Below are 56,176 nucleotides of genomic sequence, written 5' to 3' on the forward strand. Positions count from 1 at the left end.
CTGGCCGAGCCGCTATAAGCCCCGGCGCTGTAGCCGAACAGTTCGGCGTCGGCGTAGGTGGGGCTGATAGCGCCGCAGTTCACCGACACGAACAGCCCGGCGCGGTCGCTGGCGCGGTGAATATGCCGGGCCAGCAGCTCCTTGCCGGTGCCCGTCTCGCCATGGATCAGCACCGGCAGGCTGCGCGGCGCCAGGCTTTCCAGCTCCTGGCGCAGCTGCCGCGAGCGCGGGTCGACGAACACCAGCGCCTTGGCGCGGATGCTCAGGGGGCTCTTGTCGGCTTCGGGGAAGGTCAGCAGCGGCTGGCCGAAATGTTCAGGATGACTCATGGCAATACTCCCGCCCGGGCGCATGGGCCCGGGCGTTTTTCGAATAAATGGCGGTCAGGCGCTGCGCAGCGCGTGGGCCTGCAGGCGGGTTTGCAGGCGGTACAGGTAGGCGAAACCCTGCTCCCAGCGCTGGTGGCCGGACTTGACATTGATGTGCCCAGCGCCCGCCAGGATGCCAGCCTCGGCGCCCCAGTCGCGGGCCATCTGCATGGCGCGCGGCACGCTTACGGCCGGGTCGTTGTCGGAGCTGACCACCTGGCTGGGGAACGGCAGCAAGTGGGTGGGCACGGGGGCGAAGTTGCGCAGCGCCGGCGAGCACGCCGGGCGCTCGACATCGGCCGGCGCCACCAGCAAGGCGCCCTGGACCCGGCGCAGCAGCGCCCGCGGTGCCTGCGCGGCCCAGTGGGCCACGGTGATGCAGCCCAGGCTGTGGGCAATCAGGATCACCGGATCGGTGCTGGCGCTGATGGCCTGCTCAAGGGCGGCCACCCAGTCCTGGCGTTGCGGCGCCAACCAGTCGGCCTGCTCTACCCGCGCGCTGTTGGGCAGGCTGTTGCACCAGTGGCTTTGCCAGTGGTCCTGGGGGGAACCTTGCCAGCCCGGCACAATCAGGTAGCGGATCGACTCGTTGCGCATGGCATACGCCTCCTGCATCGTTTGCGTTGAGGTCAGTATAGGGGCGGGTCATATATTCGTTAAGGAATAAGAAGCTATTTATTAATAACTTATAACGATATAAGAAAATTGGCCCAAGCCGCCTCGTAGCCGCTGCCGCAGGCTGCGCTGGCCCTGTGCCTCACTGAAAATCTCCTGCACGCAGTAGGGCCAGCGCAGCCTTCGGCAGCGGCTACGGGTTGTGTGGTGCCCACAGGCGCAAAAAAAAGGGCCGCCCCCTGCCTGAGGAGCGACCCAAGAAACCACTGAGAACATCACCGCTTGGTAATCACCGACAGCTTGGTGATGCCCGCCTTTTCAATCGACGCCATGGCCCCCGCCACCTTGCCGTAGCCCACGCCGTCGTCGGCCTGCAGCTGCACGCGCAGGTCCGGGTTCTTGGCCTTGGCCGCCTCCAGGTTCGACTCCAGCAGGTCGGGCTGCACTTCGTCCTTGTTGATGAAGAACTTGCCGCCACCGTCGATGCTCACCACCAGCGGGTCTTTCTGCTCAACCGGCGCCACCGAGTCGGTCTTGGGCAGGTTGATCGGGATCGAGTTGGTGAGCAGCGGCGCGGTAACGATGAACACCACCAGCAGCACTAGCATCACGTCCACCAGCGGCGTGACGTTGATCTCGCTCAGTACCTCATCACTGTCCTGGGTAGAGAAGGCCATATCAGGACGCCTCCTTCACTTTCTGGCCAGCACCGCCCTGGACGGTCTTGGTCAGGGCCGGGTGCAGCAGCACGCGGAATTGGCTCTTCTGGGCCAGGCTGTAGAAGTCGTGGGCGAAATCGTCGAGGTCGGCCACGGTCAGCTTCAGGCGGCGCAGGAAGTAGTTGTAGACCAGCACCGCCGGCACGGCGACGGCGATACCCACGCCGGTGGCCACCAGGGCCGAGCCGATGGGGCCGGCCACGGTTTCCAGGCTGGCGGAACCGGCGGCGCTGATGCCTTTCAGGGCGGACATGATGCCCCACACGGTGCCGAACAGGCCGATGAAGGGCGAGGTGGAACCGATACTCGCCAGCACCGCCAGGCCTGTTTCCAGGGAACGGCGCTCACGCACGATCTGTTGGCGCAGGGCGCGCTCCAGGCGGTCCTGGTGGTTGATGGCCTGGCTCAGGTCCGCGGCATGGCCGGGCTCACCGACCTGGATGGCGGCGTAGCCGGCCTGGGCGACGCGGGCGGCGGCGCCCGGCTGGGTCACGGTCAGTTCGGCGGCCGAATCCAGGCTCGACGCCGCCCAGAATTGCTTGTGGAACTTGCGGTCCTGGTTCTTCAGGCGGCCGAACTGCGCGCCCTTGGCCAGGAACAGGCCCCAGGTGGCGACGGAGAAGACGATCAACAGCCAGATTACCGCGCCTTCGATGGAGGCAAATGGGGAAGCCAAAGTACTCATGATGTGTATTCCTTGTGTTAGCGCGAATTAGCGGATCTTGAAGTCGATGGGCACGCTGACCCAGCCGTCCTGGGCGACATCGCCCTGCTTGGCCGGTACGAAACTCCAGCGTTTGACGGCGGCAAGCGCGGCGTCATCGAGCTGGTCGCGACCACTGCTTTTCTGGATCTGAATCTCGCCGGGCTTGCCGGTGGCCAGCACATGCACCCGCAACAGCACGGTGCCTTCCCAGTTGCGGCGCATGGCCAGGGCCGGGTATTCGGGCGCCGGGTTGTGCAGGTAACCGGCGTTCGCCGAGGCCGGGGTTACCGGTTTCGGTGCGGGGGGTGCAGGCGGTGCCGGTGGCGTCGGCGCGGCAACCGGCTGTGGCGGCGCTGGCGGTTGTTCCACCGGCTTCGGCACGGGCTTGGGCAGCGGCTTGGCGACCTGCTTGGGCTTGGGTTTGGGCTTGGGCGGCGGCTTGGTGGCCAGCTCGTCCTCGACCGGTGGCGGCGGCTCTACCGGCTGCGCCACGGGCGGTGGCGGCGGTGGCGGAGGCGTTTCAACCACCGGCGGTGCCGGTTGGGAAAACTCGATGGTCATTGGCGGGATTTCTGGCGGCTTGATCGGCAGCGCGGCCAGCGGTTCCTGGCTCAGCCAGTACATCACCGCGCCATGCAGCACCAGCGCAAACACGCCCAGCGCAATCCCTTCACGCCGGCTCAGTACACCCTTGGGGGTCGTGTGCAGACGCGACTGGGCCAGCGGCGCACGGTGCGCGCGGCCCAGGTCGACCAACTCGCCGCCCGGTGCCTGGCGCCGTAGCGCCTGGGGTGCACTGGCTGCGGTCTGGACATTGCCCATTGTTGTACTCCTGCGGTCTTCAGCGATAGTGCGAGGGAGGCCTCGCGAGGCGAATCATCGACGCCCCACGCTTAGCTCTGAAAGTAATCTTTAAAGTTATACATAGACCTATATGGAATATGCAGAACCCTGGTTTTGCTTCGGCCCTTGCCCTGCAAGGCCTGTAGCAGAGCGCTCGGAAGCCGATGCCTTGGGGGCATTGAAAATATTCTCCCAAGGCATGGCTTTCAGCGGCTGGCGCTGGCGTTTTTCAGCGCCGCGTCGGGGGCCAGCACGGCGGTTTCGGCGTGGGGCGTGCCTTCGGGCACCCAGTCGTAGGCCACCGGCAGGGCGCGGTACACCCAATTGCTGATGGCGTCGCTACCCGGTGCCTTGCCCTGGTAGGGGCTCACGTACTCCCAGACGATCTCGCCCTTGTCGGTGACCTGGAAGAAGCGCCCGTTCATGCCTTCGTCGATCAGCGTGTTGCCGTTGGGCAGGCGCCGGGCGCTGCTGATGAACGAGCTGTAGAACGCCCATGAAGGCTGTTTCGAGCTGGCGGCGGTGTATTGCCACACCACCTGCTGCTTGATGGGGTCGATCTCCAGCACGCGCGAGCCCGGGGTCAGGCCCAGGGGCGCCGAGGGGTAGCCGGCGGTGCCTTGGTTGTCGAACACCAGCAGGTTGCCGGCGCCTGGCAGCCCGGCCGGGATGATGTGCACGTCATGCTGGCCAACGAACTGGTCCAACGGCCGCGGCACCTGCTGGGCGGTCTTGGGGTTGAGGGTCGGCAGGTTCGGGCCCAGGTGCCACACCACCTTGCCGCTGGCCTTGTCGATGATGGCGATGAAGTTGGAGTTGCGTGAGTCCAGCAGCAGGTTATCGGGAGCGAAGCGCTTGTCGCCGGCGTCGAACCACTTGTTGGGCCCTACCACGCTGAGGTTGTTGATGTGCAGGTAGTCGGGGTTGTCGGTGGCGCGCACCAGCTTCAACTGCGCCGGGGTGAAGCCAAACTCGGTGAGGTGGTCGCTGGCCAGCCACTGCCATTTCACCTGGCCTTGCGGATCTACCTCGTACACCACGTCGTCGATCAGCTGCGGCACCTTGAAGCCGGCCACCTTGTGCACCTTGTTGGCCAGCACCAGGGTGTTGCCGTTGCCCAGGCGGCGCTGGTCATGGTGCTGCTGGGCGGCGCCACCGGGGGCCTTGTCGCCCCACTGCCACACCACCTTGCCGCTCCAGTCCAGCTCGCCGACGCTCTGGTTGGCCAGGCCGTTGCCGGCCGCCCCCAACGGGCCCGGCGCCTTGTCGCTGAGTTGCAGCAGCACGTGGCCGCGCTCGCCGCCTACCAGCCTGGGGTTGATGATGGCCGACGGGAAGCCGTTGTGCGGCCAGCTTTTCACCTCGTTGCCGTCCATGTCGATCAGGTGGGTCTGCTTGTCGGCACCAGCGAAAATCACGTACTGGTTGTAGGCCTTGGCCGGGTCGTAGCGGGTCACCCCGGTGGGGTACACGCTGGGTGCGGCCTGGGCCACGCTGGCGAACACCGCACTGGCCAGCAACGCTGTCTTGAAGGCTTTCATGATCACGTCCTTTGTTGTCAGAAGTCGTAGCGGGCGGTCACGCCCAGGGTGCGCGGGTCGCCAAGGATGCCGCTGTAGCCGCCGTTACCCTCGGCCCACAGGGTGGTGTAATAGGTCTTGTCGAAGGCGTTCTTCAGCCACAGCGAGACGTCCCACTGGCCCTGGCCGAGGTTGCCGCGAAAACCGGTGCTGAGGTTGACCAAGCTGTAGCCGGGGATCTGCGCGTAGGCGGAATCTTCCAGGGTACCCACGGCGTGGGAGCGGTACGAATAGCTGCCGGTGACGTACTCTTCCAGGCCGTTGTCCCAGTTCCACTTGTATTCGCCGTTGGTGTTGAACGTGTACTTCGAGGCGCCCACCACCTGGTGCCCGGACAGGCTGCACGAGGCTGGCGCACCGGCCTGCTCGCTGACTTCCGGCGGGCACGGGGCGTCCTTGTAGGACATGTAGCGCACGTCGTTGTAGGCGCCGTTGAAGTTAAGGGTCAGGCCCTTGAGCGGCAGCACCGTGCCATCCAGCTCCAGGCCGCGGGAGCGCACGGTGCCGGCGTTGGTCAGGTAGGAGACGCGGTTGGCCGAGTCGTAGGCGTTGGCCTGGTAGCCGTTGACCGTGGTCCAGAACAGGTTGGCGTTGAGCAACAGGCGGCGGTCCCACAGGGTGCTCTTGAGCCCCAACTCGGCGTCGTTGGCGCGTTCGGCGCCAATCAGCAGCGAGTCGGCGCCGGCGGTGGGCGCGCTGCCGACGGCCAGGTTGACGCCGCCGGACTTCTCGCCGTGGGTCAGGGTCGCGTAGCCCATCAGGTCATCGGTGAAGTGGTAGCTCAAGTTGACCATGCCCGAGGGGCTGGCGCTGTACAGGCTCAGGTCGCCGGAGTTGTAGGCGCCGGCGCGGCCGTTGCGCGCGGTCAGGGCAGCGCCGGTCACGGCGGCGCCGCCTACCGGGGCGTCGCGCTCCACCCAAGCGCTCTTCTCTTCATAGGTGCCGCGCACGCCGGCGGTCAGGTCCAGCTTGGGCGTGAGGTGCCAGGTGCCCTGGGCGAACAGCGCGAAGCTGTCGGTGTCGATGTGGCCGCGGCCAATGCTGGTGACGTTGGCCAGCGCGCCCGTCGCGGTGCCGTTCCAGATATCGGCCTTGGGCCCGTAGTAGGAGAACGACTTGTTGTCGGTCTTCGAGCCGAAGTAGTAGCCACCCAGCACGTAGTCGAATGCCCCGCCGGTGGGCGATGCCAGGCGAAATTCCTGGGACCACTGCTTGTCTTCCACCGACACACCGGCGTTGTAGGCGGCAGGCACGTTGAGCCCGTCGTCGTTGCGCGGGGTGAAGTTCCAGAAGCGATAGGAACTGATCGACGTCAGGGTGAAGTCGCTCGGCAGCTTCCAGTTGGCCTCCACCGAGCCACCGCCCTGGTGCACGGTCACGTGCTGGCTGCCATCCAGGTTGACCTTGCGTGACCCCGGCTCCACCAGCGTGGCGCCCGCCGCCGCCGCGCGGGTTTCGTAGAGGTTGGAGCCGTTGACGGTCGGCCCGGTGTTGAACAGCGTCCGGGTGCCAGAGCTGGAGTCTTCCTCGTTGTAGTCGACGATGGCGCGCAGGCTGAAGTCTTCGTTGGGCTTGAACAGCAGCTGCCCGCGCAGGCCGTCGCGCTCGCCGCCGCCCAGCTTGTGGCCGTTGTCTTCGTTGGTGATGGTGCCGCCGCTGTCGCTGCGGTACACCGACAGGCGCCCGGCCAGCTCATCGGTGATGGGGCCGGAGATGGTGCCCTTGGTCTGCACGTAGCCGTGCTGGCCCACCGAGCTTTCGATGGTGCGCTCGGGGGTGAAGCTGGGCGCACGGGTGGTGATGTTGATCACCCCCGCCGTGGTGTTCTTGCCGAACAGCGTGCCCTGCGGGCCGCGCAGCACCGCCAGCTGGTCGATGTCCATCAGGTCGAACACGGCCATGCCCGGGCGGCCCAGGTAGACGTTGTCGATGTACAGGCCCACGCTGCCTTCCAGGCCGTCGCTGGCGGGGTTGTTGCCAAGGCCGCGGATCGACACGCTGGACTGGCGCGCGTGCATGAACGCCACGTTGACGCTGGGCACCAGCTGCTGCAGGTCCTGGATGCGGTACACGTGCTGGGCTTCCAGGGTGCTGCCGTCGACGGTGCTGATCGGCGTGGGCACGTCCTGGGCGCTTTCCTCGCGGCGCCGGGCGGTCACGGTCACGGTCTTGAGGTGGGTGCCATCATCCGCTGCGGCGCTGGCCTGGGTGGGGTCGTCAGCCGCGTGGGCCAGGGAAAAACCGGCGCTGCCGGCCAACAGCATGGCCAGCGGCAAGCGCTTGAGACGCCTGGCTGAAGTGGGCGCTGCAGGGGGTGACTGACGACTCATGGCACGGCTCCTTGGTGAGGGAACGGGGGGCCGGCATTCGATGTGCCGACCACTCCTCATATTCCCTTCAGTTATTTGCATATGTTTTTCTAGAGATTTACTGCATAAGTGATTGCCTTTATAAGGAGTGCACTGGATGCATAGCAAATGCATTTGCCCGATACTTTTAATGTGAAAAATGCATATAGACCTGCGCCAACTTCGCCACCTGATCGCGCTCGCCGAACACCGCAGCTTCGTCGCCGCCGCCGTGGCCGTGAACCTGTCGCAATCGGCGTTCAGCCGTAGCATCCAGGCCCTGGAACACGCCGTGGGCTGCCAGCTGGTGGACCGCGGGCGCAAGGACCTGCCGCCCACCAAGCAGGGCCAGGTAGTGCTCGAGCACGCCCGGCGGCTGGTCAGCGGCGCGCGCCAGCTGAGCAACGAGATCAGCCAGTTCAATGGCCTGGAGGCCGGCGAGCTGCGCTTCGGCTGCGGCCCGGCACCGGCCTCCTGGCTGGTGCCGGCGGCGGTCGGCAGCTTCATTGGCCGCTACCCCAGGGCGCGGGTGCATTTCCACGTGGATGACTGGCACAGCCTGAGCAAGCGCCTGCTCAGCGAGGAGTTCGAATTCTTCGTCGCCGACACCCGCCAGTTCGAGGCCGACCCGGACTACCACACCCACCGCCTGCGCCCACGCAAATGGCATTTCTGCTGCCGCGCCGGGCACCCGCTGGCGCAGCAGGAATGGGTCACGGCCGAGCAACTGCTCAGCTACCCGCTGGCTGCCACCCTGCGCCCGCCGAACCTGCGCAAGGTGCTGGCCGACCTCAGTGGCCGCCCGGACTTTGCCCCCAACGTGGAATGCGAAAGCAGCTATGCGCTGCTCAGCGTGGTGCTGCGCTCGGACGCCATCGTCAGCCGCGCGGGCTACCGGCTGTCGCCGCTGGCCGAAGCGATGATCGAGGAGATCAAGCTGGTGGATGAGCGCGATGAGGGCGGCACCACCTACGACATCCAGAACCTGGCGGTGTAGGTGCTTCGTGGGAGCTGGCTTGCCAGCGAGCTTTTTGGCCCCAACAACTCGCTGGCAAGCCAGCTCCCACAGGATCAAAGGCGAATCGTATGCAGGCAATGCATACAAAGTATTCATTGAATGCGCTTGCCGACTGGCCCTTCCCGATCGCGAAATAGTCGCTATTTCAGTGACTTGCGCAATCAGGAAGGCCCATGAAAAAGTTTTTCAAACCACTGCTCGGCATCGTCCTGGCCGGCCTGCTGGGCCACGCCCAGGCGGCCGACCCCGTCACCATCCGCATCGGCACGCCTGACCAGGGCGCCGGCAGCGCGCCGTTCATTGCCGGCCCCGTGGGCCTGGCGCATATCCAGAAGCAGCTGGAAAACGAATTCGCCGCCGATGGCGTGAAGGTGGAGTGGCACTTCTTCAAGGGCGCCGGCCCCGCGGTCAACGAAGCCCTGGCCAACCAGCAGCTGGACTTCGCCTGGCTGGGCGACCTGGCCGCCATCATTGGCCGTTCCAGCGGCCTGCAGACCCGCCTGCTGCTGGGCGCCCGCGGCAACAACATGTACCTGGCCACCCGCGCCGGCAGCGACATCCACAGCCTCGCCGACCTCAAGGGCAAGCGCGTGGCCGTGTACCGCGGCACCGCCGACCAGCTGTCGTTCGCCCGCGCCCTCGCCGCCCAGGGCCTGAAGGAACATGACCTGCAGATCATCAGCCTGGACTGGAGCGCCGCCCGCGCGGCCCTGGCCAGCGGCCAGATCGACGCCACCTGGTCGGGCATGGGCATTCTCGCCCTGGGCCAGCAAGGCGTGCAGTTCCCGCTCAGCACCAAGCAGCTGCCGCGCCTGGCCACCACCCAGGCCGGCCTTGTCGCCACCCAGGCGTTCATCGACCAGCACCCCGACCTGACCCAGCGTCTGATCAACGTGCTGGTTAAAAACGCTGCCTACCTCACCGAGCCGCAGAACCAGGCGCCCTACAACCAGCTGATGGCTGAGCAGAGCGCCATCCCGGCGCAGCTGTTCGAACAGGAAAGCGCCGGCGACGACCTGAAGTTCCGCGACTCGCCACGCATCGACGCCTTCCTGCGCGCCAGCCTGCAGGACAGCGTCGACCAGGCCAAGGCCCTGGGCCTGATCCGCCGCCCCTTCACTGCCACCGACTGGGTAGAGCCGCGTTTCGTCGACGCCGCGGTGCAGCAGCAGAAACTCGACGCCCTGTGGCCCGCTTTCGACGCCACCGGCAAAGCCCTCTGATACCCAGGTACCGACCATGACCGCGATCAAGAACGTGCTGTACATCATGTGCGACCAACTGCGCCGCGACTACCTGTCGTGCTACGGCCACCCGCACCTGCACACCCCCAACATCGACCGCCTGGCCGCCGCCGGCGTGCGTTTCAGCCGCGCCTACACCCAGGGCACCATCTGCGGGCCGTCGCGCATGTCGGCCTACACCGGCCGCTACGTCAGCAGCCACCAGGTGGCCTGGAACGGCGTGCCGCTGCCGCTGGACGAATTCACCATCGGCGACTACCTGCGCCCGGCCGGCATTCGCACCGCGCTGGTGGGCAAGACCCACGCCACGCCCAACACCGACGCCCAGCAACGCCTGGCCATGGCGCCCGACAGCGCCCAGGCCGAGCAGCTGAACGAGGTGGGCTTCGAACCCTACGTGCGCCACGACGGCCTGTTCCCCGACGACCCGATCTTCGACGGCAAGCGCGAAGGCGCGCCCTACACCCATTACCTGCGCAAGCTCGGCTACGCTGGCCGCAACCCCTGGCACGACTGGGCCAACGCCGCCGAGGGCGCCAACGGCGAGATTCTCAGCGGCTGGAAGATGCGCAACGCCCACCTGCCCGCCCGCGTGCCCGAGCAGCACTCGGAAACGGTGTACACCACCGACCGCGCCATCGATTTCATCAGCGAGCAGGCTGAACAACCCTGGTGCCTGCACCTGTCCTACATCAAGCCGCACTGGCCCTACATTGCGCCTGCGCCGTACCACGCGTTGTATGGCAGGGACCAGGTAGTGCCCGCCGTGCTGCCACAGCCTGGCCAGGAGAACGACCACCCGGTGTACAACGCCTTCCGCCAGCACGAGGAAAGCCGCAATTTCTCCCGCGAGGAAGTGCGCCTCAACGTGATCCCCACCTACATGGGCCTGATCAAGCAGGTGGACGACCAGCTAGGCCGGCTGTTCGACTTCCTGCAAACCAACGGCCGCTGGGATGACACCCTGATCGTCTTCACCAGCGACCATGGCGACTACCTGGGCGACCACTACCTGGGCGAAAAGGAATTCCTGCTGGAGCCGGCCGTGGGCGTGCCGCTAATTGTGCGCGACCCGCGTGCCGCCGCCGACGTCACCCGTGGCACCGTGGACCCGCGCCTGGCCGAGACCATCGACGCCCTGCCCACCTTCCTCGACGCCCTGGGCCTGCCGGCGGCCGACCACCGCCTGGAGGGCCGCTCGCTGATCCCGCTGCTGCACGGCCAGCAGCCGGCCTGGCGCGACTTCGCCGTGGCCGAATACGACTACGCCTTCCAGGCCCCGGCCCGCGAGCGGCTGGGCCAGGCCATCGACCGCTGCCGCATGTACATGGTGCGCAGCGAACGCTACAAGTACCTGGCCTACGACGGCCACCGGCCGCAGCTGTTCGACCTGGCGAATGACCCGCAGGAACTGCACGACCTGGGCACCGACCCGGCGTTGGCCGGGGTGCGGGAGCAGCATCAGGGGTATCTGTTTGACTGGCTGCGCGGCTTGAAGCGCCGCACCACCATCAGCAATCGCGAGATTGATGTGCGTGGGCAGCGCTTCCGTTATGGCGAGCCTGAGGAGGAGAAGCTGGTGCCTATCGGCGTTTGGTAGACCGCGCCGGTCCTCGACGCGGCCTGGCGGCCGCTGCTACGCAGATCCCGTAGCAGCTGCCGAAGGCTGCGTCGCCTTTAGGCCCCGCGGGTGGTCACGCTACGCTGCCCCGCCACGCCCACCGGCACTTCGCCCTGCAGGGTCACGCGGCGCACGATGCGCTCCTGGGTGCCGTAGTCATCCACCGCGTAGTGCTGGGTGGCGCGGTTGTCCCAGATGGCCACGTCGCCGGTGCTCCAGCGCCAGCGCACGGTGTTTTCCAGGCGCACCACGTGGCTTTGCAGCAGGCCGAACAGGTGCGCCGAATCGCTGGCGCTGTAGCCCTTGATGCGCTTCACGAAGTGCCCCAGCAGCAGGGTTTTCTCGCCGCTGATGGGGTGCACGCGCACCACCGGGTGCTCGGTTTCGTACACGGTGGAGGTAAACACCTTGCGGTAGTTTTCCAGCTTTTCTGCCGAGACGTCGGGCTTGGCCGCGGCGTAGTCGTATTCGTTGCTGTGCACCGCCCAGAGCTTGTCGGCCAGTTCCTGCAGGGGCGCCGGCAGGTCGTTGTAGGCCGCGGCAGTGTTGGCCCACACGGTGTCGCCACCGGCTGCCGGGGCAATCACCGAGCGCAGGATGGAGGCCTTGGGGTAGGCATCGACGAAGGTCACGTCGGTGTGCCAGGAGTTGGCGCGCTGGCCGTCGGCACCGCTCAGTTGCATCAGGTAACGGGTGCCGTCACGCACCGGCACCGTGGGGTGGGCGATGGGCTCGCCGAGCAGGTGGGCGAAGGCCTCCTGGCTCTGGTCGTCGAGGTGGGCCTGGCCACGGAAGAAGATCACCTTGTGCTTCACCAGCGCGGCCTGGATGGCCTCGACGGTGGCAGCGTCAAGGTCGGCGCCCAGCTGGATGCCGCGGATCTCGGCGCCGATGCGGCCGGCAACCGGGTGGATATCCAGCGCAACGGCGGTGGGGTTCGTGGCGAGTGTGGCTGTGCTCATGGTTGGGCCCTCTTCTCTCTATGCATATAAGCATTAGTTCTAGATGAATCGCCAATGCTTCGTTGACGGAATAAGAGCTTGCATTTAAAACCTCAACCCACCCGCTGTACCAATACCTTCGACCTATTTTTCAAATGCCGGGAATGCATATGGATCTGCGCCAGCTGCGGTACTTCATCGCCCTCACCGAACACCGCAGTTTTGTCCGTGCCGCCGATGCCATGGGCATCACCCAGCCGGCGTTCAGCCGCAGCATCCAGGGCCTGGAGCAGGAGTTCGGCTGCGTGCTGGTGGACCGCGGCAACAAGGACCTGCGCCCCACCCCGGAAGGCCAGGTGGTGCTGCAGCACGCCCTGAGCCTGGTGCAGGGCGCCGCGCTGCTGGCCAGCGAAGTAACGCAGATGACCAAGCTCGACGCCGGCGAACTGCGCTTCGGCTGCGGCCCGGCGCCTGCCGTGCGCCTGGTGCCGGACGCGATATCGGCGTTCGTGCGCGCCCACCCCAAGGTGCGCACCTGCTTCGAGGTGAACAACTGGGAGAAGCTGAGCCGCGCCCTGAGCCGCGAGGAAATCGAGTTCTTCATCGCCGACATCCGCCACTTCGAGGCCGACCCCAACTTCCAGACCCAGCCGCTGACGCCCAAGCGTGGCGCGTTCTTCTGCCGGCGCGGGCACCCGCTGGTGAACAAGGAGAGCCTGTCCACCAACGACATGTTCGACTACCCACTGGCCGCCACGCTGATCCCGCCGGGGGTGCGCAAGCTGCTGGCGAACCTGAGCGGCAAGACCGACTTCAGCCCGCATATCCAGACCGAGCACATGCCGACGCTGATGAAGATCGTGCTCAATTCCGACGCCATCGGCCTGTGCTCGGAGGAAGGCTTCGACGAGGACAACCTGGAGGGCGAGCTGGTGCGGCTGCACTGGCGCAACCTGCCGCAGAACCTCGAAAGCCTAAGCGCGCGTTGCGGCATCGTCAGCCGCATGGGTTTCCGCCTGTCGCCGGCGGCGCGGGCGATGATCGACACCATCATGGCAATCGATGCGCAGCCTGCCGCCAAGGCGGGTTGAACGTAGCCCACAGCCCATGCATCTGGCGCATTGGAAATATTCCCCGAATGCATTGGATGCCTTTCGCGCTTGGGCCTTAAATGGCACCTCTTATCTCCATATCTATCATTAAAAAGTTTTTATATATCGGATAAGAATAAGCAAATAGCCCTACGCAGTAGCCGACAACGGAGGTCTGACATGGCCCGCGAATCGCTTCTCAGTGTGCCCCTGGCAACGCCCCCCGCCGCCCGCCGGCGCACCGGCCCTGGCCTGGGCCAACGCCTGCAACCCCTGCTGCTGCCCGCCGCCCTGTTCGTGTTGTGGTGGCTGGCCGCGCGCAACCACTGGATGAGCGAGCAGATTCTGCCCGCGCCCTCGCTGGTGTGGCAGAGCGCGCTGGACCTGGCCGGCAACGACCTGCCGGCCAACCTGTGGATCAGCCTGCAACGGCTGTGCTGGGGCCTGCTGGCCGGCATCCTCGGCGGTGCGCTGCTGGGTGCCTGGATGGGCGCCAGCCGCCGTGCCGAGCGCCTGGTGCTGCCGACCTTCACCGCCCTGGCGCAGATCCCGACCCTGGCCTGGATTCCGCTGTTCATGGTGTTCTTCGGCATCGGCGAACTGCTCAAGCTGGTGGTGCTGATCAAGGCCATCGTCGTGCCGGTGACCCTGCATACCCTGGTGGGCGTGCGCGATGCGCAACCGCGGCTGCGCGAGGCCGCCGCCGTGCTCCGCCTGCCGCCGCGCCTGCTGGTGCGCCGGCTGGTACTGCCGGCCGCCCTGCCCTCGTTCATGGCCGGCGTGCGCCTGGCCCTGGGCGCTGGCTGGTCGTCGCTGCTGGCGGTGGAGCTGCTGGCTTCCAGCGAAGGCATCGGCTACCTGATGGTGTGGGCGCGGCAGCTGTTCATGCTCGATATCGTCTTCGTCTGCGTGGTGGTGATCGGCGTCATTGGCGTGGTCATGGACAAGGGCATCGCCCTGGCCGACCGCAAGCTGGTGCACTGGCCCCATGCGGCCACCGCGGCGCTGCCGCGTACCACCCACAGCCAGGGCCTGGACCGCCTGGTGCCGTGGCTGCTGCCCGCCGCGCTGCTGGTGCTGTGGCAGCTGGCGAGCCAGCTGGCCTGGGTGGACGCCAACATTCTGGCCGCGCCGCTGGCGGTGCTGCACACCACCTGGGCGGGCCTGGCCGACGGCTCGCTGCTGACCGCCATGGGCCTCAGCCTGGGCCGCACCCTGGCCGGCCTGGTGCTGGGCGGCGGGCTGGGTTTTGCCTTGGGGCTGCTGCTGGGCCTGTCGAAACCTGCCGAGCGGGTGCTGGGCCCCAGCCTGGGCGCCCTGCGCCAGATCGCCATCTTCGCCTGGGTGCCACTGATCACCGCCTGGTTCGGCCTGGGCGAGCCGGCCAAATGGGTATTCGTGGCCCTGGCGGCGTTCTTCCCGCTGTTCATTGCCACCCACCGCAGCGTCGCCAGCCTGTCGCCACAGCTGGCCGAGGCCGCCCAGGTGCTGCGCCTGAGCCTGTGGCAACGCCTGCGCCGGCTGGTCCTGCCGGGTGCCGCGCCGGGCATCTTCGCCGGCCTGCGCCTGAGCCTGATCTACGCCTGGCTGGGCACCATCGGCGCCGAATACTTCATGCCGTCCAACGGCGGCATCGCCAGCCTGATGCTCGGCGCCCAACAGCTGATGCGCATGGACCTGATCATGAGCGGCATGCTCCTGGTCGGCATCACCGGCGCCCTGCTCAACGCCCTCGGGCAACGCATCGAAGCGCGCGCCACGCGCTGGAGACACGCATGAACGCACTGACCCACCCCATCGTCAGCTTCAACCACGTCGGCAAGCAGTTCGACGTGGACGGCGGCACCCTGGAAGCCATCCGCGAGTTCAACCTGCAGATCGCCGAGGGTGAATTCGTCGCCATCGTCGGTTCCAGCGGCTGTGGCAAGTCCACCCTGCTGCGCCTGCTGATCGGCCTGGACACCGATTTTCGCGGCGAGATCCAGGTCGACGGCAAGCCCGTGACCGGCATCGGCAGCGAGCGCGGCATCGTCTTCCAGGAACACCGGCTGTTCCCCTGGCTCACCGTGGAAGAAAACATCGGCCTGGGCCTGGTCAACGAGGCGCTGAGCAACGAGCAGCGCCAGCGCCGCGTGCAGGACTTCGTCAACCTGGTGGGCCTCAAGGACTTCACCCGCGCCTACCCTCACCAGCTCTCGGGCGGCATGGCCCAGCGCGTGGCCATCGCCCGCGGCCTGGTGGCCAGCCCACGGATCCTGCTGCTGGACGAGCCGTTCGGCGCCCTCGATGCCCTGACCCGCCAGCAGATGCAGGACGAGCTGCTGGCCATCCGCGAGCGGGCGCGCATCACTACGGTGCTGGTCACCCACGACGTCGAGGAAGCGATTTTCCTCGCCGACCGCGTGGTGGTGATGGAACCGCGCCCGGGCCGCATCAAGCGCGTGGTCGAGATCGACCTGCCGCACCCGCGCCAGCGCAGCAGCTTCGAATTCCACCAGCTGCGCGAAGAGCTGCTGCACGAACTGACCAGCGACGACCACTACGTCGCGCCCAACCCGGTGCAGATCCGCGATCTGCCGCCGGCTTTCATCGCCTGCTGAGCAAAGGAACCGCACGATGCCCCAACGTCCCAATTTCCTCGTGATCCTGGCCGACGACCTCGGCTTTTCCGACATCGGCGCCTTTGGCAGCGAGATCGCCACCCCGCACCTGGACCAGCTGGCGTTGGCCGGCCTGCGGCTGACCGACTTCCATACCGCGCCCACCTGCTCGCCGACCCGCTCCATGCTGCTGACCGGCACTGACCACCACATCGCCGGCATCGGCACCATGGCCGAGGCGCTGACGCCCGAGCTGATCGGCAAGCCGGGCTACGAGGGTTACTTGAACGACCGCGTGGTGGCCCTGCCGGAGCTGCTGCGCGAGGCCGGCTACCAGACCCTGATGAGCGGCAAATGGCACCTGGGCCTGACAGCCGAGCTGGCGCCCCATGCGCGCGGCTTCGAGCGGTCGTTCTCGCTGCTGCCGGGCGCGGCCAACCACTACGGCTTCGAGCCCACCTACGACGACAGCACCCCGGGCCTGCTGCGTTCCACCCCGGCGCTGTACATCGAGGACGACACCTTTCTGGATGAGTTGCCCAAGGACTTCTATTCCTCGGACGCCTTCGGCGACAAGCTGCTGCAGTACCTGAAGGAGCGCGACCAGAGCCGGCCGTTCTTCGCCTACCTGCCCTTCTCCGCGCCGCACTGGCCGCTGCAGGCGCCGGCCGATATCGTCGCCAAGTACAAGGGCCGCTACGACGCCGGGCCCCACGCCCTGCGCCAGGAGCGCCTGGCCAGGCTGCGCGAGCTGGGGCTGATCGACGAAGCCACCGAGGCGCACCCGCTGCTGGAACTCAATGCCGAGTGGAGCAAGCTCGACGACAGCCAGCGCCAGGCCTCGGCGCGGGCCATGGAGGTGTACGCCGCCATGGTCGAACGCATGGACTGGAACATCGGCCGGGTGGTGGACTACCTGCGCCAGCAGGGCCAGCTGGACAACACCTTTATCCTGTTCATGTCCGACAACGGTGCCGAGGGCGCGCTGCTGGAAGCCTTCCCCAAGTTCGGCCCCGAGCTGCTCAGCTACCTGGACGCCCACTACGACAACAGCCTGGACAACATTGGCCGCGCCAACTCCTACGTTTGGTATGGCCCTGGCTGGGCCCAGGCGGCCACCGCGCCGTCGCGGCTGTTCAAGGCGTTCACCACCGAGGGCGGCATTCGCGTGCCGGCGCTGATCCACTACCCGCCGCTGGCACGGCAGCAGCAGATCGGCCATGGCTTCGGCACGGTGATGGACGTGACCCCGACCATCCTCGACCTGGCCGGCGTGCGCCACCCGGGCACGCGCTGGCGCGGCAAGGAGGTGGCACCGGTGCGCGGGCGTTCGTGGCTGGGCTACCTGTCGGGCGAGACCGCCAGCGTGCACGACGACAAGACCGTGACCGGCTGGGAGCTGTTCGGCCAGCGCGCCATCCGCCAGGGCGACTGGAAAGCGGTGTGGATCCCCGGCCCCGTGGGCCCGGCCACCTGGCAGCTGTACGACCTGAGCCGCGACCGCGGCGAGGTGCACGACCTGGCAGCCAGCCACCCGCAGAAGTTGGCAGCGTTGATCGGCGAGTGGCAGAAATACGTGGAAGAAACCGGGGTAATCCTCAGCAAATCCCCCTTCCAGCCCGACTAACCCCCGTAGCAGCTGCCGCAGGCGGCGTCCGCAGGCACCGCGCATCTCCCGATGCAACGCGGCGGTTGCGGACGCGGCCTGCGGCCGCTGCTACGGGTTGGCTTGGGCTACCGGGGCGGTGGCTTCATCCGCCACCGGCGTATAGCGGTTTGCCCGCGTGAACGTGCCGAAATCATTGAAGCGCACGCCCATCTCCGCCATCACCTTGTGCGCCACCCCCGCCGTCATCTGCCGAATGTAGAAGGGTTCCTTCACCACGAAGTGGTGGATGCCGTGGGTGCTGCCGAAGTTGAAGCAGAACGCGTGCAGCGGCCACAGCCACCAGGCGTTGAGCACCTGGGTCTGCTGCATCACGTTGCCCAGCTCCACGTCGCCGTAGTAATGCATGTTCGAGCTGATGAAGTGCAGGCAGAAGGTGCGCAGCACGTTGGGACCGACAATCACCACGACAGCCACGTTCACCACCTGCATGGCCGCCAGCGTGCCCGCCGACCAATCAATGGGCGCGCCCAGCAGCCAGGCCACGCCGTTGGCGGCATGGAAGCCGAGGAACACGTACCAGGTGCCCCAGTTCAGCAGCGCCAGCGGTGCATAAACCCGCAGGGTGCGCTTGAGGATGCTCCACTTGTGCGCCCAGGTCTTGGCCCGCAGCATGCGGATCAACGACGACATCACGTTGTCGCCCACCATCAGCAGGCGGACGATGCCCCAGGGCTCGCCGTTGGTGATCGCGCGCTCTTCCATGTCGGTCTCGGTGCCCGAGACCTTGTGATGGTTGAGGTGCAGGTGGCGGCGGATCCACGGGTTGATGGTGCTCGGCCGCGCCAGCCACACCAGCGCCAGCATCAAATTGTGCGGCACCCGCTGCTTGCGGAAATACATGCTGTGGATCAGGTCATGTTCCAGCTCGTGGGTCAGCGAAGCGAAGAAGGCGTTCAGCAGCAGGCACGCCCACCAGGCCGTGTAACCCTCGATGTAGAGCGCCGCACTGCCGATCATGCCAGCCAGGGAGAAGGCCAGGATGCTGGCGCCGATGGCGTCCTGGTGCTTGAGTATCGGGTAGCGGCGGCGCAATTCGTCACCCTTGGCCATCACCACCTGGCGAATATGGGCGCTGCGTTGCTGTGCATTCAGTCTGTCGGGGCTTGCACAAGTGCGGTCCATGCTTCCATCCTCTTGTTATGGATGGAACGACTCTGACTCAGAATCAGCCAAGGAACGCTAGCCATGGACGCCAACCTGTTGACCCCAGGCGCCATTCGTCATGACTGAACCGACCACGCTTGCCAGCTGGACCCGCGCCTTGCGCAAGCAACTGGACGCACTGGGCCTCGACAGCGCCACGCTGTGCGAGAAGGCCGGCCTCGACCTGCAGCACATGGACGACCCCAAGGCCCGCTACCCGCTGTCGGCCACCACGCGCCTGTGGCAACTGGCGGTGCAGGCCAGCGGCGACCCGGCCATCGGCCTGCGCGTGTCGCGCTACGTCAGCCCCACCACCTTCCATGCCCTGGGCTATGCGCTGGTGGCCAGCGAGAACCTGCGCGAGGTGTTCGAGCGCATCGTGCGCTACCACCAGGTGGTCAGCGACGCCGTGGTGCCGCACCTGAGCCGGGAAAACGGCCGGTACGTATTCCGCCTTGAGGTGCCCGAGGGCAGCCCGCCCCCGGCGCCCGAGGCCATGGACGCCTTCGCCGCCATCTACGTGCGCACCTGCCGCAACCGCCTGGGCCGCGACTACGCGCCGCTGGGGGTGTGGCTAACGCGCCCGCCCCCGGCCGACCCGACGCCCTGGCACACGGTGTTCCGCGCCCCGGTGCACTTCAACGCACCGCACAACTGGCTGGAATTCGCCTGCGTGGACTTCGAATGCCACCTGGACGACGCCAACCCCGAGCTGGCCGAACACAACGAAGCGGTGCTCAACCGCACCCTGGAGCTGCTGCACCCGCTGACCTGGGAGCGCCGGGTGCGCAATGCCATCGAGCACCACCTGCCCAACGGCGTGCCCTCGGCCGACCAGATCGCCGAGTCCATGCACCTGAGCCTGCGCAGCCTGCAGCGCCACCTGGCCGACGAAGGCTGCCGCTACGACGCGCTGCTGGACCAGTGCCGGCAGAACCTGGCGCTGGCCTACCTGCGCGATGCCGAGGTGACCCTGACAGAGATCGGTTTCCGCCTGGGTTTCGCCGACGCCAGCAGCTTCAACCGCGCCTTCAAGCGCTGGACGGGGCTGTCGCCGGGGCAGTTCCGCGATCGGATGGTGTGAACGCCAGGCTGAACACCGTGGCCTGCGCGTCACTGCTGACCGTCACCTGGCCGCCATGCAGCTGCATGATCGACTGCACGATGGCCAGGCCCAGGCCGCCGGAGTCCCCCGGTTCGGCCCGTGAGGCATCTACCCGGTAGAAGCGGTCGAACAGCCGGCCCAGGTGCTGCGGGGCGATGGGCTCACCCTGGTTGCTGACGGTCAGTTGCGCATCGGCCCGCGCCAGGACCACCGTGCTGCCAGGCGTGGCGTGGCGCACGGCATTGGCGAGCAGGTTGCCCAGGGCCCGCTGCAGCAGCTGCAGGTCGGCGTCCAGGCAGCCATGCAGCTGGTTGTCCAGGCGCAGCTGGCGGTCGTCGGCCAGCGCCTCGAAGTAGGCGCACAGGTCTTCGCCCAGCTCATGCAAGTCCACCGCCTCCCGGTTGAGCAAGCGCTGGCCATGGTCGGCGCGGGCCAGGAACAGCAGGTTCTCGACCATGCGGTTGAGGCGCTCGAACTCTTCCACGTTGGAGGCCAGCAGCTCCTGGTATTCATCGCTGCTGCGCGGCTGGCTGAGGGCCAGGCCGTTGCTGCCCAGCAGGTTATGCAGGGGCGTGCGAATCTCGTGGGCCAGGTCGGCAGAGAACTGCCACAGGCGCCCGAAGCTGTCGTCCAGGCGCGCGAGCATGCCGTTGAGGGCCTGCACCGGCTCGTGCAGTTCCTCGGGAATGGTGCGCCACTGCAGGCGCCGGTCGAGGCTGCGCAGGTCGATCTGCGCCACGGTGCGGGCCATCTGCCGCAACGGCCGCAAGGCCCGGCGCAACAGCAGCAGGCCCACGGCGAACGCCAGCAACGCGCCGGCCCCAGCCGCCAGGTACACCCGCAGGCGGTAGCTGGCCAGCATCGCTTCGCGCTCAGCCAACTGCTTGCCCACCACCACGGTCAGCGCTTCGCCCCGCGGCCCCTGGGCCTGGCCGGCCAACAGCAGCAAAGGCGTAGCGCCAGGCGCACGCCAGTCGTGAATATCGGCAGGCTGCGGGCTGCGTTGCTCGGGGATCGGCGCTACCTGGGGCACCTGCTGCCCGCGCGGGTTGATGGCGATGACCGGGGTGCCATCGGCGCGGTTCACCAGCAACAGGCTTTCCTGGTTGCCGAGCATGTTCTGGTAGAGCCGGGGGCGCTGTTGCAGGGCGTCGAGGCTGTCGCTGTCGTGCAGCAAGGCGCGCACCTGCTCCAGGCGGCCCAGCAAGGCCTGGTCGTCGCGGTAGATCAGTTCTGCTTCCAGGCTGCGGTACAGGAACACTCCGGCCACGCCCAGCACCAGCGCGCACACCGCCGCGAACGCCAGGGCCAGGCGCCAGGCCAGCGACGGGCCGCGGGCCGGCTCACTCATCGGGGCCGTCCAGCTGGTAGCCGACGCCACGCACGGTGTGGATCAGCTTGGGCATGAAGGGGTCGTCGATTTTCGCCCGCAGGCGGCGCACGGCCACTTCGACCATGTTGGTGTCGCTGTCGAAGTTGAGGTTCCACACCTGCGAGGCGATCAGCGTGCGCGACAGCACCTCGCCACGGCGGCTGGCCAGCAGCTGCAGCAGGGCGAACTCCTTGTTGGTCAGGGCAATGCGCTGGCCGGCGCGGCTGACCCGACGGCGCAGCACGTCCAGTTCCAGGTCGGCGATGCGGTAGTGCTCGACCTCGCGCGTAGGCCCGCGGCGCAGCAGCGTGCGCACCCGCGCCAGCAGCTCGACGAAGGCGAACGGCTTCACCAGGTAGTCATCGGCGCCCAGTTCCAGGCCGCGCACCCGGTCCTCGATGGCGTCCTTGGCGGTGAGGAACAGCACCGGGGTGTCGCCGCGCTGGCGAATCAGCTTGAGCAGCTGCCAGCCATTGAGCCCGGGCAGCATGACGTCGAGGATGATCAGGTCGTAGGCCTGTTCCTCGATGAAGTGCCGCCCGTCCAGGCCATTGAGCGCCACGTCCACGCTGAACCCGGACTCACCCAGGCCCTTGGCCAGGAACCGTGCGGTCTTGGCTTCGTCTTCCACCACCAGCAAATGCATCGTACACCTCGTTTGCGCTGGCCATAGGCTAGGCCGGTTGGCGGCGCTTGCCCATTACAAAGTTGTAATCAGGCTGACGGGGTTCTGTGGGCATGCGCCCAGTAGCCTGCCGGCACCTGATTACGGAGCCGTCCCATGCCGCTCAAACCCTTGCTGTTCAGCCTGGCCACCCTGGCCTCCCTGCAGGCCCAGGCCGCCCTGCCGCAACACCCCGAGCTGGACCTGGCCAACGCCCGCCGGCTGGTGGACGCCGCGCCCTGCCACGCCGCCATCGCCGTGCTGGACCGCGGTGGCAACCCGATCCTGGCCCAGCGCGCCGACGGCGTCGGCCCGCACAACGCCGATGCGGCGCGGCGCAAGGCTTACACCGCGCTGTCGACCAAGACCCCTACCCGCCTGTTCGCCGAGCGCGCCCGCAACAACCCCGAGGCCGCCAACCTCAACACCCTGGGCGAGCTGTTGCTGCTGGGCGGCGGCATCCCGCTGTTCGAAGGCCGCGAACTGGTGGGCGCCCTGGGCGTGGCCGGGGCCGGCGGCGCCGAGCAGGACGAACAATGCGCAACCACAGCCGCCAGCGCCCTGGGCCTGGCCATTCACCCTTGAAGGAGCTACCGATGAAACTGATGCTGGCCCTGGGCCTGAGCACACTGTCGAGCCTGGCCATGGCGGCCAACCCGCTGAGCGTGCACGTGTTGAACCTGGAGAACGGCGTGCCGTCGCCGGGCGTGGAAGTGACCCTGGAGCAGCACGTGGGCAAGGACTGGCAGATGCTGGCCCACGGCACCACCAACGAGCAGGGGCGCATTGCCGAGCTGTTCCCGGCGGACCACACCTTCGTGCAGGGTGAATACCGGGTGGTGTTCAAGACCGGCGATTACTACAAGCGCACCGGGCATGAAACGTTCTTCCCGGAGATACCGGTGATCTTCCAGGTGAAGCAGACGGATCAGCATTACCACATTCCGCTGCTGCTGAGCCCGTACGGCTTCAGCACCTACCGCGGTTCGTAAAAAGCACCCCTACCCTCTGTAGCAGCGGCCGCCAGGCCGCGTCACAGGCACCGCAGTGTAGCTGATGGTCCGCGTGGGCCCGACGCCGCCTTCGGCAGCTGCTACACGGTTGCGGCGTGCTTGAGGGCATTGAGGTTGAGGATTTCGATTTCGCCGTAGGCGAGCCTGAGCACGCCCTGGTGTTCCAGGTCCTTGAGGATCTGGTTGGTGGTCTGCCGCGACAGCGACAGCATCATCGCCAGCTGTTCCTGCCCCAGGCGAATCACCCGCCGGGCGCCGTCCACTTCGCCGTAGCCCTGGGCGATCAGCAGCAGCCGGTGTGCCAGGCGCGGGGCGGCGGCCAGCAGGCTCTGCTGTTCGAGCATGACAAAGGCCAGGCGCAGCTTCTGGCTCATCAGCAAGGCAAATTCCCGCCAGTACTCGGGCGTGGCCGCCAACAGCGCCAGCAGCGCGGCCTGGGGCACCCACACCAGGGTGCAGGGCTCGTCGGCATAGGCATCGTGGGTACGCGGCTGGCCGTCGAACAGGGCAATTTCGCCGAACCACTGCGGCGCCTCCACCAGCGCCAGCAGCGCCTCCTTGCCCTGGGCGTTCACCGCACCGATGCGCATGGCGCCCTCCACTACCGCATACAGGCCACACGGCGCATCACCGCGCTGGAACAGGCAAGCCCCTGCCGGCAAGCGGCGCACCCGCGCGGCCGCCAGCACACTATCCTGAAGCGTGGGTGGCAAATGCGCGAACCAGTGCCCGGTGAGCAGGCGCGGGCGCCAGGCGGTGACGTCGTTCATGAAGCCTCTCGTACAGGTTTGTCGGCTAGCCGACAGAGCATGGGCCAGCGAACGGGCATGATCAATCATCACCCACCCTGAGGGCACAACAATGAAAAACCTCGTGCAGCACCTGAGCCAATACGCGGCCTACCACCGCGACCCGCGCAATATCGCCAGCCATTTCGTCGGCATCCCCATGATTGTCGTCGCCGTGACGGTGCTGCTGTCGCGGCCCGGCGGCTGGCTGGCCGGCCTGTGGGTGAGCCCGGCGCTGTTCGTGGCGCTGGCCTCGGCGTGGTTCTACCTGCGCCTGGACAAGCGCTTCGGCGCGCTGATGACGGTGCTGCTGGGGCTATGCCTGTGGGTCGGGCAAGCGCTGGCGGTGCAGGCCACTCTGGTGTGGCTGAGTGCGGGGCTGGGGTTGTTCGTGGTGGGCTGGGCGATTCAGTTCGTCGGCCACTATTGGGAGGGGCGCAAACTGGCGTTCGTGGATGACGTGGCGGGGTTGATCGTGGGGCCGTTGTTTGTAGTGGCGGAGGCCGGGTTCCTGCTGGGGCTGCGTACCGACCTCCAACTGCAGATCGAAACCACCGTAGCCGCTGCCGAAGGCTGCGCTGGCCCTGTGCTGCACTGAAGATATCCAGTGTAGGTGAAGGCCAGCGCAGCCTGGCGGCAGCGGCTACGGGTTGCGCGTCTAGATGGCGGCAACCTTCTGCCAGACCTTGGGCTTGAAGAACAGTGTCTCGCCCTTGGCCAGGCCGGTCAGGCTGTCGTGGTCCTTCACCACTTCGGCCTCGATCAGGTCTGGCTGGCCTTCCACCTTGAGGGTCACCCGGGTGGTGGCGCCCAGCGGGCGTATGTCGCGCACTTCGGCGGCGTGGTGGCCTTCCACCTCGGAGCGTGACAGCGACACCTCGTGCGGGCGGAACAGCACGTGGTTGTCCTCGCCCAGGTGCAGGCGGTTGGAATCACCGAGGAAGTGGTAGACGAAATCGCTGGCCGGGTTTTCGTACACCTGGCCCGGCGAGCCGATCTGCTCGATCACGCCCTTGTTCATCACCACGATGCGGTCGGCCACCTCCATGGCTTCTTCCTGGTCGTGGGTGACGAACACCGAGGTCAGGTTGATATCTTCATGCAGGCGCGCCAGCCAGCGGCGCAGCTCCTTGCGCACCTTGGCGTCGAGGGCGCCGAACGGCTCGTCCAGCAGCAGCACCTTGGGCTCCACCGCCAGGGCGCGGGCCAGGGCGATACGCTGGCGCTGGCCGCCGGACAACTGCTCGGGGTAGCGGTCGGCCAGCCAGTCCAGCTGCACCATGTTCAGCAACTCGTGGACCTTCTCGGCGATGCGCGTCTCGTTGGGGCGCTCGCCCTTGGGCTTCATGCGCAGGCCGAAGGCGACGTTGTCGAACACGGTCATGTGGCGGAACAGCGCGTAGTGCTGGAACACGAAACCGACGTTGCGGTTGCGCACGTCGGTGCCCGACACGTCCTCGCCATGGAAGACGATGCTGCCATCGTCCGGCGTTTCCAGGCCGGCGATGATCCGCAGCAAGGTGGTCTTGCCGCAGCCCGACGGGCCCAGCAGGGCCACCAGCTCGCCACTCTGGATGTCCAGATTGATGGAGTTCAGGGCCTGGAAGGCGTTGAAGCGCTTGCTGACATTACGAACTTCGATCGACATGAATTATTCCTCCGCTGCGCTGTGGCGCAGGCGGTTAATACGGTTCTCGCTCCACTGCTTGAGCAGCAGGATGAAGAGCGCCATGACCAGCAGAAGGCTCGCGACCGCGAAGGCGGCGACGTGGTTGTATTCGTTGTAGAGGATCTCGACGTGCAGCGGCAAGGTGTTGGTGACGCCGCGGATGTGCCCGGACACCACCGACACCGCGCCGAACTCGCCCATGGCCCGCGCGGTGCACAGCACCACGCCGTAGATCAGCCCCCACTTGATGTTCGGCACGGTGACATGCCAGAACATCTGCCAGCCGTTGGCGCCCAGCAGGCGCGCGGCCTCTTCTTCCTGGGTGCCCTGCTCCTGCATCAGCGGGATCAGCTCACGGGCGACGAACGGCACGGTGACGAAGATGGTCGCCAACACAATGCCCGGCAGGGCGAAGACGATCTGGATGTCATGGTCGGCCAACCACGGGCCAAACAGGCCCTGGGCGCCGAACATCAGCACGTAGACCAGGCCGGCGATCACCGGCGACACCGAGAACGGCAGGTCGATCAGCGTTACCAGGATGGCCTTGCCACGGAACGAGTATTTGCTCACGCACCAGGCGGCGCTGACGCCGAACACCACGTTGAGCGGCACCGAGATCACCACGGCGATCATCGTCAGCTTCAGCGCCGACAGCGCGTCGGGCTCAAGGATGGCGGTGAAGAACTCGCCCACGCCCTTGCTCAGGCCCTGGGACACGACGATGAACAGCGGCAACAGCAGGAACACCGCGAACACCAGCCAGCCCAGGCCGATCAGCACCGTGCGCGACAGTGCGCTGCCCCGGCGGGCGGCGTTGGCGCTGGTAGCAGCAATGGAAGATGCAGACATTTTCAGCGCCTCCTTCAAGGGGTTTCGATGCGCCGCTGCAGCAGGTTGATCAGCAGCAACAGGATGAAGGAAACCACCAGCATCATCACGCCGATGGCGGTGGCGCCGGTGTAGTCGTACTGGTCCAGCTTGACCATGATCAGCAGCGGCAGGATCTCGGTCTTCATCGGCATGTTGCCGGCGATGAAGATCACCGACCCGTACTCGCCCACGCCCCGGGCGAACGCCAGGGCGAAGCCGGTGAGCCACGCCGGCAGCAGCGCCGGCGCGAGGATGTAGCGGAACACCTGCAGCGGCTTGGCGCCCAGGCAGGCTGCGGCTTCCTCGACTTCACGGGGAATGTCGGCCAGCACCGGCTGCACCGTGCGCACCACGAACGGCAGGGTCACGAAGGTCAGCGCCAGGGTGATGCCCAGCGGGGTGTAGGCGATCTTGAAGCCCAGGCTCTCGGCGAACTGGCCGACCAGGCCGTTGGGGGTGTACAGCGCCGTCAGGGCGATGCCGGCCACGGCGGTGGGCAGCGCGAACGGCAGGTCGATCATGGCATCGATGATCTTACGCCCGGGGAAGCTGTAGCGCACCAGCACCCAGGCCAGCAGCGTGCCGATGATGCCGTTGACGATGGCCGCGCACAGGGCGGTGCCGAAGCTCAGCTTGAGTGCCGCCAGCGTGCGCGGCGAGCTGACGATGGCCCAGAACTGGTCGAAGGTGAGCTGGGCGGCATGGACGAACATCACCGCCAGGGGAATCAGCACAATCAGGCTGAGGTACACCAAGGTGTAGCCCAGCGTCAGCCCGAAGCCGGGTATGACGGGGGAGATACGACGCGACATAAGTGTCCTTGGTACTGGATTGGTAAAAACCCCATGGTGGCGGATGCAGGTGTGGGAGCTGACTTGCCAGCGAGCTTTTTGGCCTCAAAAGCTCGCTGGCAAGCCAGCTCCCACAATGGTCCATCACAACGGGGAAAGGCCCCACCAGGAGGCCTTTGGATTACTGCGCCTGGTAAATCTGGTCGAACACGCCGCCGTCGTTGAAGAACTTGGGCTGTGCGGTTTTCCAGCCGCCGAAGTCCTTGTCGATGGTGGCCAGGCTCTTCACTTCCTGGAACTGCTTGGAATACTGGGCCGCCACGTCCTTGTCACGCGGGCGGTAGAAGTTCTTCGCCGCGATCTCCTGGCCTTGCTTGCTGTACAGGTGCTCCAGGTACGCCTTGGCGATGGCTTCGTTGCCTTTCTTCTCGGCGTTTTTCTCGACCACGGCCACCGGCGGCTCGGCGAGGATCGACACGGACGGCACGACGATGTCGAACTTGTCCTTGCCGCCGTCTTCCTTCAGCGCCAGGTAGGCTTCGTTTTCCCAGGCCAGCAGCACGTCGCCCTGGCCGTTGTTGACGAAGGTGATGGTCGAGCCGCGGGCGCCGGTGTCCAGCACGGGCACGTGCTTGAACAGGGTCTGCACGTATTGCTTGGCCTTGGCTTCGTCACCACCGTTGGCCTTCAGGCCGTAGGCCCAGGCAGCCAGGAAGTTCCAGCGCGCACCGCCGGAGGTTTTCGGGTTCGGGGTAATCACCGAGACGCCGTCCTTGATCAGGTCGTTCCAGTCATGGATGCCCTTGGGGTTGCCCTTGCGCACCAGGAACACGATGGTCGAGGTGTACGGGGTGCTGGCGTCCGGCAGTTTGGTCTGCCAGTTTTCCGGGAGGGTCTTGCCCAGCTTGGCGATTTCGTCGATATCGCCGGCCAGGGCCAGGGTCACCACGTCGGCGCGCAGGCCGTCGATCACGGCGCGGCCTTGCTTGCCGGAGCCGCCATGGGACTGCTTGATGTCGACCTTGTCGTCGGGGTGGGCTTGCTTCCAGAAGTTCACGAACTCGGCGTTGTAATCCTGGTACAGCTCGCGCGTCGGGTCGTAGGAAACGTTGAGCAGCTCGTAGTCCTTGGCGACCGCAGAGCCTGCGAACAGCGCACTGGCGAGCGCCGCCAGCGCGTAATGACGGATAGACATGGTGAAGCTCCTGGATGACTCTTGATTATTATGTTGGCGTTGTTATGGCAGGATCATTCAGCTGGGCTTGTTGCCCGGATTCTGCAGGCGGAATTTTTCCTTCCGCTCGATTTGCACCACTTGGGCGTTGTGCACGGTGATTTCCACGGCGCCGAAGCGCAGGTCACGCAGCGCGCTCTGGATTTCGCGCAGAATGGTTGCTTCGTCCTGACCGTCGACGCTACGCAGAGATGCGCTCATGATCATGCTCCTTGGGTGAGAGTTGCCTTGAGCGCCATAGTAGATAGGCAGGGTTATACTTAAAAATACTATTTAAGAATGCCCATATAACCAAATTTCAAACCGTGGGACGCGGCCTGCGGCCGCTGCTACAGGGGCCGCCAAATCAAACCGTGGACGTTACGGACGTTGCGCAAATCGCGTAGCAGCGGCCGAAGGCCGCGTCAGGCCCAACGCACATCCGCGGCCGGCACCGGCCGCCCAAACCAATACCCCTGCCCCAATTCGCACTGCTGCTCCAGCAGGAACTGCGCCTGTTCCGGCTGTTCGATGCCCTCGGCGTGCACCTGCATGCCCATGCTGCGCGCCAGGGCGATGATCACCCGGACGATGGCGCCATCGTCCTCGTCCAGGGGCAGGCCGGCGACGAAGCCCTGGTCGATCTTCAGTTTCTGCACCGGCAGGCGCTTGAGGCGCAGCAGCGACGAGTAGCCGGTGCCGAAGTCGTCGATGGACAGGCGCAGGCCCAGCTCGCGCAGGCGGTGCATCTGCTCCAGCGCCGATTCGGGGTCTTCCATCACCGCGCTTTCGGTCACTTCCAGCTCCAGGCGCGCCGGGTCCAGGCCGGTTTCGGCAAGGATGCGTGCCACCTGCTGGTACAGGTCCTGGCGGCCAAACAGGCGGCTGGAGACGTTCACCGCGATGAAGTCCAACGCGTGCCCATCGGCCTGCCACTGGCACATCTGCCGGCAGGCGTTGGTCATTACCCAGGCATCGATTTCGGCGATCAGGCCGCTGCGCTCGGCGATGGGGATGAACTCGCCTGGCGGAATCAGGCCACGCTCGGGGTGCAGCCAGCGCACCAAGGCTTCGACACCCACCAGCTGGCCGCTGGCCAGGTCGTGCACCGGCTGGTAATGCACGCGCAGTTCTTCCTGGGCCAGGGCGCGGCGCAGTTCGGCGGTCATTTCCACGCGCTGCTGGGCGTGGGCGGTCAGCTCCTCGGTGTACAGCGCGTAGCCGCCGCGGCCGTTGCCCTTGGCCTTGAACAGCGCCGAGTCGGCGTTGCGCAGCAGTTGCTCGGGGCCCAGGGCGTCATTGGGGAACAGGCTGATACCGATACTGGCGCTGATGAACAGGGTGTGGCCGTCGAGCAGGAACGGCTGCTTGAGGCCGTCGATGATCGACTGCGCCAGCAGGGCCGCGTGGGCAGCCTGGGGCGAGTCTTCCAGGAGCACGGCGAACTCGTCGCCGCCCATGCGCGCCAGGGTCATGCCGCTGCCCAGCAGGCCCTGCAGGCGCTCGACCACGGCCTTGATCAGGTGGTCGCCGGTGGCGTGGCCGAGGCTGTCGTTGATGCTCTGGAAGTGGTCCAGGTCCAGCAGCAACAGCGCGCAGCCACGCTTGTTGGCCTGGGCGGCGGCCAGGGTCTGCTCGGCGCGGTCGTGGAACAGCAGGCGGTTGGGCAGTTCGGTCAGCGGGTCGTGCTGGATGAGGTGCGCGCGCTCGCGTTCGGAATGCTTCAGCGCGCTGATGTCGGAGAACACCGCCACGTAGTGGCTGACGTGGCCGGCGTCGTTGGCAATGGCGCGGATGGTCTGCCACTGCGGGTAGATTTCGCCGCTCTTGCGCCGGTTCCAGATCTCGCCGCTCCAGCTGCCCGTCTGCTCCAGGCTGTGGAAAATCTGCCGGTAGAAGTCGATGCCATGGCGGCCGGACTTGAACTTGCTGGGGTTGTGGCCCAGCACTTCGTCCTCGCGGTAGCCGGTGATGTCCATGAACGCGCGGTTGACGTGCACGATGCTGCCCAGCCGGCTGGTCACCAGCACCCCTTCCAGGGTGCTGTCGAACACCGCCGCGGCCATGCGCAGGCGCTCGCGCTGGATGCGCCCGGCGTCGCCCAGGCCGAACCAGCGCAGCAGCCTGGCGCGCGCCAGGAAGATCATGGCGGCGGTGGCCAGCACCCAGACATAGCCGTTGATCAGCTGCCAATGCAGCTGGCGCGCCGAATCATCGAAAAGGCTGCTCAATATTTGATCAGTCAGCACCAGCCAGATGACCGAGGCCAGCAGGTAGAGCAAGGCGGCCCGCAGGGCCCCGCGAGAAGTACCAGGCATAAAAATGGCGAAGCCCATACGAAAAGATTGGGATTATAAAGCAGAAACATTCAGCCACTCTTATCTAAAACCCGAGCTGGTTTTATCTGCTTACATGCCGATAATGCGACGTGCTTCTAATTTTTTCTTTGACGAGGGCCCTGCAGCCTATGTGGTACAACGGTTTTCTTGACCTGTCAGCCTGGCAATTGGTGGCGGTCACCCTGTTGATGACCCATGTGACGATTGTCAGTGTCACCATCTACCTTCACCGTTACTCCTCCCACCGTTCGCTGGAACTGAACGCCGGGCTCAAGCATTTCTTCCGTTTCTGGCTGTGGCTGACCACGGCGCAGAACACCCGCGAGTGGACCGCCATCCACCGCAAGCACCACGCCAAGTGCGAAACCGTCGATGACCCCCACAGCCCGGTGATCAAGGGCCTGGGCACGGTGCTGGGCCGCGGCGCCGAGCTGTACCGCGCCGAGGCGCAGAACGCCGAGACCCTGCGCATCTACGGCAAGAACTGCCCCGAGGACTGGATCGAGCGCAACCTGTACTCGCGCTACCGGCTGCTGGGCGTGTTCCTGATGCTGGCCATCGACCTGGCCTGCTTCGGCGTCATCGGCCTGACCGTGTGGGCCATCCAGATGATGTGGATTCCGTTCTGGGCCGCCGGCGTGGTCAACGGCCTGGGCCACGCGGTGGGCTACCGCAACTTCGAATGCCGTGACGCCGCCACCAACCTGGTGCCGTGGGGCATCATCATTGGCGGCGAAGAGCTGCACAACAACCATCACACCTACCCCAACTCGGCCAAGCTGTCGGTGCGCAAGTGGGAGTTCGACATGGGCTGGATGTGGATCCGCATCCTGTCGTTCATGCGCCTGGCCAAGGTGCAGCGCGTGGCGCCCATCGCCCACCGCGTCGAGGGCAAGGGCCACCTGGACATGGACACCGCCATGGCCATCCTCAACAACCGCTTCCAGATCATGGCCCAGTACCGCAAGCTGGTAATCGCGCCGCTGGTGACCCAGGAGCTGTCGCGCGTGGATGCCTCGGTGCGCCACCAGTTCCGCCGCGCCAAGCGCCTGCTGTCGCGCGAGACCAGCCTGCTGGACGACCGCCACCAGGCACACATCCAGAGCATGCTGGAACACAGCCACGCGCTGAAGGTGATCTACGAGAAGCGCCTGGCGCTGCAACAGATCTGGGCCCGCACCAGCTCCAACGGCCACGACATGCTGGCCGCCATCAAGGACTGGGTGCACGAGGCCGAGGCCAGCGGCATCCAGTCGCTGCGTGATTTCGCCACCCAGCTCAAGACCTACTCGCTGCGCCCCGCCCACGCCTGACACCGTCCATCGGCGCGCCCCGGCAAGGGGCGTGCCGCTTGGAACTTCATTACAAAATATTAATCCTACGAATGATCGCCTACGCGGCGGGACCTGACGTGTGCGCATGCCAGGGCCCGGCCCCCGTGACATTCGAGATTTCGTGATGATGGTCAACAAACAACCACAGTCGCCGTCCTTCCCCCCGATGCCAGCCGCGGCCGAGACGCTGCTGGCACTGATGCACGCCCAGGGCGAGGTGGCCCGGCTGAGCGAACGCGAACAGCTGTTCAGCTCGTTGCTGGTCAGCGTCAACGCGGTGTTGTGGGCCTTCGACTGGGAAGCCCAGCGCATGATCTACGTCAGCCCCGCCTACGAGCGCATCTTCGGCCGCTCGGCCGGCCTGCTGTTGGCGGACTACAACGAGTGGCGCGACAGCATCTACCCCGACGACCTCGACTACGCCGAGCGTAGCCTCGCCGAGGTGCTGGAAAAGGGCGCGGTGGAAGACCGCGAGTACCGCATCATCGGCGCCGACGGGCAGATTCGCTGGCTCAGCGACAAGTGCTTCGTCAGCCAGCAGAACGACCCGGAGCAGCGGGTGATTGTGGTTGGCATCGCCGAGGACATCACCGAAAAGAAGCACCTGGAAGGCGAACTGCAGCGCCTGGCCACCACCGATGTGCTCACCCAGAGCAGCAACCGCCGCCACTTCTTCGAATGCGCCCATCGCGAATTCGAGACCGCGCGCCTGCAGGAGTCGAACATCTCGTTCCTGCTGCTGGACATCGATGACTTCAAGATTATCAACGACACCTACGGCCACCAGGAAGGCGACGTGGTACTGCAACGCATCGCCGAGACCGGCCGCGCCGTGCTGCGCCGGGGTGACCTGTTCGGGCGCATTGGCGGCGAAGAGTTCGCCGCGGTGTTCCCCGGCTGTTCGCCCGAAGTGGCGCAGCAGATCGCCGAGCGCCTGCAACGGGAGATCCAGCGCCTGAGCTTCAACCATGACGGCCAGGTGTACGGGGTTACCGTGAGCCAGGGCCTGACCGGCCGCAACGAGGATGACGAGCTGCTGGACAACCTGTTTGCCCGGGCAGACGCGGCCATGTACCAGGCCAAGCGCCAGGGCAAGAACCAGATCGTGGTGGGTTGATACACCACCCTGTGGGAGCTGGCTTGCCAGCGAGCTGTTAGGGGATTCAACAGCTCGCTGGCAAGCCAGCTCCCACAGGGATATTTTGGTAGGTCAGTTGCGGCGTAGGCGCGTTAGTTCCGGCAGGCTCATTTTCAGCAGGCGCGCGGTCTTGCCGTTGGCGATGGGCTCCAGGCTTTCTTCCGGGCCCAGGCGTGCCAGTTGCCCCGCCAGGTTCATGGCCAGCGTATCGCGCCCGTACACGCCACCACCCAGGTGGTAGATAGCGGCGATCAACTCCCGCAGCTCGATCGGCAGGCGCCAGCGCGTACGCAGCGCCGAGCCGTAGGCCGCGCCAAACTCCTTCAGGGCCTTGTCCACCTGCCCCTCCTCCAGCACGCCGCCAGCCAGCCGCCACTCCTGCAGCGCGCGCAGCAGCGCCAGGTCGCCCAGGCAATGCAGCAAGCCGGCGCAGTAGCAGCGCTCCTGGTCCACGTCGAGGTTGCGCGCCAGGGTGCGGGCGTACTCCGCCGCGTGCAGCGAATGGCTCCAGAACCGCTCGGCATGCTGCGACAGCTCGGGGTCTGACAGCCGCGCGCTGCGCTTGAGCGCCAGGCCCAGGATCAGGTTCATGCTTTGCGTGGCGCCCAGCTTCTGCAGCGCCTGCAGCAGCGTCTGCACCGGCGCGTCGCTGTGGTGAGCGGCGCTGTTGGCGGCGGCGATCAGCACCGCAGTGATCTGCGGGTCGGTGCGCACTTCCTCTTCCAGCTGGCGCAGGTTGAGGCCCTGGGGGTTGAGCGCGCGCTTGATGGCCACCTGCACGTCGGCCATCAGCGGGCCGCCGTCGGAGTGCTGCCGGCGTTCTTCCAGGAACGGCTCCAGGCGCATGCCCGGGGCCAGCGCCGGAATCTCGCACACCACCTCCTGGCCCACCGCCAACAACAGGCCGTGCAGGCGCTCCTTGAGCGAGTCCATGTTCAAGGGCTTGGTCAGGTAGGCCGTCGGTGCCAGGGGCACGGCCTCACGCACGCTGGCCACGTCGCTGCGGTCGCTGATGAGAATGAACGGCAGGTTCTTGCGCTGGCTTTTCTGCCGCACGTTGCGCAACAGGTCCAGGCCATCGACGCCGGGCAACTCGCGCGCGGCAATCACCAGGTCAGGCCGGCGCTGCAGCAACTGCAGGGCATCCTGGCCGTCGGTACACACATCCAGCTGCGCGTCACAGCGCACGCTCAACAACATTTGCGTCAGCAGGTCCCGGGTCCAGGGGTCTGCTTCGGCGATCAATACCCGCGGTATTGCCGGGCTATCCTGCGCACTCATGGCTATTACTCCGAAGGCCTTGCCTACAGGTTATCCAGACATTACGCGGGATGCCTTCGTTCAACGCAAAAAAAAACCCGCCGAGGCGGGTTTTTTTGTTCATCGCGTCACACTTTTACGCCAATTCGGCGAAGCACTCTTCGATGATGGCCAGGCCCTTGTCCAGCTGCTCGTCTGGCGAGGTCAGCGGAACCAGGATGCGCAGGACGTTGCCGTAGGTGCCGCACGACAGCAGGATCAGGCCCTTGTCGCGAGCCTTGGCAACCACCGCGGCCACGGCTGCGGCGTTCGGCTTGTGGTTGTCGGCGCCTTCGAACACTTCAACGGCAATCATGGCGCCCAGGGCACGCACGTCACCGATGATCGGGTGCTTGGCCTGGATGGCCTTCAGGCCGGTCACCAGGCGCTCGCCCACGGCCTTGCAGCGGTCCAGCAGGTTCTCTTCCTCGAACACTTCCATCACGGCCAGGGCCGCGGCGCAAGCGATCGGGCTACCGGCGTAGGTGCCGCCCAGGCCGCCTGGGGCGATGGCGTCCATGTACTCGGCCTTGCCGCACACGCCGGCCAGCGGGAAGCCGCCAGCGATGGACTTGGCGAAGGTGGTCAGGTCAGGCGCAACGCCCATCTGTTCCATGGCGAAGAAGGTGCCGGTACGGCCAGCGCCGGTCTGTACTTCGTCGGCGATCAGCAGGATGCCGTGCTGGTCGCACAGGGCGCGCAGGCGCACCATGAACTCTTTCGGCGCGACGTAGAAACCGCCTTCGCCCTGCACGGGCTCCAGGATGATGGCAGCGATGTCACGCGGCTCGGCATCGTTCTTGAACACGCGCTCGATGCTGGCGATCGAGTCGTCGATGCTCACGCCGTGCAGTTCGTTCGGGTACAGGGCGCGGAACACGCCGCCTGGCATCAGGCCCATGCCGGCCGAGTAAGGCACGACTTTACCTGTCAGGCCCAGGGTCATCATGGTGCGGCCGTGGTAGGCGCCGGTGAAGGCGATCACGCCAGCGCGGCCAGTGGCGGCACGGGCGATCTTGACGGCGTTCTCTACCGCTTCGGAACCGGTGGTCACCAGCAGGGTTTTCTTGGCGAAGTCGCCCGGTACGCGAGCGTTGATCTTCTCGCACACTTCCACGTAAGGCTCGTAGGCCAGTACCTGGAAGCAGGTGTGGGTCAGCTTGTGCAGTTGAGCTTCAACGGCAGCAATGATTTTCGGGTGTACGTGACCGGTGTTCAGCACGGCGATACCGCCGGCGAAGTCGATGAACTCACGACCTTCAACGTCGGTGACGGTAGCGTTCTTCGCCGAGTCGGCAAAGATCGGGTGGATCTGACCAACGCCACGTGGAACGGCTGCCTGGCGGCGTTGCATCAAGGATTCGTTTGTCTTGCTCATGTTTTCCTCATTCACCGCTCATCGGGCGGCGTGGTTCAAGGATCAAGCAGCGGGGGTCAACGGCGACAGCATACGATGATCGACTGTCACGGCCTCCCGGCCACGAAAAGGGTGTTGCGGGTGCTGCATGAAAACCGCCGGGACGTCGCTCTCGCGCCCCGGCGGCTGGTTACCGCTGCGGATCAGACCGAAATGCAGAGGTATTTGATTTCCAGGTAGTCTTCGATGCCGTACTTGGAGCCTTCACGGCCCAGGCCCGACGCCTTGATGCCGCCGAACGGCGCCACTTCGTTGGAGATCAGGCCGGTGTTGATACCCACCATGCCGTATTCCAGGGCCTCGGCCACGCGGAACACGCGGCTCATGTCACGGGCGTAGAAGTACGACGCCAGGCCGAACTCGGTGTCGTTGGACATGGCGATCACTTCGGCTTCATCTTTGAAGCGGAACAGCGGCGCCAGCGGGCCGAAGGTTTCTTCCTTGGCCACGGCAGCGTTCTTCGGCACGTTGACCAGCACGGTCGGCTCGAAGAAGTTGCCTTCCATGGCGTTGCCGCCGGTCAGCACGGTAGCGCCTTTGCTCAGGGCGTCGGCGATGTGTTCCTTGACCTTGGCCACGGCCTTGTCGTCGATCAGCGGGCCAGTGGTGGTGCCCTCTTCCAGACCGTTGCCGATCTTCAGTTTGTTCACGGCCACTTTCAGCTTCTCGGCGAACGCGTCGTAGACACCGTCCTGCACGTAGATGCGGTTGGCGCAGACGCAGGTCTGGCCGTTGTTGCGGTACTTGGAGATGATCGCGCCTTCGACGGCCTTATCCAGGTCAGCGTCGTCGAACACGATGAACGGCGCGTTGCCGCCCAGTTCCAGGGAGACTTTCTTGATGTCCTTGGCGCATTCGGACATCAGCTGGCGACCGATTTCGGTCGAGCCGGTGAACGAAAGCTTGCGCACGATCGGGTTGCCGGTCAGCTCGCTGCCGATGTCGCCGGCGCTGCCGGTGACTACGCTGAACACGCCTTTAGGGATACCGGCGCGCTCGGCCAGTTCTGCCAGGGCCAGCGCCGAGAACGGGGTCTGCGAGGCAGGCTTGAGCACCATGGTGCAGCCAGCGGCCAGGGCCGGGCCGGCTTTACGGGTGATCATGGCGGCCGGGAAGTTCCACGGGGTGATGGCCGCGGTAACGCCGATTGGCTGCTTGATGACGATCAGGCGCTTGTCTGGCTGGTGGCCAGGGATGGTGTCGCCATAGACGCGCTTGGCTTCTTCGGCGAACCACTCGATGAACGAGGCGGCGTAGGCGATTTCGCCCTTGGCTTCGGCCAGCGGCTTGCCTTGTTCCAGGGTCATCAGGCGAGCCAGGTCGTCCTGGTTCTCGATCATCAGTTCGAACCAGCGGCGCAGCTTGTTCGAGCGTTCCTTGGCGGTCAGTGCACGCCAGGCCGGCAGCGCCTTGTCGGCGGCTTCGATGGCGCGGCGGGTTTCAGCGGCGCCCATCTTTGGCACGGTACCCAGGATCTCTCCCGTGGCCGGGTTGTTGACCTTGATGGTCTGGCCGTTGTCCGCATCTGCCCACACACCATCGAGGTAGGCTTTCTGGCGGAACAACTGAGCGTCTTTGAGCTGCATGTCGGCTTCCTTAACAGCACCGTGCGCACACGGGGCAAATTGTTGATTGTTCGAAAGGCGTTCCTGGTGGAACTGCCGTCAGGAAATCATATGCCGGGCAAAACACCAAATGCGCACAAGATGTTACCCGTGCGAGCGCAGCACCGGACTGGGGGAGCGTTTGAAATCTCAAACGAATCCTAGGAGCAATGGGGGTAAAGGACAATAGGCTGTTCGGAAAAAAGAACAAAATTCCCCCCAACGGCACTCATTTCCGACTGGCGCAGCCCTTGGACCCGCCCCTGTGCGAAATCATCCACACGTCAGCGCAATAGACGCCCACCCCCGAGATGGGTATCATGGCGCCCGCTTGCACTTGTAGCTCAGCTGGATAGAGTACTGCCCTCCGAAGGCAGGGGTCGTGGGTTCGAATCCCGCCAAGTGCGCCATATAGATGAAAAAGCCCCAAGGTTTGCGCCTTGGGGCTTTTTTCGTTTTGGGATGAGGCGCTGTGGGGGCGTGGCCCGTGATTGGCTGCCGCAAGGTGCGCGGCCCCTTAACACTGAAGATCTCCAGCGTAACCCGAGGGCCAGCGCAGCCTTCGGCAGCGGCTACACGCCGATCCCGCTGGGGATATGAATCTAAGATGAACCCAAGATTCTGGGTCCCAGTCATTAGCACGCTTTCCGTAGCGGCTGTAGGCAGTTTACTTCCTTGAGCAATAAGTTATTTTTTAGCCAACCCGAAATCAATATAGCCTTCTGAGCTTACAACCAAGCACCACGTGGCGTCAGCATTAAAAAAATAATGATGCTGCGGGGCAGCCAGCACGATAAATCTAACAAAATCCACCAACTGAGAGACATTAAGGCGCACCGAAAAATCAAGCGCCGAATCACTCACATAATAGACAATATCGCCAGTGTCCAGCTTAAAGGAAGCTATCTTTAAAGCAGCAAATGTAGCGGCTGAGTCACTCCATTGACTGAGGTCACCCTTGAGCATCTGGAAATCATGAGAAATCGTTTTGCTCCAATCGATCTTTGACCCAGCCCAGTCAAATGAATCTGAAAGCAGATCAGCGATTGGCTCCCACGACTCCAGTATTTCGTAATGCCCTGGAATTTTAACGAGCGCTTCCTTGACCTCTTGATCGAGCGTCATAAATCTCTCCAAGGTTTGAAAGGCAAATTAAACAAATTCTGCAGCTTAGACACTACGGATTCCGGGACATCAAATTCAAAATGATCACCCTTTTCCTTGCCGCTGAACACATTGATATGCGCCCCACTCCTCTCATCATATTCAATTCTAAAACCAGTTTTCCCGTCGAGGGTGCTCATGCCAACAGGCTTGCCCTTGATAGTGCCGAACTTTCCGACATTGACTCTTTCCGCCTTGAAGCCACGTTTGGCCAACCAACTCAATGCTTTGTTTCTCGCCTGTTCGTATGAGTCTTTGCCGCTTGAGCAGCTTAACCCCCACGGATCCACCCAGCCGAATGGATTCGGGGCATAGAGGTAGGCATTTATCCCCCCCAACAACCCAATCGGATCCGGCGAAACAAACCGTCCCACATCCGGATCATAAAACCGGAACGTGTTGTAGTGCAGCCCCGTCTCCCGGTCCAGGTACTGCCCCTGGAACCGCAGGTTCTGCTCTTCAATGTAGTACGGCTCGCGCACCTCTTCGACGGTGTTGCCCCACACCTGGTACTGCGCGCGCCAGACGGTGTGGCCGTCGGCTTCGGTGAGCTGTTCGGGCAGGCCGTTGAGGTCGTTGTGGTAGTAGCGGATCCTGGCCTCGGCCCCGCTGCCGTCCACCCGCGCCAGCGGCTCGTAGCTGCCTTCGCTGGCGTAGAGGTAGAGGCTGCTGCGGCCGTGGCGGTGTTCTTGCAGCAGGCGCAGGCCGTCCCAGTCGAATCGTGTTTCGCCCAGCGGGAAACCGTTGCTGTCGTGTTCGCGCTTGGCGATGCGCCGTCCCAATGGGTCGTAGGTCATGCGCAGCACGGTCTGGCGGTGGCCGTCCTGGGTGTGGATGGCCGTGATGCGGTGTTCGGCGTCGTAGGTGAACCGCTGTATCAGGTGGCTGCCCTTGCGCTTCTCGAGCAGCCGGCCGAAGCCGTCGTAGCGGTAGCGCTTGTCCTGGTAGGTAAGCAGTTTGTTGTGCACCACCAGCCCCGCGCCAGCTGCCGGGCCGTCCAGCAGGTTGGCGGCGGCGTCGTAGGCGAAGGTTTCCAGGCGCATGCCCTGCTGGGCGGCAATGATGCGGCCGGTGGCGTCGTAGTGCAGCAGGTCCTGGCGGCGCTCGTCGTCCTGCTGGTTGAAGCGGCCGACCAGGTTGTCGCTGGGGTCGTAGTCGAAGCGTTGCTGTGCCGGAGCGGGCAACACGGCCGGTTGGCTGTTGGGGCGGCGCAGGCGGCTGCGCCGGCGGCCCGCGCGGTCGTAGTCGCTGCGGGTGTTGAGCTGGCCCTGGGTGCGCAGCACCTCGCGGTGCAGGCGGTCGCGTTCGAAGTCGCTGATCACCCGGCCGTCGAGGTTGAGCTGGTGCAGGTGGCCGCTGCCGTAGTGCAGGCGGTTGAGCCAGCGGCCGTCGGGCAGCTGGGTCTGGATGAGGTTGCCAAGTTCGTCGTAATGATGCTGCAGGACGCCTGCGCTGCTGGTGTCCTGCAGTAGCTGGCCCAAGGCGTCGTAACTGAAGCTCAATGCCTGTTCGCTGCCGTCCCGTCCGCTGAAGCCGACCTCGGTCAGCTGGCCGACGGGATCATAGTGGTAGGCGGTGCGACCATCGTCGGTGAGCTTGGCGCGCAGCTGGCCGATGGCATCACGCTGCAGCCAATGCAGCAACGGCGTGGCGTCGCCCCACTCGGTGGGCGCCGGGCGATATTGCACGGCAATGACGCTGTTCAGGGCGTCGTAGCCGTAGCGGCGGGCGCTGCCGTCGAGGTCCTGCTGCTCGATGAGGCGGTCGCCGGCGTCCCAGGTGAAGCGGTAGCTCTCGCCGTTCTCGTTGGTCAGCGCCTGCAGGCGGCCATACGGGTCGTAGCTGAATTGCACCTGGCGGTTGAGCGGGTCTAGCCGCTGGCGCACCTGGCCACGGCGGTCGCGCTGGTAGCGGGTGGTGTGCCCGGCCGGGTCGGTGTAGGCCAGCAGCTGGCCGCTGGCGTCGCGCAGGAACTGTTCACTGCGGCCGTCGGGCAACTCGCTGCGCACCAGGCGGCCCATGGCATCGTGGTGGTACAGCGAACTCTCGCCAAGGGCGTCGGTGACCGCCTGCAGGTTGCCACGCTTGTCGTAGGAAAACTCCGTGGGGTAGCTGGAGCAGTCGATGTGTTGGGTAATCTGGCCAGCATCGTTCCAGCGCAGCCGCTTTGATTTGCCGGTGGCATCGACAATTTCCACTACCTGGCCGCGGCGGTCATGGCGGTAGCGCGTCACGTGGCCCAGCGGGTCGGTCTCGGCGCTGAGGTTGCCGCGCGGGTCGTAGCGGTAGCGCCAGCTGTTGCCGGCCGCGTCGGTCTCGGCCAGCGGCAGCGACCAGTGCTCCAGCCAGACCGTGCTTTGGGTCTGCCCCAGGGCATCGGTGGATGAGGCCAGGTTGCCGGAGTCGTCGTAGGCAAACGCCCACTCGCCGCCCTTGGGGTCCACGGCGCCCAGCAGCTGGCGTTCGTCGTTCCAGTTGAAGTGCCAGGTGTGGCCGAGGGTGTCGGTGGCACGGATGATCTGGAACTGCGGGTTCCACTGCCGTGTGCTGCTGCGGCCCAGGCTGTCGGTGATGCGGGTCAGGCCCTGGCCCAGGTCGTAGTCGAACTGGTAGTGCTCGCCATCGTCAGTCCAGCTGCGCACTACCCGCCAATCGCCGTCGGCGAAGGGCGCCCACTCATAGAAGCAGCGCAGGCCGGCGGGCAATTGGTGTTCGACCATGCGCCGGCCAGCATCGTAGGCAAACTGGCGGACGGTACGGCCCTCGGCATCGCTGACGGCCGCCAGGTCCCCGGCCGGGTCATAGCGGTACTGGGCCAGGCGCTCGCGGCTCTGGTCAGGGTAAACGCGATCGACGGCCGCCACGCGGCGGGGCCAGACCGGGTCGTACAGCAGCTCGACCTGCACCACTTCCAGGCCGTCATGCAGGCGCGCCAACCGCCCCCGGTCGTCGTAGCTGAGGTAGAGGCGGTTGTCATTGCGGTCACCCAGTTGCGCCAGCCGCAGCCTGCCGGCGGCCACAGGCTCGAACAGCCGGTACAGCCCGTCCACGCTCTCGATCAGCAGCTGGCCGCTGGCGTGGCGCCGCACGCTCAAGCCCTCCCCGGCACTGAACACCGCGCCACCCAGAGGTATGGCGCCCATCTCGATGCGCCGGCCCTGCTCGTCGGTGTACACCAGCTGATCGCCGCCATCGGGGTGCGCCAGCACCTCGACCTGCACCTCGAAGGCCAGGCTCCAGCCCGCGCCGAACAGCCCGTCCTGGCGCAGGTCGGCGCTGCTGTAGAAGCGCCGCCACTCCAGCGGGATGATTCCCGGCAGGACGAAGTCGGTGTCGTCATCGCCATTGAGCACCTTGGCACCCGTGGCCGCATGCACCGGATGCGGCGAGCCGATGATGGCGTTGGCGGCCGCGCCGATGGCCTGGTCGACCATGAAGCCGCGCACCATGCCCAGCGCCATGCACGGCAGGCGGCTGAAGAACTTGCCCTTGCCGCCACGCAGCGCCAGCAGCACGCTGATGGCCAGCCCCACGCCCGGGGTCTTGCCGCTGCGAATGTCACGCACCACCACCGAGCCGCCGCCGATGCGCACGTTGGAAGAGATCAGCCCGGCGCCCACCACCGTGGCCTCGCAGGTACTGCGATCACCGCTGCGCACCGCCGGCTGGCCGTTGATGCTGACCTTGCTGGAGCCCTCGGCGAGAAACTGCGGCGCTCCCGGCGGGTGCTTCATGCAGGCAATCATGTCGTCCGGGCACGGCACCGCCAGGGGCGATGCCATGGCCACCGTGGGCTGCCACAGCTGCGAGAAGAAGCCCTTGGCCATGTCCAAGAAGCTGCCTTCCTCCGGTTCAGGCTCCGGCTCCGCCTCGGCCTGGCTGAGGTCGGTGCCGGCGGCCTCGGCAGCGCTGCCCAGCTTGCCAGCGGCGCGGGCAGCCGGCTTGCCGTTGATGAAGACGTTGCCGGAACCGGTGAGGATGTTGGCTTCCACCACTGGCGGAAACAGCGCGTTGGCGATGCCGTCGCACAGGTTCGTGAGGCCCTTGTCCAGGCCGGTGGCGCTCATGCCCATGCCGACCGCCGCGCCCATGACCGCGCCGAACACGCACGCGCCCAGGCCGCCGGTGGCGACGGTGATGCCCGTGGCGGCGACCACGGCCGCCGTGGCCACGGCGCCAATGACGCCATAGGCAGCCACCTCCAGCACGCCACCGAGGATGTCGGCCATCATCGACGAGTGCATCAGCGCATCGCCCTGGCGGGCGGCCCACAGGGCATCAGACATGCTCGGGCGAACTCAGGCGGGAGGCTGCAGGGCAAGCGTCTGCTTGATCGCCTGCCAGTGCGCGGCCTCGGCCTCGCCCAGCGGCTGCGGCTTCACGTAGCTGAGCGCAAGCATCTGGCGGGTGCCGGGCACTACCAGCGCCAGCTGGTACTGGAAGACCTTCTCGGCGCCCTTGCTGAACTGGCTGCGCAGCTCGAACGCCGGCACGTCATGCGCCCGGCCCACCTGCACCGCCGCGGGTGGCTGGAAGCGCAGGTCCTGGATCTGCTGTTCCATGCGCTTGAGCTGGCCCTCGAAGTTGCTTTGCAGGGTTTCGCCATCGGCCAGCAAGCTGCGGCTGATGATCAGCGAAGTGCCCAGGGCGGGAAACTTGAGGATGTTGATGGACGCATCCTGCACGTCGGCGTCAGGCAGCTGGAATTGCAATTGCTCGGTACGGTAAGTCATGAGGCACTGCCTTGAGGCTTGGGAAACATGGCGGCCACTGCGCTGTCGATGCTGCCCTTGACCCCTTGGCCTTCAGGGGTGGCACCGGCATCGCCGCCGATATTGAGGTTGAGGTTGCCGCCGGTGTTGAACTGCGCGTCCTTGCTGGCGAAGAAGTTGATGGCCTTGCCGGTAAGGTTGATCTGCCCGCTGGCGTTGAGTTCGAGCACGCTGTCGCCGCACACCAGCCGCAGGTTCTCGCCCACTTCCAGCAGGTAGCTGACGCTGACGCTGTCACGCTTGCTGGCGCCCACCATCAGCACGTCGTCCTGCTTCACCGCCCGCACCCGGTTGGCGCCGATGGTCACCCGTTCATTGAGGTCGACGGTGCTGGTGCGGTTGTGGCCCACCCAGTGGGTTTCGTCATGCTCCACCTCGATGTCCTGGTTGCGCTCGGCATGGATGAACAGCTGCTCGGCGCCCTTCTTGTCCTCCATGCGGATTTCATTGAAGTTGGCCGGCGTGCCGCCCTTGCTGGAGCGGCTCTTGGTACCGCTTTGGGTGGCGTTGGCGGGCAGGTCGTAGGGCACCGGCTGCTCGGCGTTGTAGACGCGGCCGGTGATGATCGGCCGGTCGGGGTCGCCTTCCAGGAAGCTGACGATGACCTCCTGGCCGATGCGCGGAATCTGCATGGAGCCCCAGTTCTTGCCGGCCCAGGCCTGGGACACGCGAATCCAGCACGAACTGTTTTCGTTGGATTGGTCGTGGCGGTCCCAGTGGAAATGCACCTTCACCCGGCCATATTGGTCGGTCCAGATTTCCTCGTTGGCCGGGCCCACCACCACGGCGGTCTGCGGGCCACGCACGATAGGCCGGTGGGTCAGCGCCAGCGGGCGGAAGCTCTGCTGGGCGTCGATGCAGCTCAGGTGGCTTTCGAACTGCAACTGGCCGGCGCCCTGCCCGCTTTCCAGGTCTTCCTGGGTGATGAAGTAGCGGCTGGCGACGATCAGGTATTCGCGGTTCTGGTCCTGGCGGGCGAAGTTGCTCAGGCTGAACAACAGGCCGGCGCCCAACCCACGGGCGTTGCCGGTCAGCTCCACGCGCTCGTGCAGGCTTTGCAGGGCCTCGACCCGGGTGCGCGAATAATGCTCGCCATCCTGGCTCTGCACGTAGGCGCCGGGGTAGTCGTACAGCGGGTAGTCGGCGTAGTCATGGGGCCGCGGCACCTCGGCACGCACGTCGATGCGTGCACTGGGGCGCTGAAAATCGTAGTCGTTGAGCTCCACCGAGCCCGACTGCACCTCTTGGGCCAGGCGCCAGTCGTAGAGATGGTCGCGCTCGCGCTGCTGGCCATCGGGCGGGTAGAACGGCACCACGCCATAGCCCGCCGCACTTGCGTGGGCGCCATAGGCATCAGCGAGCACCAGCACGTGGCGCTCCTTTTCGTGGCGAAAATAGTAGTAGATGCCTTCCTTCTCCAGCAGCCGGCTGACGAAGTCGAAGCTGTTCTCCCGGTACTGCACGCAGTATTCCCACTCGCGGTAGCTGCGGCTGAGCAGGTCCTCGAAGTCGGAAAAGCCTAGGTCGCGGAACACCTGCTTGACGATCTGCGGCACGCTCATGTGCTGGAAAATGCGGCAGTCCGAGGTCCGGGTCAGCAGCCACAACCACGGCCGCAGGGTCACCTGATAGCTGGCGAACTGGCCGCGGCCATTGTTCTGGCTGCAGCGCGCCACCACGCCATGGAAGTAGCGGGTGCCGCCGTCGTCCAGCTGCAGGCCCAGGGCCATGGGCTTGCCCAGCAGCAGGTTGAGGTCAATGTCCGCGTCCCGGGAAGTCAGCTGCACGTCGTAGGCGTACAACCGCCCCAGCTCTTCCACGCCGCCCATGTCGTTGAGCAGCAGGGTGTCGTCGGCGAGCGGGCTGAACACCTGGACCAGGCGCGTGCTTTGGCTGAAGAACATGGTCAGTGGGCGCTGCCGAAGTCGTAGTGCAGGGCCTGGTCGCGCACGCTGATGCGCACGCCGGCCAGGGGTTGCCCGTCGAGCATCCGGGTCAGGAACTCGCGGCTCATGTCCGGCAGCAGGCTGTTGGTGAGGATGGCGTCGATCATGCGCCCGCCGCTCTCGTGCTCGGTGCAGCGCGAGACGATCAGCGCCACCACGGCGTCGTCGTAGTCGAAGGCCACCTTGTGGCTACCCTCGACTCGCCGCTTGATACGCTCCAGCTGCAGGCGGGTGATGGCCTTGAGCATGTCGTCGTTGAGCGGGTAGTACGGAATGGTCACCAACCGTCCCAGCAGCGCCGGCGGGAAGATGTCCAGCAACGGCTGGCGCAGCGCCTTGGCGATCGCTTCTGGATCGGGCGCGGTGCCGCCACCCTGGCACAACCCGGCGATCATCTCGGTGCCGGCGTTGGTGGTCAGCAGGATCAGGGTGTTCTTGAAGTCGATGAGCCGGCCTTCGCCGTCCTCCATCACGCCCTTGTCGAACACCTGGAAGAAGATTTCGTGCACGTCGGGGTGGGCTTTTTCCACCTCGTCCAGCAGTACCACGCTGTAGGGCTTGCGCCGCACCGCCTCGGTCAGCACGCCGCCTTCGCCGTAGCCCACGTAGCCGGGCGGCGCGCCCTTGAGGGTGGACACGGTGTGGGCTTCCTGGAATTCGCTCATGTTGATGGTGATGATGTTCTGCTCGCCGCCATACAGTGCCTCGGCCAGGGCCAGGGCGGTCTCGGTCTTGCCCACGCCCGAGGTGCCAGCCAGCATGAACACGCCGATGGGCTTGCTGGGGTTGTCGAGGCCGGCGCGGGAGGTCTGGATGCGCTTGGCGATCATCTTCAGGGCGTGGTCCTGGCCAATGATGCGCTTGGCCATGAGCTGGTCGAGCTTGAGCACGGTCTCGATTTCGTTGCGCGCCATGCGCCCCACCGGAATGCCGGTCCAGTCGGCGACCACCGCAGCCACGGCCTGGTAGTCGACGGTGGGCAGGATCAGCGGCGCCTCACCTTGCAAGTCGGCCAGGCGCTTCTGCACGTCGCGCAGCTGCGCGCGCTGGGCGTGGTCCTGGGCGCCGCCTTCCTCCGCGTCCACGCTGCCCACGCTTTCGCGCAGGCTGGCGCGCAGCATCAGCAACTCTTCGACCAGCGCCTTTTCGTCGCTCCAACGTCCTTCCAGCTCGGCCAGCCGCGCACGCTCGGTGCCCAGCGCGTCCTCGACGCCGCCCTGGCGGCTCGACACATCAACGCCGATGGCATGCTCGCGGGCGATGATGCCCAGCTCGGTTTCCAGCGCCTCGATGCGCCGGCGGCTGTCATCGACCTCGGCCGGCACCGCGTGGAGGCTGATGGCCACGCGGGCGCAGGCAGTGTCCAGCAGGCTCACGGACTTGTCCGGCAACTGGCGCGCCGGAATGTAGCGGTGGGACAGCTTGACCGCCGCTTCCAGCGCCTCGTCGAGCACCTGCACCTGATGGTGGCGCTCCATGGTCGAGGCCACCCCGCGCATCATCAGCAGCGCCTTGCCTTCCGACGGCTCGGGCACCTGCACCACCTGGAAACGACGGGTCAGGGCCGGGTCTTTCTCGATGTGCTTCTTGTACTCCGCCCAGGTAGTGGCGGCCACGGTGCGCAGGGTGCCACGGGCCAGGGCCGGCTTGAGCAGGTTGGCCGCATCGCCGGTACCGGCCGCGCCACCGGCGCCTACCAGGGTGTGGGCTTCGTCGATGAACAGGATGATCGGCTTGGGCGACGCCTGCACGTCCTCGATGACCTGGCGCAGGCGCTGCTCGAACTCGCCTTTCATGCTGGCGCCGGCCTGCAGCAGGCCGACGTCGAGGCTGCGCAGCTCCACGTCCTTGAGCGCCGGCGGCACGTCGCCGGCGACGATGCGCAGGGCGAAGCCTTCCACCACTGCGGTCTTGCCCACCCCGGCTTCGCCGGTGAGGATCGGGTTGTTCTGGCGGCGGCGCATGAGGATGTCCACCAGCTGGCGGATCTCGTCGTCGCGGCCGACGATAGGGTCCAGCTTGCCGCTGCGGGCCTGCTCGGTAAGGTCGACGGTGAAGCGCTTGAGCGCCTCCTGCTTGCCCAGGGCGCTGGGCGCGAGCGCACCGCTGGCCTCGCCCGGCACTGCGCCGGCGTCAAAGCCATCGGTGGCGGCCAAGGCGTTTTCCGGCGAGTCGCCCACGTATTCGTCGAAGCGCTCGGTCAGTGCCTCTGCCTTCAGCTTGTCGAACTCGGGGCTCAGATTCAGCAGCGCATGGCGCAGGCTGGGGGTCTTGAGGATGCCGATCAGCAGGTAGCCGCTGCGCACCTGGCTTGCGCCGAACATCAGGCTGCCGTAGACCCAGCCGCGTTCCACGCTCTCCTCCACTTGCGAGGACAGGTCGGTGATCGAGGTGGAGCCACGCGGCAGCCGGTCCAGCGCCTCGGTCAGGCCCTTGGCGACCCGCGCCGGGTCGAGGTTGAACTGGCGGATGATGCGGTGCAGGTCGCTGTCCTGCAGTTGCAGCAACTGATGGAACCAGTGCGCCAGCTCCACATAGGGGTTGCCGCGCAACTTGCAGAATACCGTGGCAGCTTCGATGGCCTTGTAGGCCACGCTGTTGAGCTTGCCGAACAGCGCGGCGCGGCTGATTTCACCCATGGGTCAAGTCCTTTGCAATGTGAGGGTCGGCGTAATGCCGTGACAGCAGCAGGTCGGCGGCATCCGCGCCGGGGCTGCCAAGCCAGGTGTTGAAGCCCAGGCGGCTATCGCCACCCAGGGTGACCGGGGGTACCTGAGCCTGCTCCAGCACCAGGTTCAAGTCCCAGTCCAGCTCGTCGCCCTGGTATTCGCGCACCCAGGCGGCCAGCTCGACGAAAAGCGCGCCGCCCGGCAGCAGGGCCATGTAGCGCTCCAGCGACAAGGGCCCCAGGCGCAGGCGGAATTTATGCTGGCGATCCCAAGCGTGGCTGCCCAGGCACAGGTCTTCGCCCAGGCGGCAATGTTCCACACCCAGGCGGTTGCGGTCGGGCAGCTGCAGCCATTGGCCCACGTACTCCTCGACGGCCACCGGCACGCCGAAATATTCGCCGAGGATCGCGCGCAGGCCGTCCGGGTACCGGGTCTGCGCGGCCAGGTGGCCGCTGTAGTGGAAGGTGGCGCTGTCGCTGATCGGGCCCTGGCCCAGCAGGCTGTCCATGCCACGGCCGCACAGGGCGGCCAGGCGCGCCGACCAGTAGTCATCGTCGGGTCGGTCGTGGCTGACCGTGGGCCGGGCTTCGGCCCAGGCGCGGTAGAACAGGCTCAACAAGCGGTGGTGGAACATGTCGAGGAAATGCTTGGTGGTGCTGTCGCCCTGGTTGCGCTCGCGGTCGCGCACGTATTCGGTCATCGGCAGCGGCATGGGCCCGTTGGGGCCGCCCAGGCCGAAGAAAAACTGCTCCAGGCGCGCGGCCCTGCCCTCCTCGGCCGGTGTCAGCGCGGCCAGGGTCGAAGGTGCGAAGGTGCAGTCGGCGCGCTGGCCCAGGCGCAGGGCGTCCTCGCTCAGCCGCCGCGAATGGCCCAGGCGTGGCAGCTGCGGCGCTTCGCATTGCAGGCGGCGCAGCGCCTGGAAGAAGTCGAACTCCCAAGGCGCCGCCTGCATGGCCGGTTGGCTGCTCACAGGGTCGGCCGGCAGCCGGGCTGGGCTTTCCATCGCATGATCTCGCCGCGTTCGGTGGTCTTGATGACGGTCTCGGTGAAGCTGTTGATCGACACATAGCGCGCCAGGAAACGCTGGAACACCGCGCCCAGCAGGAACACGCCAGCGCCCCGGAAGGCGTTTTCATCGAACGTCAGGGTGATCTCCAGGCCGCGCCCGAACACGATCGGGCCCGGCATGGGCAGGCGCCGGGTGCAGGGGCTGGCGCTGACGTCGCGCAGGCCCTCGATCTGCAATTGCAGGGCCGGGTCATGGTCGTCGCCGTAGAGGCGCAACAGTTCGCGCAAGGCCGCCGCGCCCTGCCCCTGTTCGGTCAGCGACAGGTAGTTGAGCGACAGCTGGCTGATCAGGCGCCAGGCCTTGCCGTCGTGGGCGTGGCTGGCGCGCGGGCGGCTGGGCCCGGCCAGGCAGCGCACCGAAAGCACCGGGGCGCTGTCGGACAGGGTGAAATCGGTGCTGCCGCTGCCCAGGGTCATGAACAGCGGCAGGTCGCGGTTGGTGCACAGCGCGCCCACGCCCAGCTGGCGCAGGTCATGGCGGTGGGGCGCCTGGTTGGCGTCCACCAGGCTGACAAAGGTCTCGCTGCCCACGTAGTTGGAACGCGGGCCCAGCCGCCGCTGGTTGCTGGACAGCACTCGCGGCTCGCGGCGCACCACGTAATAGGCCTGGTCGCGGCCGTAGCGCGACGGGTCGCGCACGGCGTAGAACGGCAGGAACGGCTGGTCCGGCCCGGTGCCGTGGCCACTGAGTTCGGTCAGCGAATGCACTTCGAAGTCCATCGGCCGGGTGCGGTCGGCGATCACGTGGTGCTCGTTGACCCGGTCGGACAGGTGAATACGGTCCAGGCGCCGTGGGAACAGGTTGATCGCCGGCGCGCAGAACGGCTTGAAATGGCTGGCGTCCACCTGCCCTTCCAAGGCCTTGTCGTGGCTGTTGAACAGCACGATCAGTTCCAGCGCCTGGCCCTGGCACTGGCGCACGGCGCCCTGCAGGCCGCTGAACTCGACGAACAGGAAGCGCTGCGGCAGGGCGAAATATTCCTGCAGCAGGCGGTAACCCTGGAACGCCCTGGGCACCACGGGCAAGGCTGCGTCAGCGTCATCGAAACCACGGGGGCGCAGCGCATCCGCCGCCAGGCGCGCGACCCTTTCGGTCCCCGGCTCTCGCACGAACACCGCGCAGGCGTTGCCCAGCAGCTGCTCAAGCAGCCGCGACGGCTGTTCACCGGCACCGTGCAGGTACAGCGGCAGCGCGTCCAGGGCCAATTCGCTGAACGGCTGCCCGGCGCTGGTGCGCAGGGTCAGGCGCAGGCCGGCACGGGCCTTGGGCTCGCTGGCGGCCAGGCGCCCCAGCACGGCCTGGGGGTTGCCGAAGTATTCCGCCTGGGCCAACGCCAGGGGCCACAAGGTGACGTCATGGGCGGTGCGGTATTCACAGCAGGTCTGGCTGTCGCGCCCCAGGGTGGCCCGCAGGGCGGTGCCGCGCTTGAGGGTGAAGCCGGCGCCCAGGGCGCCCTCCTCGGGGTCCGGGTTGAACTGCACCACGGTCATCGACGGCGTGGGCGCCAGGTAGTGCGGGTACGCGATCTCCAGCAGGTTGTGGGTGAAGGTCGGGTATTCGGCGTCCAGCTTGAGCTGCACCCGCGCGGTCAGGTAGGCAAAGCCCTCCAGCAGGCGTTCCACGTAGGGATCGGCGCACTCGACGCCGCTCAGTGACAGGCGCCCGGCGATCTTCGGGTACTGCTGGGCGAACTCGGCGGCGCCGTCGCGGATGTGTTGCAGTTCCTGGTTGTAGAACTCCAGCAGGCGCGGGTTCATGGGCGCCTCCGTTCGGCCTGCACCACACGCACATGGCCCGATTCCAGGTCCAGGTCGGTCTGCAGCAGCAGGCGCAACGGCACCGGCTGCGCCCACAGGTCGCCTTCGATGGCGAAGCTCAGCGCATTGTGGTCCATCTCGCTTGGCGCCAGGCAGGCCTTGACCCGCACACTGGCGGCGAGGATGCGCGGCTCGAAGGTGATGATGGTCTGCCGGATCACCTGCTCCAGCGCCTGGATGTCGACGTTGGAGACGCTGTTGCCCGCCAGCGCCGGCAGCCCGTAGTTGAGCACCGACGAGCCCGCCGGAGTGTCGCGCGTGGCGTCGGCGTCCAGCAGGCAAGTGCTGTTGAGCAGCCAGGTGAGGTCGCGCAACACCGACTCCTTGAGCTGGTTGAGCGACAGCGCGCGCTGCTCGGCCGGCTCCTCGAGCACGCCAGGCCGGTCATCGCTCAGGCGGTCAAGCAGCGACGGCTGCAGGCGCTCGCGAGGGTTGAGGACATTGGAAGGCGTGGCCATGGTTCAGGCACCGAAGGGGCAAGGGCAGACAAGGGCAGCGGCGCGCAGGCGCCACTGCCGGGGGGCGGTCAGAGCTTGACGTTCTGGCGGATGTTCCAGCCGTACTTGACCGGGCCGCCGTCCTTGGTGCCGTCGGCTTTCTGCGGCTGGTAGTCGACCAGCACCTGGGCGAAGTTGAGGGTGACGTTCTCGGTCAGGCGGTCATCATGGCTGGTGCCGCCGGTGCTCAGCGACGAGATCAGCACTTCCTTGAGGGTGATGATCATGTACTCGACCTGGCTCTCGCCGCCGGCCTTGCGAATGACCAGCTTGGCTTCGGGGTAGTGCTTGCCGCTGGAGCAGGCCATCATCAGGTTCGGGCTGGACTTGTCGATGAACTTGGTGATGGACAGGTCCTGGACGTTGACCTTGCCGGCACCGCCGCCGCTGCCCAGGTGCATGCTGCCGCTCTGGGACATGCCCCAGCTCCAGCCCTGGACGTCGATTTCGTCCTTGTGCGCCGAGTCCTGGGACTCGCCCTTGATGTCACCGATCTTGATGAACATGTCTACTGCCATGATTCCTCCTGGAATGCGTTAGTGGCGATGACGCGGCGCCCGCGGCGCCGCATCGCTGTGTATCGGGGTCAGGCGCCCTTGGCCGATGGCAGCTTGGAAACCAGGCGCAGGGAGACGGTCAGGCCTTCGAGCTGGTAGTGCGGGCGCAGGAAGAATTTCGAGTTGTAGTAACCCGGGTTGCCTTCCACTTCTTCCACCACCACCTCGGCGGCGGCCAGCGGGTGCTGGGCCTTGGTGGTCTCGGTGGAGTGCGCCGGGTCGCCGTCGACGTAATTCAGGATCCAGTCCTGCAGCCAGCGCTGCATGTCGTCCTTTTCCTTGAACGAGCCGATCTTGTCGCGCACGATGCACTTCAGGTAATGGGCGAAACGGCAGGTGGCGAACAGGTACGGCAGGCGCGCGGCCAGGTTGGCGTTGGCGGTGGCGTCCGGGTCGTCGTATTCGGCCGGTTTCTGCAGCGACTGGGCGCCGATGAATGCGGCGAAGTCAGTGTTCTTCTTGTGCAGCAGCGGCATGAAGCCGTTCTTCGCCAGCTCGGCCTCGCGGCGGTCGGAGATGGCGATCTCGGTCGGGCACTTCATGTCCACGCCACCATCGTCGGTGGGGAACGTGTGTGCCGGCAGGTTCTGCACTTCACCGCCCGACTCCACGCCGCGGATACGCGAGCACCAGCCGTAGTGCTTGAACGAGCGGTTGATGTTCACGGCCATGGCGTAGGCGGCGTTGGCCCAGGTGTACTTGCTGCTGTCGGCGCCGTCGGTGTTCTCCTCGAAGGCGAAGGCTTCCACCGGGTCGGTCTTGGCGCCGTACGGCAGGCGCGCCAGGAAGCGCGGCATGGTCAGGCCGATGTAGCGCGAATCTTCCGACTCGCGCAGCGAGCGCCAGCCAGCGTACTCGGGCGTGGTGAAGATCTTGGTCAGGTCACGCGGGTTGGACAGCTCCTGCCACGAACCCATGCCCATCACCGTCGGCGACGCGGCGGCAATGAACGGCGCGTGCATGGCCGCGCACACCTTGGACAGCTCGCCCAGCAGCTCCACGTCGGGCGGCGACTGGTCGAAGTAGTAGTCGCCTACCAGGCAGCCGTAAGGCTCGCCGCCGAACTGCCCGTACTCTTCCTCGTACATTTTCTTGAAGATCGGGCTCTGGTCCCAGGCCGTGCCCTTGAATTTCTTCAGGGTCTTGTGCAGCTCCGGCTTGGCGATATTGAGCACGCGGATCTTCAGTTGCTCGTCGGATTCGGTGTTGTTGACCAGGTAGTGCAGGCCGCGCCAAGCGCTTTCCAGCTTCTGGAATTCGGGGTGGTGAATGACCTGGTTGACCTGGGCGGTGAGCTTGGCGTCGATGGCCGCGATGATCGATTCGATCGACTTGATGGCGTCGTTGGACACCAGGTTGGTCTGCGCCAGGGCCTGTTCGGCCAGGGTGCGCACGGCGGTCTCGACCGCCTCGCGGGCGCGCTCGGTCTTGGGTTTGAATTCCTGCAGCAGCAGGTTGGCGAACTCGCTGGCCTGCTCGGTCACCGCCGGCTGCGGCTGACTGTCTTTCATCAACTCGGACATGGGGATCTTCCTGATCAGGTGGTGGGCTCGGAGTCGCTGGGCTTCGGCGCGCTGGCCAGGGCCTGCAGCAGCGCCGGGTCCTGGATGGCCTTCATGATCACGTCTTCGGCGCCGGTCTTGCCGTCCATGTAGGTCAGCAGGTTGGCCAGTTGGGTGCGGGCCTCCAGCAGCTGGTTCAGGGCATCGACCTTGCGCGCCACGGCGGCGGGGCTGAAGTCGTCCATGCTTTCGAAGGTGATGTCCAGGCTCAGGTTGCCCTCGCCGGTCAGCTCGTTGGGCACGTGAAACGCCACGCGCGGCTTCATGGCCTTGAGGCGCGAGTCGAAATTGTCGACGTCGATTTCCAGGAACTTGCGCTCGGCGACCGGCGCCAGGGGTTCCTCGGGCTTGCCGGCGAGGTCGGCCATCACGCCCATCACGAACGGCAGCTGGACCTTCTTCTCGGCGCCGTACAGCTCGACGTCGTATTCGATCTGCACGCGCGGGGCGCGGTTGCGCGCAATGAACTTCTGGGAACTGGTAGTGGCCACGTTGCTCCTCCTGGTCGCCTGGGCGATGTGTTGAGGTCATGGCCTGCCAAGGCAGCCGGCCACTGACGATACGACGAGGTCGACGACGCTACTCGGCGTCGGGACCGCGCAAATTTTCGAACTGGGACATGCCGTCGGGAATCAGGTTGCGCACGATGGCCGCGAAGTCCGCGCTGACCAGCTGCCGCGCACGGTTCAACAGCACTGGCACCGGGCTGGAAGGCTCATGGCGAGCGTAGTAGTCGAGGATGCGCTGCAGGCTTTGCAGCACGTCGTCGCGGGTGGTGATGTCGGCATTGGCGCGAGGCGCCGCTGGCAGGTGGTGCACCTGGGCGCTGGTGGCCGGGCCGTCCGCTTCAGCGGCGTCTGGCGCCTGCTGCGGCGTGCCACCCAGAATCTGTTGCGCCAGTTTCAGCGGCCGATCGAGGGCGCCCAGGTCGACACCCTGGGCCACGCCCAACTGGTCCGCTACCTGCTGCTCGATGCCAGCCAGGGCCTGGCGCGCATCATCCAGCGCCTGGCGGGTGGCCTGCAGTTGTTCGCCATCACTGTCCTGCAAGGCGCCGCGCAACTGGTCGGCGCCCAGGCTCTCGCCCTGGAAATGCTGGAGGCCGCTGGCATTGGCGGCGGCGCGCAGGCTGATGCTGCCGAACGCGCGGGAGCGCACCAGGGGGGTATCGCGCAGCAGGTTCAGGGTGGTGTCGCTGGCCAGCCCCATCAGCGCATTCAGGCGCAGGGTGGGGTCATTGTCGTCGTCGGCGTCCAGCAGCGGGTGCAGTTGCAGCCAGTGGTCCGCCAGCAGCCGCTGCACCAGTTCGAGCACGTCGGCCAGGCCGCGCAGCCCTTCCACGGCAAGCGCGCCCTGGAGCAGGAAATGGCAGATGCGCAGGTCTTTGCTGCGCTGCAGAAGTTGTTCGCTTTGTTGGCTCAGTTCACGCCATTGAGGCGGCTCGGCGGCAAGTACGGCGTCGCCCATGATGCGCTCGGGTTGCCCAAGTGCGGCCCGTTCCAATTGCAGGAATTGCGGGTCGTACTCCAGGTCTTCCCCACAGGGGAATTCCTCGGAAACAGGGGTGAGCAGGCGCGCGACATCCACCAAGTTTGATCTCCTTATCGCCCGCTGGTGTGCGGGTTAATGGCACGGAAGTTCCAGTATCGAAATCGAACTGTTCTGCACCAATATGAACTCGGCGATATCACCGAGCCACTACCACATTGTAGAAAGTCCGACATTTTTGGTGTAGTTAATAGGCGTTGTCAAGGTAAGCTATGGCGCCTCGCTACTAGCCGTCATGCAGTTTGGCAGGGCCGAGAAGAATCAAAACTGACACAAAATGCGGATTTTTCGCGCAAGAAAGCGATTTTTTCGCCGAAAAATGCGCGTTTTCCCAACGCACGGATGCAGCGCGCACGGCAGCATGGAGCCATAATGCCACTACGGTTAACTATTACCAGTTATCACAAGATCACGCCCGGACAATGTTCGGAAGTGATGCTGGACAGTGGCGTCTTGAAGATTGGCCGCGCAGTAGATAATGACTGGATATTACCGGACCCCGAGCGACTGATATCATCTAGCCACTGCTGCGTGCAATATAGAGAGGGCCATTACTTCATCACTGATAACAGTACAAACGGAGTGGAACTTGCAACCTCATCCATCCGTTTGCGTAGAGGAAGCAGTGAACGCCTGAGTGATGGCGAAGTTATCCGTATTGGTGACTATGAAATACTGGCAACTATCACCCATGAACTTCCACGGAACAGTGGAAGTGCCGAGCCACTGAGCTTTGAGGCCCTGCTGGGCGCCCAGCCGCAGCCTGCGGCAGCCGTGCGGGTGCCGCCGCAATTCGAGCATGCGGCAGCCAGCGACACCCTGCCCGACCTGTTCGATTTTCTTGCACCGGCACCGGTGGCAGCGGCCACGCAACCGGACCATGTGCCGGCCCAGCAGCATGACTTCCGCCCCCCGGCCCCCACGCCACCAGCGCCTGCACAACCGGCGGCGCTGATTCCCGAGGACTGGGACCTGCTGGGCACGGCGCCTGCACCCGCGCCACAGCCTGAAGCTGTAGCCCCCGTACCGAACAACGACGTTGCGCCGGCCACCGCTTCTGACCTGCTGCAAGCCTTCCTGCAGGGCGCCGGCCTGGCCCACCTGCGCATAGACCCCCAGCAAGCCGCAGCGCAGATGGAAAGCCTGGGCCGTAGCTACCGCCTGATGGTGGAAGGCCTGATCGATGTGCTGCGCGCCCGGGCCAGCCTCAAGGGCGAATTCCGCATGCAGCAGACACTGATCCAGCCGTTGGAAAACAACCCGCTCAAGTTCGCCCCCAACGCCGACGAGGCGCTGCTGTTGCTGCTGCGCCACGGCAACCAGGCGTTCATGGCGCCGGACCAGGCTATCGCCGACAGCTTCGACGACCTGCGCGCCCACCAGCTGGCGGTGATGGCCGGCGTGCAGGCGGCTATCAGCCAGCTGCTCAAACGCTTCGAACCTGCCGCGC

At 65.8% G+C, this 56,176-nt stretch carries 47 protein-coding genes and 1 tRNA gene (2 of these 48 only partly in view); 15 read left to right on the plus strand and 33 right to left on the minus strand.

Features of this window, described 5'->3' with window-relative positions:
* From AC0J42_RS30000 to AC0J42_RS30030, 7 genes are all read right to left on the minus strand, one after another.
* Positions 1 to 329, minus strand: partial view of a sigma 54-interacting transcriptional regulator gene (locus AC0J42_RS30000; protein ID WP_473004889.1) — the 5' portion only. Its footprint begins 622 nt before the window's first position; 329 of the gene's 951 nt are visible here — the first part of the coding sequence; the start codon lies at positions 327 to 329; its stop codon lies beyond the left edge, outside the window.
* A 54-nt stretch (positions 330 to 383) separates the two neighbouring features.
* Positions 384 to 965, minus strand: a complete 582-nt coding sequence (locus AC0J42_RS30005; RefSeq protein ID WP_416421538.1) for an alpha/beta hydrolase — start codon at positions 963 to 965, stop codon at positions 384 to 386.
* A 293-nt stretch (positions 966 to 1,258) separates the two neighbouring features.
* Positions 1,259 to 1,660 carry an ExbD/TolR family protein gene (locus AC0J42_RS30010; protein WP_416421539.1) on the minus strand — a complete coding sequence of 134 codons (402 nt, stop codon included), beginning with the start codon at positions 1,658 to 1,660 and terminating at the stop codon, positions 1,259 to 1,261.
* Position 1,661: 1 nt separating this feature from the next.
* Positions 1,662 to 2,387, minus strand: coding sequence for a MotA/TolQ/ExbB proton channel family protein (locus AC0J42_RS30015; protein ID WP_416421540.1), 726 nt, complete (start codon positions 2,385 to 2,387; stop codon positions 1,662 to 1,664).
* 27 nt (positions 2,388 to 2,414) lie between these two features.
* The gene (locus AC0J42_RS30020) at positions 2,415 to 3,230 is read right to left on the minus strand and encodes an energy transducer TonB (RefSeq protein WP_416421541.1); all 816 of its coding nucleotides are present in this window, start codon (positions 3,228 to 3,230) and stop codon (positions 2,415 to 2,417) included.
* 227 nt (positions 3,231 to 3,457) lie between these two features.
* Positions 3,458 to 4,792 carry an aryl-sulfate sulfotransferase gene (locus AC0J42_RS30025; RefSeq protein WP_473004890.1) on the minus strand — a complete coding sequence of 445 codons (1,335 nt, stop codon included), beginning with the start codon at positions 4,790 to 4,792 and terminating at the stop codon, positions 3,458 to 3,460.
* 17 nt (positions 4,793 to 4,809) lie between these two features.
* The gene (locus AC0J42_RS30030; protein ID WP_416421543.1) at positions 4,810 to 7,161 is read right to left on the minus strand and encodes a TonB-dependent receptor; all 2,352 of its coding nucleotides are present in this window, start codon (positions 7,159 to 7,161) and stop codon (positions 4,810 to 4,812) included.
* A gap of 178 nt (positions 7,162 to 7,339) precedes the next feature.
* On the opposite strand from AC0J42_RS30030, the gene AC0J42_RS30035 reads away from it, so the two are divergent.
* From AC0J42_RS30035 to AC0J42_RS30045, 3 genes are all read left to right on the plus strand, one after another.
* Complete coding sequence (locus AC0J42_RS30035; protein WP_473004891.1) at positions 7,340 to 8,176, plus strand: LysR family transcriptional regulator; 837 nt, start codon at positions 7,340 to 7,342, stop codon at positions 8,174 to 8,176.
* A gap of 194 nt (positions 8,177 to 8,370) precedes the next feature.
* Positions 8,371 to 9,420, plus strand: coding sequence for an ABC transporter substrate-binding protein (locus AC0J42_RS30040; RefSeq protein ID WP_473004892.1), 1,050 nt, complete (start codon positions 8,371 to 8,373; stop codon positions 9,418 to 9,420).
* A 16-nt stretch (positions 9,421 to 9,436) separates the two neighbouring features.
* The gene (locus AC0J42_RS30045) at positions 9,437 to 11,041 is read left to right on the plus strand and encodes an alkaline phosphatase family protein (RefSeq protein ID WP_473004893.1); all 1,605 of its coding nucleotides are present in this window, start codon (positions 9,437 to 9,439) and stop codon (positions 11,039 to 11,041) included.
* A gap of 77 nt (positions 11,042 to 11,118) precedes the next feature.
* On the opposite strand, the gene AC0J42_RS30050 is transcribed toward AC0J42_RS30045, so the two are convergent.
* On the minus strand, positions 11,119 to 12,024 hold the full coding sequence (locus AC0J42_RS30050; protein WP_473004894.1) for a TauD/TfdA dioxygenase family protein: 906 nt from the start codon (positions 12,022 to 12,024) through the stop codon (positions 11,119 to 11,121).
* Positions 12,025 to 12,173: 149 nt separating this feature from the next.
* On the opposite strand from AC0J42_RS30050, the gene AC0J42_RS30055 reads away from it, so the two are divergent.
* The 4 genes from AC0J42_RS30055 to AC0J42_RS30070 all read left to right on the plus strand — a co-directional run bounded on the left by AC0J42_RS30055 (position 12,174) and on the right by AC0J42_RS30070 (position 17,321).
* The gene (locus AC0J42_RS30055; RefSeq protein ID WP_416421548.1) at positions 12,174 to 13,094 is read left to right on the plus strand and encodes a LysR family transcriptional regulator; all 921 of its coding nucleotides are present in this window, start codon (positions 12,174 to 12,176) and stop codon (positions 13,092 to 13,094) included.
* A gap of 180 nt (positions 13,095 to 13,274) precedes the next feature.
* Positions 13,275 to 14,873 carry an ABC transporter permease gene (locus AC0J42_RS30060; protein ID WP_473004895.1) on the plus strand — a complete coding sequence of 533 codons (1,599 nt, stop codon included), beginning with the start codon at positions 13,275 to 13,277 and terminating at the stop codon, positions 14,871 to 14,873.
* Between the two features lie 5 nt (positions 14,874 to 14,878).
* On the plus strand, positions 14,879 to 15,694 hold the full coding sequence (locus AC0J42_RS30065; protein ID WP_416427498.1) for an ABC transporter ATP-binding protein: 816 nt from the start codon (positions 14,879 to 14,881) through the stop codon (positions 15,692 to 15,694).
* 16 nt (positions 15,695 to 15,710) lie between these two features.
* A complete protein-coding gene (locus tag AC0J42_RS30070; RefSeq protein ID WP_473004896.1) occupies positions 15,711 to 17,321 on the plus strand; it encodes an arylsulfatase in 1,611 nt (536 codons plus the stop codon).
* Between the two features lie 90 nt (positions 17,322 to 17,411).
* On the opposite strand, the gene AC0J42_RS30075 is transcribed toward AC0J42_RS30070, so the two are convergent.
* Positions 17,412 to 18,485: a fatty acid desaturase gene (locus AC0J42_RS30075; protein WP_473004897.1), complete on the minus strand. Its 1,074-nt coding sequence runs from the start codon at positions 18,483 to 18,485 to the stop codon at positions 17,412 to 17,414.
* Between the two features lie 100 nt (positions 18,486 to 18,585).
* On the opposite strand from AC0J42_RS30075, the gene AC0J42_RS30080 reads away from it, so the two are divergent.
* Positions 18,586 to 19,590: an AraC family transcriptional regulator gene (locus AC0J42_RS30080; RefSeq protein ID WP_416421552.1), complete on the plus strand. Its 1,005-nt coding sequence runs from the start codon at positions 18,586 to 18,588 to the stop codon at positions 19,588 to 19,590.
* Here AC0J42_RS30080 and AC0J42_RS30085 read toward each other — a convergent pair.
* Positions 19,538 to 20,962, minus strand: coding sequence for a heavy metal sensor histidine kinase (locus AC0J42_RS30085; protein ID WP_473004898.1), 1,425 nt, complete (start codon positions 20,960 to 20,962; stop codon positions 19,538 to 19,540). The genes AC0J42_RS30080 and AC0J42_RS30085 overlap by 53 nt on opposite strands.
* Positions 20,955 to 21,629, minus strand: coding sequence for a heavy metal response regulator transcription factor (locus AC0J42_RS30090; RefSeq protein WP_473004899.1), 675 nt, complete (start codon positions 21,627 to 21,629; stop codon positions 20,955 to 20,957). The genes AC0J42_RS30085 and AC0J42_RS30090 overlap by 8 nt, the downstream gene beginning before the upstream one ends.
* Before the next feature lie 135 nt (positions 21,630 to 21,764).
* On the opposite strand from AC0J42_RS30090, the gene AC0J42_RS30095 reads away from it, so the two are divergent.
* Together AC0J42_RS30095 and uraH are read left to right on the plus strand one after the other, a co-directional pair.
* A complete protein-coding gene (locus tag AC0J42_RS30095) occupies positions 21,765 to 22,232 on the plus strand; it encodes a GlcG/HbpS family heme-binding protein (RefSeq protein ID WP_416421555.1) in 468 nt (155 codons plus the stop codon).
* A gap of 11 nt (positions 22,233 to 22,243) precedes the next feature.
* The gene (gene uraH, locus AC0J42_RS30100; protein ID WP_473004900.1) at positions 22,244 to 22,639 is read left to right on the plus strand and encodes a hydroxyisourate hydrolase; all 396 of its coding nucleotides are present in this window, start codon (positions 22,244 to 22,246) and stop codon (positions 22,637 to 22,639) included.
* A gap of 101 nt (positions 22,640 to 22,740) precedes the next feature.
* Here the strand turns inward: uraH and AC0J42_RS30105 are convergent, their stop codons facing one another.
* Positions 22,741 to 23,430 (minus strand): Crp/Fnr family transcriptional regulator, encoded by a 690-nt coding sequence (locus AC0J42_RS30105; protein ID WP_473004901.1) that lies wholly within the window; start codon positions 23,428 to 23,430, stop codon positions 22,741 to 22,743.
* A 91-nt stretch (positions 23,431 to 23,521) separates the two neighbouring features.
* Here AC0J42_RS30105 and AC0J42_RS30110 point away from each other — a divergent pair, with 91 nt between their 5' ends.
* A complete protein-coding gene (locus tag AC0J42_RS30110; RefSeq protein WP_473004902.1) occupies positions 23,522 to 24,046 on the plus strand; it encodes an Mpo1 family 2-hydroxy fatty acid dioxygenase in 525 nt (174 codons plus the stop codon).
* 60 nt (positions 24,047 to 24,106) lie between these two features.
* Here the strand turns inward: AC0J42_RS30110 and AC0J42_RS30115 are convergent, their stop codons facing one another.
* The 6 genes from AC0J42_RS30115 to dibA all read right to left on the minus strand — a co-directional run bounded on the left by AC0J42_RS30115 (position 24,107) and on the right by dibA (position 30,312).
* Entirely contained in the window at positions 24,107 to 25,096 is a 990-nt protein-coding gene (locus AC0J42_RS30115; RefSeq protein ID WP_416421558.1) for a sulfate/molybdate ABC transporter ATP-binding protein, read from the minus strand.
* A 3-nt stretch (positions 25,097 to 25,099) separates the two neighbouring features.
* Entirely contained in the window at positions 25,100 to 25,969 is an 870-nt protein-coding gene (cysW, locus tag AC0J42_RS30120) for a sulfate ABC transporter permease subunit CysW (protein WP_473004903.1), read from the minus strand.
* A 14-nt stretch (positions 25,970 to 25,983) separates the two neighbouring features.
* Positions 25,984 to 26,802 (minus strand): sulfate ABC transporter permease subunit CysT, encoded by an 819-nt coding sequence (gene cysT, locus AC0J42_RS30125; RefSeq protein ID WP_416421560.1) that lies wholly within the window; start codon positions 26,800 to 26,802, stop codon positions 25,984 to 25,986.
* Positions 26,803 to 26,962: 160 nt separating this feature from the next.
* Positions 26,963 to 27,976, minus strand: coding sequence for a sulfate ABC transporter substrate-binding protein (locus AC0J42_RS30130; protein ID WP_416421561.1), 1,014 nt, complete (start codon positions 27,974 to 27,976; stop codon positions 26,963 to 26,965).
* 57 nt (positions 27,977 to 28,033) lie between these two features.
* Entirely contained in the window at positions 28,034 to 28,216 is a 183-nt protein-coding gene (gene oscA, locus AC0J42_RS30135) for a sulfur starvation response protein OscA (protein WP_007941032.1), read from the minus strand.
* A gap of 203 nt (positions 28,217 to 28,419) precedes the next feature.
* The gene (gene dibA, locus AC0J42_RS30140; RefSeq protein WP_473004904.1) at positions 28,420 to 30,312 is read right to left on the minus strand and encodes a phosphodiesterase DibA; all 1,893 of its coding nucleotides are present in this window, start codon (positions 30,310 to 30,312) and stop codon (positions 28,420 to 28,422) included.
* A gap of 149 nt (positions 30,313 to 30,461) precedes the next feature.
* On the opposite strand from dibA, the gene desA reads away from it, so the two are divergent.
* Positions 30,462 to 31,646 (plus strand): delta-9 fatty acid desaturase DesA, encoded by a 1,185-nt coding sequence (gene desA, locus AC0J42_RS30145; protein WP_416421563.1) that lies wholly within the window; start codon positions 30,462 to 30,464, stop codon positions 31,644 to 31,646.
* Between the two features lie 148 nt (positions 31,647 to 31,794).
* Positions 31,795 to 32,784 carry a GGDEF domain-containing protein gene (locus AC0J42_RS30150; RefSeq protein WP_473006917.1) on the plus strand — a complete coding sequence of 330 codons (990 nt, stop codon included), beginning with the start codon at positions 31,795 to 31,797 and terminating at the stop codon, positions 32,782 to 32,784.
* Between the two features lie 93 nt (positions 32,785 to 32,877).
* Here AC0J42_RS30150 and AC0J42_RS30155 read toward each other — a convergent pair whose 3' ends face one another.
* The 3 genes from AC0J42_RS30155 to gabD all read right to left on the minus strand — a co-directional run bounded on the left by AC0J42_RS30155 (position 32,878) and on the right by gabD (position 37,107).
* Positions 32,878 to 34,086: an HDOD domain-containing protein gene (locus tag AC0J42_RS30155; RefSeq protein ID WP_416421564.1), complete on the minus strand. Its 1,209-nt coding sequence runs from the start codon at positions 34,084 to 34,086 to the stop codon at positions 32,878 to 32,880.
* A gap of 115 nt (positions 34,087 to 34,201) precedes the next feature.
* On the minus strand, positions 34,202 to 35,482 hold the full coding sequence (gene gabT / locus AC0J42_RS30160) for a 4-aminobutyrate--2-oxoglutarate transaminase (RefSeq protein WP_416421565.1): 1,281 nt from the start codon (positions 35,480 to 35,482) through the stop codon (positions 34,202 to 34,204).
* Between the two features lie 182 nt (positions 35,483 to 35,664).
* Positions 35,665 to 37,107: an NADP-dependent succinate-semialdehyde dehydrogenase gene (gabD, locus tag AC0J42_RS30165; protein ID WP_416421566.1), complete on the minus strand. Its 1,443-nt coding sequence runs from the start codon at positions 37,105 to 37,107 to the stop codon at positions 35,665 to 35,667.
* A 351-nt stretch (positions 37,108 to 37,458) separates the two neighbouring features.
* Between gabD and AC0J42_RS30170 the strand changes: the two genes are divergently transcribed.
* Positions 37,459 to 37,535: transfer RNA gene (locus tag AC0J42_RS30170), tRNA-Arg, on the plus strand.
* A gap of 277 nt (positions 37,536 to 37,812) precedes the next feature.
* Here AC0J42_RS30170 and AC0J42_RS30175 read toward each other — a convergent pair.
* From AC0J42_RS30175 to tssA, 12 genes are all read right to left on the minus strand, one after another.
* Positions 37,813 to 38,250, minus strand: coding sequence for a hypothetical protein (locus AC0J42_RS30175; RefSeq protein ID WP_473004905.1), 438 nt, complete (start codon positions 38,248 to 38,250; stop codon positions 37,813 to 37,815).
* Positions 38,247 to 42,575: an RHS repeat-associated core domain-containing protein gene (locus tag AC0J42_RS30180; RefSeq protein WP_473004906.1), complete on the minus strand. Its 4,329-nt coding sequence runs from the start codon at positions 42,573 to 42,575 to the stop codon at positions 38,247 to 38,249. The genes AC0J42_RS30175 and AC0J42_RS30180 overlap by 4 nt, the downstream gene beginning before the upstream one ends.
* Positions 42,576 to 42,587: 12 nt before the next feature.
* Positions 42,588 to 43,022 (minus strand): DcrB-related protein, encoded by a 435-nt coding sequence (locus tag AC0J42_RS30185; RefSeq protein WP_416421571.1) that lies wholly within the window; start codon positions 43,020 to 43,022, stop codon positions 42,588 to 42,590.
* Positions 43,019 to 44,965, minus strand: coding sequence for a type VI secretion system Vgr family protein (locus AC0J42_RS30190; RefSeq protein ID WP_473004907.1), 1,947 nt, complete (start codon positions 44,963 to 44,965; stop codon positions 43,019 to 43,021). The genes AC0J42_RS30185 and AC0J42_RS30190 overlap by 4 nt, the downstream gene beginning before the upstream one ends.
* A gap of 2 nt (positions 44,966 to 44,967) precedes the next feature.
* A complete protein-coding gene (gene tssH, locus AC0J42_RS30195) occupies positions 44,968 to 47,646 on the minus strand; it encodes a type VI secretion system ATPase TssH (RefSeq protein WP_473004908.1) in 2,679 nt (892 codons plus the stop codon).
* Complete coding sequence (gene tssG / locus AC0J42_RS30200) at positions 47,639 to 48,679, minus strand: type VI secretion system baseplate subunit TssG (protein ID WP_473004909.1); 1,041 nt, start codon at positions 48,677 to 48,679, stop codon at positions 47,639 to 47,641. The genes tssH and tssG overlap by 8 nt, the downstream gene beginning before the upstream one ends.
* Positions 48,643 to 50,502 carry a type VI secretion system baseplate subunit TssF gene (tssF, locus tag AC0J42_RS30205; RefSeq protein WP_473004910.1) on the minus strand — a complete coding sequence of 620 codons (1,860 nt, stop codon included), beginning with the start codon at positions 50,500 to 50,502 and terminating at the stop codon, positions 48,643 to 48,645. The genes tssG and tssF overlap by 37 nt, the downstream gene beginning before the upstream one ends.
* On the minus strand, positions 50,499 to 51,020 hold the full coding sequence (gene tssE, locus AC0J42_RS30210; protein WP_416421576.1) for a type VI secretion system baseplate subunit TssE: 522 nt from the start codon (positions 51,018 to 51,020) through the stop codon (positions 50,499 to 50,501). Before tssE ends, tssF begins: the two co-directional genes overlap by 4 nt.
* Before the next feature lie 68 nt (positions 51,021 to 51,088).
* A complete protein-coding gene (locus AC0J42_RS30215; protein WP_416421577.1) occupies positions 51,089 to 51,577 on the minus strand; it encodes an Hcp family type VI secretion system effector in 489 nt (162 codons plus the stop codon).
* Positions 51,578 to 51,645: 68 nt separating this feature from the next.
* The gene (gene tssC, locus AC0J42_RS30220) at positions 51,646 to 53,139 is read right to left on the minus strand and encodes a type VI secretion system contractile sheath large subunit (RefSeq protein ID WP_416421578.1); all 1,494 of its coding nucleotides are present in this window, start codon (positions 53,137 to 53,139) and stop codon (positions 51,646 to 51,648) included.
* A gap of 14 nt (positions 53,140 to 53,153) precedes the next feature.
* Complete coding sequence (tssB, locus tag AC0J42_RS30225; protein ID WP_416421579.1) at positions 53,154 to 53,669, minus strand: type VI secretion system contractile sheath small subunit; 516 nt, start codon at positions 53,667 to 53,669, stop codon at positions 53,154 to 53,156.
* 88 nt (positions 53,670 to 53,757) lie between these two features.
* Complete coding sequence (tssA, locus tag AC0J42_RS30230; protein WP_473004911.1) at positions 53,758 to 54,765, minus strand: type VI secretion system protein TssA; 1,008 nt, start codon at positions 54,763 to 54,765, stop codon at positions 53,758 to 53,760.
* A gap of 333 nt (positions 54,766 to 55,098) precedes the next feature.
* Here tssA and tagH point away from each other — a divergent pair, with 333 nt between their 5' ends.
* On the plus strand, positions 55,099 to 56,176 hold the 5' portion of the coding sequence (gene tagH / locus AC0J42_RS30235; protein WP_473006918.1) for a type VI secretion system-associated FHA domain protein TagH. 194 nt of this gene lie beyond the right edge of the window; 1,078 of the gene's 1,272 nt are visible here — the first part of the coding sequence; its start codon is at positions 55,099 to 55,101; its stop codon lies off the right edge, out of view.

It is taken from the genome of Pseudomonas sp. Tav-5-1A (assembly GCF_055755055.1).

What these genes read in the sequence shown, in the direction of transcription:
- AC0J42_RS30040 (WP_473004892.1), top strand. Translation starts at nt 8,371, where the DNA reads ATGAAAAAGTTTTTCAAACCACTGCTCGGCATCGTCCTGGCCGGCCTG.
- AC0J42_RS30030 (WP_416421543.1), bottom strand. Translation starts at nt 7,161, where the DNA reads ATGAGTCGTCAGTCACCCCCTGCAGCGCCCACTTCAGCCAGGCGTCTC.
- AC0J42_RS30175 (WP_473004905.1), bottom strand. Translation starts at nt 38,250, where the DNA reads ATGACGCTCGATCAAGAGGTCAAGGAAGCGCTCGTTAAAATTCCAGGG.
- oscA (WP_007941032.1), bottom strand. Translation starts at nt 28,216, where the DNA reads ATGAGCGCATCTCTGCGTAGCGTCGACGGTCAGGACGAAGCAACCATT.
- AC0J42_RS30115 (WP_416421558.1), bottom strand. Translation starts at nt 25,096, where the DNA reads ATGTCGATCGAAGTTCGTAATGTCAGCAAGCGCTTCAACGCCTTCCAG.
- AC0J42_RS30050 (WP_473004894.1), bottom strand. Translation starts at nt 12,024, where the DNA reads ATGAGCACAGCCACACTCGCCACGAACCCCACCGCCGTTGCGCTGGAT.
- AC0J42_RS30105 (WP_473004901.1), bottom strand. Translation starts at nt 23,430, where the DNA reads ATGAACGACGTCACCGCCTGGCGCCCGCGCCTGCTCACCGGGCACTGG.
- tssE (WP_416421576.1), bottom strand. Translation starts at nt 51,020, where the DNA reads ATGGCCACGCCTTCCAATGTCCTCAACCCTCGCGAGCGCCTGCAGCCG.
- AC0J42_RS30075 (WP_473004897.1), bottom strand. Translation starts at nt 18,485, where the DNA reads ATGGACCGCACTTGTGCAAGCCCCGACAGACTGAATGCACAGCAACGC.
- gabD (WP_416421566.1), bottom strand. Translation starts at nt 37,107, where the DNA reads ATGCAGCTCAAAGACGCTCAGTTGTTCCGCCAGAAAGCCTACCTCGAT.
- AC0J42_RS30035 (WP_473004891.1), top strand. Translation starts at nt 7,340, where the DNA reads ATGCATATAGACCTGCGCCAACTTCGCCACCTGATCGCGCTCGCCGAA.
- cysW (WP_473004903.1), bottom strand. Translation starts at nt 25,969, where the DNA reads ATGTCTGCATCTTCCATTGCTGCTACCAGCGCCAACGCCGCCCGCCGG.
- AC0J42_RS30080 (WP_416421552.1), top strand. Translation starts at nt 18,586, where the DNA reads ATGACTGAACCGACCACGCTTGCCAGCTGGACCCGCGCCTTGCGCAAG.
- AC0J42_RS30110 (WP_473004902.1), top strand. Translation starts at nt 23,522, where the DNA reads ATGAAAAACCTCGTGCAGCACCTGAGCCAATACGCGGCCTACCACCGC.
- AC0J42_RS30190 (WP_473004907.1), bottom strand. Translation starts at nt 44,965, where the DNA reads ATGTTCTTCAGCCAAAGCACGCGCCTGGTCCAGGTGTTCAGCCCGCTC.
- AC0J42_RS30090 (WP_473004899.1), bottom strand. Translation starts at nt 21,629, where the DNA reads ATGCATTTGCTGGTGGTGGAAGACGAAGCCAAGACCGCACGGTTCCTG.
- desA (WP_416421563.1), top strand. Translation starts at nt 30,462, where the DNA reads ATGTGGTACAACGGTTTTCTTGACCTGTCAGCCTGGCAATTGGTGGCG.
- AC0J42_RS30095 (WP_416421555.1), top strand. Translation starts at nt 21,765, where the DNA reads ATGCCGCTCAAACCCTTGCTGTTCAGCCTGGCCACCCTGGCCTCCCTG.
- AC0J42_RS30025 (WP_473004890.1), bottom strand. Translation starts at nt 4,792, where the DNA reads ATGAAAGCCTTCAAGACAGCGTTGCTGGCCAGTGCGGTGTTCGCCAGC.
- AC0J42_RS30005 (WP_416421538.1), bottom strand. Translation starts at nt 965, where the DNA reads ATGCGCAACGAGTCGATCCGCTACCTGATTGTGCCGGGCTGGCAAGGT.
- AC0J42_RS30060 (WP_473004895.1), top strand. Translation starts at nt 13,275, where the DNA reads ATGGCCCGCGAATCGCTTCTCAGTGTGCCCCTGGCAACGCCCCCCGCC.
- AC0J42_RS30015 (WP_416421540.1), bottom strand. Translation starts at nt 2,387, where the DNA reads ATGAGTACTTTGGCTTCCCCATTTGCCTCCATCGAAGGCGCGGTAATC.
- AC0J42_RS30150 (WP_473006917.1), top strand. Translation starts at nt 31,795, where the DNA reads ATGGTCAACAAACAACCACAGTCGCCGTCCTTCCCCCCGATGCCAGCC.
- AC0J42_RS30070 (WP_473004896.1), top strand. Translation starts at nt 15,711, where the DNA reads ATGCCCCAACGTCCCAATTTCCTCGTGATCCTGGCCGACGACCTCGGC.
- AC0J42_RS30010 (WP_416421539.1), bottom strand. Translation starts at nt 1,660, where the DNA reads ATGGCCTTCTCTACCCAGGACAGTGATGAGGTACTGAGCGAGATCAAC.
- gabT (WP_416421565.1), bottom strand. Translation starts at nt 35,482, where the DNA reads ATGAGCAAGACAAACGAATCCTTGATGCAACGCCGCCAGGCAGCCGTT.
- tssF (WP_473004910.1), bottom strand. Translation starts at nt 50,502, where the DNA reads ATGAACCCGCGCCTGCTGGAGTTCTACAACCAGGAACTGCAACACATC.
- cysT (WP_416421560.1), bottom strand. Translation starts at nt 26,802, where the DNA reads ATGTCGCGTCGTATCTCCCCCGTCATACCCGGCTTCGGGCTGACGCTG.
- AC0J42_RS30045 (WP_473004893.1), top strand. Translation starts at nt 9,437, where the DNA reads ATGACCGCGATCAAGAACGTGCTGTACATCATGTGCGACCAACTGCGC.
- AC0J42_RS30055 (WP_416421548.1), top strand. Translation starts at nt 12,174, where the DNA reads ATGGATCTGCGCCAGCTGCGGTACTTCATCGCCCTCACCGAACACCGC.
- tssH (WP_473004908.1), bottom strand. Translation starts at nt 47,646, where the DNA reads ATGGGTGAAATCAGCCGCGCCGCGCTGTTCGGCAAGCTCAACAGCGTG.
- AC0J42_RS30180 (WP_473004906.1), bottom strand. Translation starts at nt 42,575, where the DNA reads ATGTCTGATGCCCTGTGGGCCGCCCGCCAGGGCGATGCGCTGATGCAC.
- tssG (WP_473004909.1), bottom strand. Translation starts at nt 48,679, where the DNA reads ATGGAAAGCCCAGCCCGGCTGCCGGCCGACCCTGTGAGCAGCCAACCG.
- AC0J42_RS30020 (WP_416421541.1), bottom strand. Translation starts at nt 3,230, where the DNA reads ATGGGCAATGTCCAGACCGCAGCCAGTGCACCCCAGGCGCTACGGCGC.
- AC0J42_RS30185 (WP_416421571.1), bottom strand. Translation starts at nt 43,022, where the DNA reads ATGACTTACCGTACCGAGCAATTGCAATTCCAGCTGCCTGACGCCGAC.
- AC0J42_RS30130 (WP_416421561.1), bottom strand. Translation starts at nt 27,976, where the DNA reads ATGTCTATCCGTCATTACGCGCTGGCGGCGCTCGCCAGTGCGCTGTTC.
- AC0J42_RS30085 (WP_473004898.1), bottom strand. Translation starts at nt 20,962, where the DNA reads ATGAGTGAGCCGGCCCGCGGCCCGTCGCTGGCCTGGCGCCTGGCCCTG.
- uraH (WP_473004900.1), top strand. Translation starts at nt 22,244, where the DNA reads ATGAAACTGATGCTGGCCCTGGGCCTGAGCACACTGTCGAGCCTGGCC.
- AC0J42_RS30155 (WP_416421564.1), bottom strand. Translation starts at nt 34,086, where the DNA reads ATGAGTGCGCAGGATAGCCCGGCAATACCGCGGGTATTGATCGCCGAA.
- AC0J42_RS30215 (WP_416421577.1), bottom strand. Translation starts at nt 51,577, where the DNA reads ATGGCAGTAGACATGTTCATCAAGATCGGTGACATCAAGGGCGAGTCC.
- tssC (WP_416421578.1), bottom strand. Translation starts at nt 53,139, where the DNA reads ATGTCCGAGTTGATGAAAGACAGTCAGCCGCAGCCGGCGGTGACCGAG.
- dibA (WP_473004904.1), bottom strand. Translation starts at nt 30,312, where the DNA reads ATGCCTGGTACTTCTCGCGGGGCCCTGCGGGCCGCCTTGCTCTACCTG.